At 46.2% G+C, this 46619-nt stretch carries 43 protein-coding genes (1 of these 43 only partly in view); 28 read left to right on the forward strand and 15 right to left on the reverse strand.

Going from position 1 to position 46619, the window contains the following annotated elements:
* From msrP to ABT56_RS12050, 7 genes are all read left to right on the forward strand, one after another.
* Positions 1-390, forward strand: partial view of a protein-methionine-sulfoxide reductase catalytic subunit MsrP gene (gene msrP / locus ABT56_RS12020; protein ID WP_047879117.1) — the end only. 621 nt of this gene lie to the left of the window's left edge; only the last 390 of its 1011 coding nucleotides appear in the window; its start codon lies beyond the left edge, outside the window; its stop codon occupies positions 388-390.
* Positions 390-1076: a protein-methionine-sulfoxide reductase heme-binding subunit MsrQ gene (gene msrQ, locus ABT56_RS12025; RefSeq protein ID WP_084722235.1), complete on the forward strand. Its 687-nt coding sequence runs from the start codon at positions 390-392 to the stop codon at positions 1074-1076. The genes msrP and msrQ overlap by 1 nt, the downstream gene beginning before the upstream one ends.
* A 144-nt stretch (positions 1077-1220) precedes the next feature.
* Positions 1221-1862 carry a hypothetical protein gene (locus tag ABT56_RS12030; RefSeq protein WP_240478300.1) on the forward strand — a complete coding sequence of 214 codons (642 nt, stop codon included), beginning with the start codon at positions 1221-1223 and terminating at the stop codon, positions 1860-1862.
* Positions 1863-1872: 10 nt separating this feature from the next.
* Positions 1873-3285 carry an MATE family efflux transporter gene (locus ABT56_RS12035; protein ID WP_084722237.1) on the forward strand — a complete coding sequence of 471 codons (1413 nt, stop codon included), beginning with the start codon at positions 1873-1875 and terminating at the stop codon, positions 3283-3285.
* 203 nt (positions 3286-3488) lie between these two features.
* Positions 3489-4895: an amidohydrolase gene (locus ABT56_RS12040; RefSeq protein ID WP_047879118.1), complete on the forward strand. Its 1407-nt coding sequence runs from the start codon at positions 3489-3491 to the stop codon at positions 4893-4895.
* A 138-nt stretch (positions 4896-5033) separates the two neighbouring features.
* Entirely contained in the window at positions 5034-5648 is a 615-nt protein-coding gene (locus tag ABT56_RS12045) for a superoxide dismutase (RefSeq protein ID WP_047879119.1), read from the forward strand.
* Positions 5649-5667: 19 nt separating this feature from the next.
* Complete coding sequence (locus ABT56_RS12050) at positions 5668-6111, forward strand: DUF2753 family protein (protein WP_047879120.1); 444 nt, start codon at positions 5668-5670, stop codon at positions 6109-6111.
* A gap of 48 nt (positions 6112-6159) precedes the next feature.
* Here ABT56_RS12050 and ABT56_RS12055 read toward each other — a convergent pair whose 3' ends face one another.
* Together ABT56_RS12055 and ABT56_RS12060 are read right to left on the reverse strand one after the other, a co-directional pair.
* The gene (locus tag ABT56_RS12055) at positions 6160-6393 is read right to left on the reverse strand and encodes an alternative ribosome-rescue factor A (RefSeq protein WP_047879169.1); all 234 of its coding nucleotides are present in this window, start codon (positions 6391-6393) and stop codon (positions 6160-6162) included.
* Between the two features lie 25 nt (positions 6394-6418).
* Positions 6419-7540 carry a serine hydrolase domain-containing protein gene (locus ABT56_RS12060; protein ID WP_240478301.1) on the reverse strand — a complete coding sequence of 374 codons (1122 nt, stop codon included), beginning with the start codon at positions 7538-7540 and terminating at the stop codon, positions 6419-6421.
* Positions 7541-8062: 522 nt separating this feature from the next.
* Here ABT56_RS12060 and ABT56_RS12065 point away from each other — a divergent pair.
* Both ABT56_RS12065 and ABT56_RS12070 read left to right on the forward strand, forming a co-directional pair.
* Positions 8063-8830: a MaoC family dehydratase gene (locus tag ABT56_RS12065; RefSeq protein ID WP_047879121.1), complete on the forward strand. Its 768-nt coding sequence runs from the start codon at positions 8063-8065 to the stop codon at positions 8828-8830.
* A gap of 353 nt (positions 8831-9183) precedes the next feature.
* Entirely contained in the window at positions 9184-9948 is a 765-nt protein-coding gene (locus ABT56_RS12070; protein WP_169753906.1) for a DNA ligase, read from the forward strand.
* Between the two features lie 88 nt (positions 9949-10036).
* Here ABT56_RS12070 and ABT56_RS12075 read toward each other — a convergent pair whose 3' ends face one another.
* Both ABT56_RS12075 and ABT56_RS12080 read right to left on the reverse strand, forming a co-directional pair.
* Positions 10037-10306, reverse strand: coding sequence for a hypothetical protein (locus tag ABT56_RS12075; RefSeq protein ID WP_047879122.1), 270 nt, complete (start codon positions 10304-10306; stop codon positions 10037-10039).
* A 327-nt stretch (positions 10307-10633) separates the two neighbouring features.
* A complete protein-coding gene (locus tag ABT56_RS12080; protein ID WP_047879123.1) occupies positions 10634-12520 on the reverse strand; it encodes a methyl-accepting chemotaxis protein in 1887 nt (628 codons plus the stop codon).
* Positions 12521-12675: 155 nt separating this feature from the next.
* Here ABT56_RS12080 and ABT56_RS12085 point away from each other — a divergent pair, with 155 nt between their 5' ends.
* The 3 genes from ABT56_RS12085 to ABT56_RS12095 are packed head-to-tail and all read left to right on the forward strand — an operon-like array spanning position 12676 to position 15003.
* On the forward strand, positions 12676-13020 hold the full coding sequence (locus ABT56_RS12085; RefSeq protein WP_047879124.1) for a PepSY domain-containing protein: 345 nt from the start codon (positions 12676-12678) through the stop codon (positions 13018-13020).
* Positions 13017-13676, forward strand: a complete 660-nt coding sequence (locus ABT56_RS12090; protein ID WP_047879125.1) for a response regulator transcription factor — start codon at positions 13017-13019, stop codon at positions 13674-13676. Before ABT56_RS12085 ends, ABT56_RS12090 begins: the two co-directional genes overlap by 4 nt.
* Positions 13666-15003 (forward strand): ATP-binding protein, encoded by a 1338-nt coding sequence (locus ABT56_RS12095; RefSeq protein WP_047879126.1) that lies wholly within the window; start codon positions 13666-13668, stop codon positions 15001-15003. Before ABT56_RS12090 ends, ABT56_RS12095 begins: the two co-directional genes overlap by 11 nt.
* Before the next feature lie 139 nt (positions 15004-15142).
* Here the strand turns inward: ABT56_RS12095 and ABT56_RS12100 are convergent, their stop codons facing one another.
* Complete coding sequence (locus tag ABT56_RS12100; protein WP_053062467.1) at positions 15143-15382, reverse strand: hypothetical protein; 240 nt, start codon at positions 15380-15382, stop codon at positions 15143-15145.
* A 184-nt stretch (positions 15383-15566) separates the two neighbouring features.
* On the opposite strand from ABT56_RS12100, the gene ABT56_RS12105 reads away from it, so the two are divergent.
* Complete coding sequence (locus ABT56_RS12105) at positions 15567-17216, forward strand: ABC-ATPase domain-containing protein (protein WP_047879127.1); 1650 nt, start codon at positions 15567-15569, stop codon at positions 17214-17216.
* Between the two features lie 147 nt (positions 17217-17363).
* On the opposite strand, the gene ABT56_RS12110 is transcribed toward ABT56_RS12105, so the two are convergent.
* Together ABT56_RS12110 and ABT56_RS12115 are read right to left on the reverse strand one after the other, a co-directional pair.
* Entirely contained in the window at positions 17364-18938 is a 1575-nt protein-coding gene (locus tag ABT56_RS12110; RefSeq protein ID WP_157037838.1) for a methyl-accepting chemotaxis protein, read from the reverse strand.
* A gap of 210 nt (positions 18939-19148) precedes the next feature.
* Positions 19149-21797, reverse strand: coding sequence for a hybrid sensor histidine kinase/response regulator (locus ABT56_RS12115; RefSeq protein ID WP_053062468.1), 2649 nt, complete (start codon positions 21795-21797; stop codon positions 19149-19151).
* 98 nt (positions 21798-21895) lie between these two features.
* On the opposite strand from ABT56_RS12115, the gene ABT56_RS12120 reads away from it, so the two are divergent.
* Complete coding sequence (locus tag ABT56_RS12120; RefSeq protein ID WP_047879129.1) at positions 21896-22384, forward strand: hypothetical protein; 489 nt, start codon at positions 21896-21898, stop codon at positions 22382-22384.
* A gap of 4 nt (positions 22385-22388) precedes the next feature.
* Positions 22389-23441, forward strand: coding sequence for a porin family protein (locus ABT56_RS12125; RefSeq protein ID WP_047879130.1), 1053 nt, complete (start codon positions 22389-22391; stop codon positions 23439-23441).
* A gap of 79 nt (positions 23442-23520) precedes the next feature.
* On the opposite strand, the gene ABT56_RS12130 is transcribed toward ABT56_RS12125, so the two are convergent.
* Together ABT56_RS12130 and ABT56_RS12135 are read right to left on the reverse strand one after the other, a co-directional pair.
* Positions 23521-24714, reverse strand: a complete 1194-nt coding sequence (locus ABT56_RS12130) for a NupC/NupG family nucleoside CNT transporter (protein ID WP_047879131.1) — start codon at positions 24712-24714, stop codon at positions 23521-23523.
* A gap of 424 nt (positions 24715-25138) precedes the next feature.
* A complete protein-coding gene (locus tag ABT56_RS12135; protein WP_205626078.1) occupies positions 25139-26065 on the reverse strand; it encodes an ROK family protein in 927 nt (308 codons plus the stop codon).
* 140 nt (positions 26066-26205) lie between these two features.
* Here ABT56_RS12135 and ABT56_RS12140 point away from each other — a divergent pair, with 140 nt between their 5' ends.
* Positions 26206-26418 carry a hypothetical protein gene (locus ABT56_RS12140; RefSeq protein WP_047879133.1) on the forward strand — a complete coding sequence of 71 codons (213 nt, stop codon included), beginning with the start codon at positions 26206-26208 and terminating at the stop codon, positions 26416-26418.
* A 73-nt stretch (positions 26419-26491) separates the two neighbouring features.
* Here the strand turns inward: ABT56_RS12140 and ABT56_RS12145 are convergent, their stop codons facing one another.
* The 5 genes from ABT56_RS12145 to phhA all read right to left on the reverse strand — a co-directional run bounded on the left by ABT56_RS12145 (position 26492) and on the right by phhA (position 31563).
* Entirely contained in the window at positions 26492-27088 is a 597-nt protein-coding gene (locus ABT56_RS12145) for a PqiC family protein (protein WP_047879134.1), read from the reverse strand.
* A complete protein-coding gene (gene pqiB / locus ABT56_RS12150; RefSeq protein WP_047879135.1) occupies positions 27088-28734 on the reverse strand; it encodes an intermembrane transport protein PqiB in 1647 nt (548 codons plus the stop codon). The genes ABT56_RS12145 and pqiB overlap by 1 nt, the downstream gene beginning before the upstream one ends.
* Positions 28727-30052 (reverse strand): paraquat-inducible protein A, encoded by a 1326-nt coding sequence (locus tag ABT56_RS12155; protein ID WP_047879136.1) that lies wholly within the window; start codon positions 30050-30052, stop codon positions 28727-28729. The genes pqiB and ABT56_RS12155 overlap by 8 nt, the downstream gene beginning before the upstream one ends.
* 316 nt (positions 30053-30368) lie before the next feature.
* Positions 30369-30710, reverse strand: a complete 342-nt coding sequence (locus tag ABT56_RS12160; protein WP_047879137.1) for a 4a-hydroxytetrahydrobiopterin dehydratase — start codon at positions 30708-30710, stop codon at positions 30369-30371.
* Positions 30703-31563, reverse strand: coding sequence for a phenylalanine 4-monooxygenase (gene phhA, locus ABT56_RS12165; RefSeq protein WP_047879138.1), 861 nt, complete (start codon positions 31561-31563; stop codon positions 30703-30705). Before phhA ends, ABT56_RS12160 begins: the two co-directional genes overlap by 8 nt.
* Positions 31564-31938: 375 nt before the next feature.
* On the opposite strand from phhA, the gene ABT56_RS12175 reads away from it, so the two are divergent.
* From ABT56_RS12175 to ABT56_RS12210, 8 genes are all read left to right on the forward strand, one after another.
* On the forward strand, positions 31939-33060 hold the full coding sequence (locus ABT56_RS12175) for a homogentisate 1,2-dioxygenase (RefSeq protein WP_047879140.1): 1122 nt from the start codon (positions 31939-31941) through the stop codon (positions 33058-33060).
* Positions 33061-33153: 93 nt separating this feature from the next.
* Positions 33154-34182, forward strand: a complete 1029-nt coding sequence (locus tag ABT56_RS12180) for a fumarylacetoacetate hydrolase family protein (protein ID WP_047879141.1) — start codon at positions 33154-33156, stop codon at positions 34180-34182.
* 61 nt (positions 34183-34243) lie between these two features.
* Positions 34244-34936: a maleylacetoacetate isomerase gene (gene maiA / locus ABT56_RS12185; RefSeq protein WP_047879174.1), complete on the forward strand. Its 693-nt coding sequence runs from the start codon at positions 34244-34246 to the stop codon at positions 34934-34936.
* 37 nt (positions 34937-34973) lie between these two features.
* On the forward strand, positions 34974-37028 hold the full coding sequence (locus ABT56_RS12190) for an acetoacetate--CoA ligase (protein WP_084722241.1): 2055 nt from the start codon (positions 34974-34976) through the stop codon (positions 37026-37028).
* A 60-nt stretch (positions 37029-37088) separates the two neighbouring features.
* Entirely contained in the window at positions 37089-38084 is a 996-nt protein-coding gene (locus ABT56_RS12195) for a CobW family GTP-binding protein (protein WP_047879142.1), read from the forward strand.
* 144 nt (positions 38085-38228) lie between these two features.
* The gene (locus tag ABT56_RS12200) at positions 38229-39614 is read left to right on the forward strand and encodes a TldD/PmbA family protein (protein ID WP_047879143.1); all 1386 of its coding nucleotides are present in this window, start codon (positions 38229-38231) and stop codon (positions 39612-39614) included.
* Positions 39614-40957, forward strand: coding sequence for a TldD/PmbA family protein (locus ABT56_RS12205; protein WP_047879144.1), 1344 nt, complete (start codon positions 39614-39616; stop codon positions 40955-40957). Before ABT56_RS12200 ends, ABT56_RS12205 begins: the two co-directional genes overlap by 1 nt.
* Positions 40958-41244: 287 nt before the next feature.
* Positions 41245-41508, forward strand: a complete 264-nt coding sequence (locus ABT56_RS12210) for an Lpp/OprI family alanine-zipper lipoprotein (RefSeq protein WP_047879145.1) — start codon at positions 41245-41247, stop codon at positions 41506-41508.
* A gap of 615 nt (positions 41509-42123) precedes the next feature.
* Here the strand turns inward: ABT56_RS12210 and ABT56_RS12220 are convergent.
* Positions 42124-42615, reverse strand: coding sequence for a DUF6985 domain-containing protein (locus ABT56_RS12220; protein ID WP_047879147.1), 492 nt, complete (start codon positions 42613-42615; stop codon positions 42124-42126).
* A gap of 224 nt (positions 42616-42839) precedes the next feature.
* Here ABT56_RS12220 and ABT56_RS12225 point away from each other — a divergent pair, with 224 nt between their 5' ends.
* From ABT56_RS12225 to ABT56_RS12240, 4 genes are all read left to right on the forward strand, one after another.
* Positions 42840-43388: a cytochrome b gene (locus ABT56_RS12225; RefSeq protein ID WP_047879148.1), complete on the forward strand. Its 549-nt coding sequence runs from the start codon at positions 42840-42842 to the stop codon at positions 43386-43388.
* Positions 43385-43948, forward strand: coding sequence for a YceI family protein (locus ABT56_RS12230; RefSeq protein ID WP_047879149.1), 564 nt, complete (start codon positions 43385-43387; stop codon positions 43946-43948). Before ABT56_RS12225 ends, ABT56_RS12230 begins: the two co-directional genes overlap by 4 nt.
* A 179-nt stretch (positions 43949-44127) precedes the next feature.
* Positions 44128-44886 (forward strand): DUF2076 domain-containing protein, encoded by a 759-nt coding sequence (locus ABT56_RS12235; protein ID WP_047879150.1) that lies wholly within the window; start codon positions 44128-44130, stop codon positions 44884-44886.
* A gap of 454 nt (positions 44887-45340) precedes the next feature.
* Positions 45341-46606: a hypothetical protein gene (locus tag ABT56_RS12240; protein WP_047879151.1), complete on the forward strand. Its 1266-nt coding sequence runs from the start codon at positions 45341-45343 to the stop codon at positions 46604-46606.
* The last annotated feature ends 13 nt before the right edge of the window (positions 46607-46619 follow it).

The following is a 46619-nucleotide window of genomic DNA, read 5'->3' on the forward strand; positions in this document are numbered from 1 at the left end:
GAAGGACTTCGCCTTGATGAGGCGATGCACCCACTTACGTTGCTGTCAGTTGGTCTTTACGGCAAGACGCTTGCTCCTCAAAACGGCGCCCCCATTCGCCTTGTTGTTCCTTGGAAATATGGTTTCAAGAGCATCAAATCAATTGTAAAAATCACCCTAACGGACAAAATGCCGCCAACCACATGGAACATTCTGGCCCCACAAGAATATGGATTCTATGCCAACGTCAACCCGAAGGTTGACCATCCTCGCTGGAGCCAAGCCAGCGAACGATTTATCGGTGAGGGAAATCTTTTCAGCAGCCGTCGCCAACCAACCAAAATGTTCAACGGCTATGAAGCACAAGTCGCCGGTCTTTATCGCGGTATGGATCTGACAAGGAATTACTGATGCACGATATCAATACAAACAAGACGGGCCATGTTTCTCGGCCTCATCCCAAACGTCGCATATTGACACTCAAGCCTATTCATATTCGGGCTATAAAGGCATTAATCCACCTTGTCTCATTATGGTTCGCCGCCTTACTCATCTGGAATACGCTGGAAGGCAACTTCGGCGCCGATCCAATACAAGGCTTAAGCCACTTTACCGGTTTAGCAGCCCTTAACACATTGTTTATCACACTGGCGGTATCACCATTTGCTCGTTGGTTAAAACAAGGACAGCTTGTCAAAGTACGAAGAGTATTGGGCCTTTACAGCTTTGCTTGGGCCGTCTTGCATCTGGCCGTCTACATTGCCCTAGACCTCAATTTTCAATGGACACTCATTGCCGATGAAATCGTCTCTCGCCCCTACTTATCCTTAGGGGCTGTTTGCTGGCTGGTTCTATTTGCTTTGGCCATAACATCCAGCCATAAAATCCAACGAACAATGGGAAGGTACTGGCAGCAGCTCCACAACTGGGTCTATTTGGCCCTCATTCTGGCTCCCATTCATTACCTATGGTCAGTCAAGTCAGGGCTTATTGAACCTGTCATTTACTTAGTTGTTTCCATTGCTCTTTTAGCGATGCGATATCACACATTTCGTCGCTGGTTTGCACAGTTTGCGACCGCACATCCGCGCTCATAAAACACAGCTTGTATTTTAGATGGCCTAAGCCCCCTAACCAGCTGAAATATCGTAGAAGTTAAGACTTTTTCTGGTACGATATAACTTTCGGCGGCGGTATATACAGGCTCCAACGAGAGACGTTGAAGCCTGCAGTGATCTTTAATGGGGCAACTTTTGGTTGGCGATTATATTTTCAGCAGCATTGAGCGATTTCAATTAGATTGCCTGCAGCTATGCGAACAGCATTATCCAACGGTTCACAACCGAGGTATGCGTGAAAATCATTTGGGAAAAGCCCTTAGCCGACGCATTATTGCCACCCTCAATGACAAAGGGATCCCTGCGTTACTCGAACAATGCCAGTCAGATGAGCAATTGCCCCAGCCTATTTTCAGAATCCATAACAATGAACTAACCATTTGGATTATTGCCCAGCGCCTGCTCAGTGCCAACCTTGCGCGTCGCAAAGCATTTGTTCAAACCATTATCGATACCTGTCAAAAAATGGATGCCCAGCAACCCAATTATCTGGTTGTGGTCGCTGACCATTGGTTTGACCGAAGCAAAGCCAGTAAAGAAATTCTTGGCTGGTGGTTAGGTTGCCTGCCGGACAATATCGAGCCATACAACAAAGATGGTGTCCGTCTACTGATGCCAGAACACGGTATCCAGCAACAATTCGAGGCATTAGGCTATCCTCTGAACGGTAGCTATAAAACATATCATCCACTCAAGAAAGACGGCTGTAGAACGATTCACAAATACATTTTACTCTCGGCCTTCTTTGAGTTTCCTCAGCAGTGATAACGATATCATGAGTTCTCCGCAGCCTTATCCCGATCCAGTATTGGAATCCACCGAACATGAATTTATCGGTCACACAGGGGCTGCCGATACCCCCAACGAGCAACATGCTGCGCATTTGTCATTGAAAAATGACTCCCTCATCCGCCTGTTCATTCGCTACACCTTACCAACCATTGCCGCCATGCTCATCACCGGTATCTATGTTGCCATCGATGGCATGTTCATAGGCCACTATATTGGCGAAGACGGCCTTGCCGGGATCATGCTTGGCTATCCCGTAGGTTCAGTACTGTACGCCCTAGGGGCGCTCATTGGCATGGGGGCGTCTGCACTTGTCTCAATCAAACTGGGAGAAAATAAAACCCAGCAGGCAAAACGCATTGTCGGCAATGCCTTTTCGCTCTGCCTAATCATCTCATTGATAACCAGTATACTAGGAATGGCATTTAGCGAATCGATCCTGATATGGCTCGGTGCCAAGGGGAAAATACTCGAAATGGGTAGAGACTACCTCTTTTGGTATTTTGCATTAGGCACCTTTGCCATTATCTCACTGGCCTTTTCTTCACTCCTCAGAAACGACGGCCAACCTAACCGCGTCACAGCCATTATGATTTTCGGCGGGATACTCAATATTGTCCTCGACTGGCTTTTTATCGTGGTATTACCTTGGGCACTCACCGGGGCGGCCATTGCAACCATGCTCTCGCAACTCGTCACCGCCCTACTGTGCCTACAACATTTTTTCTCGGCAAAAACCGAATTGCGCATAACTCGGCAAAGTATGGCATTGCATTGGGATACTGTTTGTCAAATATGCAAACTCGGCTTTTCCAGCCTGCTGATGTATCTCTACCTTTCTGTTGTTCTGACGTTGCACAACAAGGCGTTCCTGTGGGTCGGCAACGCCATCCACGTTGCAGCCTACAGCATAGTGAGCTACACCGAGGCTTTCTTCTACCTGATCTTTGAAGGTATCGCTTTGGGTATTCAGCCCATTACCAGTTACAACACCGGAGCTGGTGAATATCACCGAGTGCGACAAACCCGAAATTTAGCCTTTGCGGTAACCTTGCTCATCGCTCTTTTGGGGGTCAGCATGATTTACAGTTTCCCAGAGTGGATGGTCTATCTTTTTGCCGGGCACAACCCGTCACTAGAGCCGGTCACGGTACAAGGAGCCCAGTTATATTTCTGGGGACTGCCAATGGAAGGGTTACTGCTTGTCGGGGCGACCTATTTCCAATCAGTCAATCGAGGCAAAGAGGCTGCGATGCTCTCTGGCGGCAAACTCGTGCTTATCACCCTGTTTATCTTCTCCTTGGCACATTTTTTTGGTATCCAAGGGGTTTGGCTGGCGCTACCTATATGCAGCAGTGCCCTAACCTTATGGATGTTTCATCGCCTGCGCAAAAAGTGACGGGGATAACGTAATGATCAAAAAATGCGGCCATTACAAACATTACGTCATGATTCTGGATAGCAAAATTATAATGTAACGCCCTAAAAGCAAACCTTTGCGTGATTTTTATCACATAACTAAACCCAAGTTTACAATACTAATTTTCAATACAAACGCATCAGGTATTATCCGCTCAGTTTCTACAAAGAGCGGTGATATTCATGTTCAAAAAAACCTTGCTTGCTGTGTCTATGACGGCAGCTTGCCTAGCAAGTGCTTCCTCCCTGGCGGCTGAAAAAGTTGACCTTCTGATCAAAAATGCCACGGTTCTTACAATGGACCAAGACAAGACCGTATACGACAATGGTCTAGTGGCAGTTAGGGACAATAAAATCTTCGCAGTCACCGATGGTTCTGATCTGGCCGAATACAAGGCTAAACAAACCATCGATGCTGATGGCGATATCGTCATGCCAGGTTTGATCAACACCCATACCCATGTCTCTATGACTGTATTCCGCTCAATGGCTGATGATGTGCCCGATCGCCTGCATCGCTACATCTTCCCGCTAGAAAAGAAACTGGTATCTCGTGATATGGTGCGTATCGGCGCACAACTTGGTAACGTTGAGATGGTCAAAGGCGGGGTAACGACCTACGCCGATATGTACTACTTCGAAGATGAAGTCGCTAAAACGGTTGATCAAATTGGGATGCGTGCCGTACTGGGTGAAACCGTCATCAAATTCCCGGTTGCCGATGCTGCCAATGCCGAAGAAGGTATTATGTATGCCGTCAACTTCATTGAAGAATACAAAAACCATCCTCGTATCACCCCGGCATTTGCCCCGCACGCCCCCTACACCAACACCACTGAAACACTGCAGACCATCACCAAGCTATCACTGCAATACGATGTGCCGGTAATGATTCACCTAGCAGAATCCAAGCGTGAAAACCAAGTGATCGCAGAGCGCAGTGGTGGCAAGAGCCCTGTCGAATATATGGCGCAGATCGGCGCTCTGACACCGAACCTTGTCGGTGCACACGTTATCAACGTCAGTGACAGCGATATCGAGCTGTTGAAAAAACATGATGTCGGTATCGCACACAATATGAGTGCCAATATCAAATCAGCCAAAGGGGTATCACCAGCACTAAAGATGTTTGATGATGGCTTACGTATCGGCTTGGGTACCGACGGGCCGATGTCAGGCAACACCATTTCAACCATTGATGAATTCAATCAGGTTGCAAAGGTTCACAAACTGGTCAACAAAGACCGAGCGGCAATGCCACCGATTAAAGTCATCGAAATGGCAACCATGGGTGCGGCACGTGCGCTACATATGGAAGACAAAATCGGCTCACTAGAAACCGGTAAACTGGCTGATATCATCGTCGTAGATACCAAAGCGCCTAACATGGTTCCGGTCTACAACCCATATTCGGCACTTGTGTATTCAGCCTATGCGGCCAACGTGAAACATACGATTGTTGACGGCAAAGTGCTGATGCAAGACCGTAACATGCTAACTGTAGACGAAACGGCCATTCGCAACGAGGCTCTTAAATTTGCCGATACTGTACGAAAAACAGTCGTAGAAAGCGGTGAAATTGTTCAATAACTACTGCTAAACCATGCTCAAAAACAGCAGCCTATTTGGCTGCTGTTTTTTATTGGCATACAAAAGACATGGTTGATAACGATATTGATTCTCATTATTATCCTGATGATTGGAATATACAAAATCAGGAGAATATCTATGTCATTTTCATTTCCAGCCCTCCCCTATGCCTACGACGCCCTCGAGCCCTACATTGATGCGAAAACAATGGAAATCCATTACGACCGTCATCATCGAACCTATTTTAATAAATTCTCTGAAGCCATCGAAAACAGTGACTACGCAAATGAAAGCTTAGAAGCACTGTTTGCCAACGTATCAAAATTACCTACTGCAATTCGCAACCACGGCGGTGGCTTCTACAATCACAACCTTTACTGGGCATGCATGTCACCCAATGGCAGTCCATTCCCGGGAGGGCTTCTGGCAGAATCCATCCACTGCCACTTCGGCAGCTTTGAGGACTTCAAACACCAGTTCAGCGAAGCCGCTGCCAACCATTTTGGATCAGGGTTCATCTGGCTAATCGTTACTGAAGGCCGGCTTGAAATAACGACCACCAGTAACCAAGACAACCCGCTCATGGACGTTGCCGACAAACAAGGTATCCCCATTCTAGCTCTCGATGTCTGGGAACATGCCTATTACATCAACTACCAAAACAAACGCCCAGACTACATTGCGGCATGGTGGAATGTGGTGGATTGGCAGCAAGTCGAACAACACTATATCGACAGCCTTCATACCCAATGATTACGGAGAAGAAAACGCGATGAACACATCACGGTGGGAGCAACATACTTTGCTGGCTGATAATGCCGTTAAAAGTAACGACTTTCTAATGGCGGTTGTGCATTACCAACTGGCTCTAGCTGAATCTCAGCAGCTTGAACCACTAAGTTTCCAAACAGAAGAGCTGGAAGATTTACTCACTATAAAAGTCATGTCATGCCACAATCTAGCGAATTTTTGGCAACAACAAGGCGATGTCGAATACGAACTCAAATACCTACAATTGGCATCTGAGCAAATTATGACACTGATCCCCCAATGCCCTAGAGCACATTGCGAGAGTTTCATGTCATCACTGGGCTGTTGCAAGTCAGCATTGATCGCTTTTTTAAAACGGCACCCAAACCCGATAGTGGCCAAACAGGTTGAAAATATGAGTCTCACTAATCAATGCGAGCTCATTGCCAAATTTAAATTGCATTGAACGTGGTACGCAGATGTAGAGGAAAAAAGTCCTATACAATGAATGCTCTTAAGCCGCCATTGAATAGGACTCTCGTCCTTTATGTTTGTCTTTTCTTACAAAACTCCCCTTACCTTTTTTAGATTTTACAACTCGCGTTCTAAAGAGCGAACTGGTTACAACTGCTTTCAAAGCATTGTCTCTCACTGTACCGCGGCCCGTTTCTGTCTCTATCACCGGAGTTGATGACAACACCTTTCCGTCATCATCTATTTGCGCATATTGCTTACGTTTCTTAGCCATATAATCCAACCTTTTTGATTTATATTTAACCATCTCGCCCATAATGCTGACGATAAAGGTCTAGAAAGTAAAGAACAAATTCACGAGCAAATTTTGTTTCACAATTAGCTAGCAATACGATACCGGTCTTTGTATAACGATTAAATACCATTTCGGTACGAAACCCTCGCACCCAACCACCGTGATGAACAAACCCTGGCTGATTGGCATATTCAAAAGTTCGCCAGCCTAATGCATAGTACACATTGCTCAACTTAGCGCGATAACGATACTGATTAGCCCTTATATGAGGCTTATGCATAATCTCAAGCAAATCGGGCCGCAGTACACTCGGGTAATAACCAAACTGGGCGAGCATCCACTTTGCTAGATCTTGCGCACTCGCATTGACACCCGCGGCGGCGGGGACACGGTAATAATAAGGAGCCGGTTTCACTGCAGCACAACCATCTTTAACCCTGACATGTGGCGAGGCCCGATTCTCCGCCTCCTTATACCCCTCGATGCCAAAAGAGGCCTGATCCATTTTCAACGGAACAAAAATATGCTCTTTGACGAACGTGGGATAATCTTTACCCGATGCCAGAGCCAACATATCAGCAGAAAAATTGTAAACAATGTTCTGGTAACCATAACACTGGCCCGGCGAACAGACGAAATTGACCCTATCAAGCATTGCCAGTATCCGGCTGTAGCTGACATTGTCCTCCAGCAAATCAGAATATGCCTGAGGAACTAAACCTGTTGTATGCGACAAGACATGCCGAAGAGTAACATCCTTCCCTAACTCTGGCTCGCTAAACACAATATCATCCAGATAAGGGACAACATGGGTATCCCATTCAATCAACTTGTCGTTGACCAAAATCGACACCGCCCCAGAAGCAAATGTCTTCGATATCGAAGCCAATGGAAAAACCGTCGCCGAGTTGACCCTCTCCTTCCCCCCCCGCTTCCGGACACCATAACCACGTAGCAACCGAATCTCGCCATTAATGACAACAGCCAAGGATGCACCGGGTAACCCGAGCTTTACGGCTTGTTTTACATATTGATCTAGCTCTATAGCAATGTCATCGTTAGGCGCGGCTACAGCTGCTGACACACAGAGCAATATAGCCATACAACCGACAAGCCAGCCCCTCATGTTGACTACCACCTCACTAAGTGCAACAGGATAAGCCTAGCTCTTTCCGCTTGGAGCTTTGGCTCTTTAGTGAGACGATCCCCCTAACAACCTCGCTGTAGACTCAATATCTTAGCGTTATGAATTACATCTATTTCATCACGATATTATGCTGGCATTTATACTGAGAATTTTTTGCATCCTTCAATAAAATACTATTTTTTAGCTTTTGAACATTGAGCTAATTAATAGTACATATGTACGCTGAATTGCTATTGAGAAATATTCCAGAGCACAACTGTAAGCTAAAACTATTAATCATCGACAATTTCTACTCCTAAAAAGAACCCTTCAACAATCAGAGCTAGATTTTTTGCACTAATCCAGCAACAACACTAACCAACTGATATAAAAAGACAATCACTCATCTGACCACTATCACAACGAGATCTGGAACACATTTTGTCTTTTCAATTTAAAATTAAACGTTACAATATATCGCCTTGATATCGCTTACAGCGTTTTTTTAAGAAGGTCACCAGCATGAAAGTTGTCGATTTTATTAAGCAAAGACGTGAAGAATTTTCCCGGCATTCCTTTGACTTAAAGGAGCTACTATCTCCTTCTTTACGTGAACACTGGCTTGATTTTGTTACAAAAACAAACAAATCAAAAATCGTACAGCTTGCTGGCAGTCACGCTACTGCATCCAATGATGACGCTGTTGTGCAGACCTCCGAAACAACCAGCCATTTAGCGGCTATAAATAAAGAAAAACAAGTGAATACTGCAGAAATTCAAAATACACCAGTACAGACTCCGGCTGCAGTCGCTGCCATGAAGCCAGAAGCTGAAGTACTCTACCAAGAACTCACCGACACGCTGGGCCAAATCATTCACACCGGCGATTGGCTGCTTGTCGATCAAGGGCGCATCAATCAGTTTGCTGATGTCACAGAAGACCACCAATGGATCCATACTGATCCAAATAGAGCCGCTGAAGAGTCCCCGTTTAAAACGACAGTAGCACACGGTTTTTTGACCCTATCACTGCTATCTGTACTTACTGACAGTGTTGACCCATCAAAGCAAAAATTCCCGACAGCTAAAATGACCGTGAATATGGGGTTTAACAAAATTCGTTTCCCATACCCTGTTAAATCAGGAAATCGTATTCGCGCGACTACCAGTATTCTAGCGGTAACCCCTGTTAAACGTGGTCTAGAAATTGTTCAAGAACTTAGGGTTGAAATCGAAGGCGTACGCCGCCCAGGCTGTGTAGCAGAATCGGTTATTCAATTACACTTCTAATCCGCCGTGATATCATTGGCCGCTCTCTAAAGAGTGGCCAATCACTACCATGACGCTGTAGTTCACATTTCCCATCATACTGCCCCACCAAATTACATATTTACTGAAACTGCCTCGTATTTTACAGGCGAAAAAAATAATACTATTTTGCACCTTCGAAGATAAGTCCTAGTTTTTAGGCCATGTACTCTTTGTCGGTTCTCTATACAATGCCATCCCAACGAATACGCTCTTTTACTATTAGTCAAATAGCTGCACTTGTAACTCTAGCTCTTAGCCCATTTAGCGCCGCCCACAGCCAGACAATTTCTGGTATTAACTTGATGCATGCTACAGGCATGGATCAACACAAAATGGCACGATTTTTAGAGCATTCACCAAGCATCAAAGAATTCTATGTCAGCGAAAAACTTGACGGTATTCGAGCTATTTGGACAGGCACCTCTCTCGTCACCCGCCAAGGCAATACAATCTCGGCACCAGACTGGTTTATTGCCGCACTCCCAAAAGATATTATGCTAGAAGGTGAATTATGGGCAGGACGAGGACAGTTTCAACAAGTCACACGAACCGTATTAGACAAATATCCAAATTCAAACCAATGGCTCAACATCAAATTCATGTTATTTGATATGCCAAATGTTCAAGGGCCTTTTTCCCATCGTCTTTCTTTATTAAAAGAACATGCGAAGACATTAAACCAACCTTTCATTGAAGTAGCCACCCAACGTGAGCTTGGCAGTATAACCGAATTAGAGAGATGGCATAAAAATGTGATCGCTCTAGGTGGGGAAGGACTAATGCTGCATAACAAAAACAATTTCTATACAGCAGGTAAAAGCCCTGCATTGATGAAGTTTAAACACCATAACGATAACGAAGCCATTGTTATTGGCTATGAGCCTGGCAATGGAAAATACAAAGGTATGATGGGGGCAATTTGGGTAATCACTAGCGACAATATCAAATTTAAGATTGGCACTGGATTTTCAGACGACGATCGGCAAAACCCGCCTCCGCTCGGTAGTTTTATCCAATACCGTCATAACGGGTTCACTAACAGCGGCATACCTAGATTTGCCCGATATGTACGATTGCGGCCTAGCCCTGATAGCTAAATACAACTCACGCCTAAACATTATTTATCACCACTCACAGCCAAAAGGATATAAAACACACCCATCAATACTCACTGTAACGCTATTATTACTTGCTTGAGGTATTCTTTCCTGCCTGTCTAAGCAGTTTTTTTCTGGTTAGCGTTTGTTGCTTCTCTGTCAACGCATCATATTCCTTTTGATCAATAATGATGCCTTGTTCTTCCAATGCAAATAGCCTCTCCCATTCCAACTCCACGAGTGCCATTTCTTTTTCTATTTTTTCATACTCGATATCGACACTCTTCTCATTATCAATGGCATCACTTTGGCCAGACACTGACAATAACAACCCTAACAATAATAGTTTATATTTCATGCATTCCTCAAAACGTATCCTGTCAATATACTCTCACTCAAAGGCAAAGCTCTGTTTTCATCGAACATTCTACAAACAAAGTATCCTACGCCTTAATGGAACAGGTATTTAAAATACAAGACTGATGGTTTCCATTCAGTTATTAACAATATATTTTTGCCATTTTTCGAGATGTTTCATAAAAAATCAAATAGCAATGAAACATAACAACAGCTTTCGCCTTAAAACATTACTGGCATTGAAATAAACAATAAAATTTTCTTTACCTATAAAAAAAGCCGCCTAATTAATTAGGCGGCTACATTTGAATTCAGCAGAGTTAAACCATTACAACTTGTATCGATGTACCTCGACTTCTAATTGATTGGCCAACACTTTTAACGTTTCTGCCTGCTGTGCCGCAGCAATGGCTTCATCTGCCATTTGATTCGCGACCTCTTGTACCCCTTCAGTATTGCGACTAATTTCAGCCGTTACACTGGACTGCTCTTCGGCAGCAGACGCGATTTGCGTTGCCATATCACTGATCACATTAATCTGCTCGGCAATAGACGTAATACTACTTCCTGCCGCATCAACATCCGTCACGCTGGTTTGTGCCAACCTGTGGCTCTCACCCATTGCTGATACAGCTTGCTGAGTTGTGGATTGCAGCGTTTCAATCATCGCTTGAATCTCTTCCGTTGAGACATGCGTTCGCTGTGACAACACACGTACCTCATCAGCAACGACTGCAAAACCCCGGCCTTGCTCACCGGCTCGCGCAGCTTCAATGGCAGCATTCAACGCTAATAAGTTTGTTTGCTCGGCGATATCCCGGATCGTTGATAGAATCGTACTAATTTTAAGAGCATGCTCTTTGAGTTCACCAATGATCCCCGATGCACTATTGACTTCGTTAGCAAGATTACCAATCGAATTTTGGCTCTGACTAGCTTGACGATGCCCCTCTCCTGCCATCGATACGGCTTCTTCTGCTGTCTTTGCCGTATTTTCCGCATTACCGGCAATTTCCTGCGTAGCACTTGCCATCTCGGTCACGGCTGTGGCAACCATCGTAATTTCATCTTGTTGTTGGCGAATATTGTGAGTCCGTTGAACCGTTGCCTCCGCTGCAACTTCTGCACTTTTATTCAACTCAACAGCAATGTCCCGCAACTTGCTCGCCATCGCATGTTGGCGCTCAACAAACTGATTAAAATTCGCAGCCAACTTACCGACTTCATCTTGTGTTTTCGTTTCAATGCGTACGGTCAAATCACCCTCACCATTGGCAATATCCGCCAATGCATCAGATACATGGTTAAGCTCGCGAAGCTGCCGGTTAACCAACCAACCAACAAATACGCAGGCAACAGCAAGGATCATCAACCCAATCAAAGTAATATCAAATACCACGTCAGCTAATGGCGCTTCCAGCACAGACTTGTCCATCACCATCAACAGCGCCCAGCCAGAATCGGGAACTGCCTGTATCTCTACAGCACGTTCGCGGCCATCAAACTGAGAGAAGAAAAAGCCTTTTCCGCTAATCGCCTGTTGTAATTGACCCATCGACAAACCCAGATCGCTAATTGGCTTGAGCTCCATTTTTTCGTTTGGGTGCGCAACAATGACCTGATTATCCATATCTACCAACACCGCATAACCATCTCCCTGTACCGGAATGGTCAGCACATCCTTCATCAGATCCCCCAGAGCCAAATCAACACCGACAACCCCGCGCACAGCCCCATTACTCATCACAGGCTCAGCGAGGGTCACTACCAATGTTTGCATGGTATGACTCATATATGGAGCAGTGACAATGTCACGCCTAGCCTGCTGCGCAGACTGATACCAACCCCGGGTACGAGGATCATAACCAGCACGGTTCAATGACGGATCATGACGATACATTTCACCTTGCGCATTACCGTAAAATGCCAAACTGAAATTACCTGATACCAAAGTCTGCTTTAGGTGAGTAACAACATTTTGCGTATTCTTTTCTGTTATCGTATTGACCGTGGCCGTTACAGCATCACGCTTTGCATTAAGCCAATCACCAATCCCCTTCGTCACCGCAACAGAAGTATTTGTCGATTCACTTTCAATCGCTTTCCAAAGCTGATCTTTCATCGATAAATAAGAAAAAGCGCCCAATGCGACTACGGTTATAGAAATCGCAGCAAAACTCGACAACAATAGTTTTAATTTTAATGTGAATTGCATAATCTTCCCTTGCTCAAAAAACGAGTAAAAAGATTATACGTAATTCAAATACAGACAAATAGCTATAATTTACAGTGTTATCAATAATTGATTTTCCGAGTTAAGCCTCCATTTATTCACTCTCGGTTCATCTTCGACTGATTAGACTAGGTAACATGAATAGGAATCAGATTATCATCACAGCCCTGTTGCTATTGTTTTCCTCACTAAGTTTCGCCGCTGTCGAGCTAGAAATAGAGGAAGATCATGACGACGTTATGCATGCCGTGGAGCAAGGTCTAATCCAGCCTTACTCTTCACTGCAGGAAACCGTCGCGCGACAATTGCATGGACGCATCATCAAAGTTGAGCTGGAGGAAGATGACGGCATTTGGGTCTATGAACTCAAATTGCTCGCACCTGATAACCGTATTATCCGTGTTGAGTACGAAGCCAAATCGCTCTCTATGATTGAGATTAAAGGCCGCGGTTTAGAAAACATCATAAAGGTAGAACAATGAAAGTGCTCGTCGTCGAAGACGAAATGACATTAGGCAACCAAATTGTTGCCGGACTAGAACAAAGCGGCTGGGTAGCAGAGCTATCCTGCGATGGTATCGATGCACTGTATCGTGCCACTTCTGAATCATGGGATGCCATCGTGCTTGATCTGGGCCTACCAAAACTAGATGGCCTTACCGTGCTTCGTGGCATACGTGATGAAAAAGTCGCCTGTCCTGTCATTATACTCAGCGCACGTACAGAACTGACCCAACGGGTAGAAGGCCTGAATGCTGGGGCTGATGACTACTTAACAAAACCGTTTCAGATGGTAGAACTCGTAGCTCGACTTCGCGCGCAAGTACGCCGTTCAACAGGCAACGCATCCCCTATCATTCAGGTAGGTGGTCTTAGCCTCGACACCCGCTCGTCAAATGTGAGTTACAACGGCACGCCGGTTGATCTTACCGCGCTCGAATTCAAAGTATTGTCATATATGATGCACAATGCCGAAAAAGTGATTTCGCGTACAGAATTGGTCGAGCATATCTACAAACAAGACTTTGACCGCGATTCAAATACCATTGAGGTCTTCATTGGCCGCATCCGTCGAAAAATTGGTACTAACGTTATCAAAACCGTTCGGGGTCTAGGGTATCGTATCAATGGCGATTAAGTCACCGGCAAAACCACTTCCAAGCCTTCGCAGCCGCTTGCTTATTGCCGCGGCTGTTTGGCTTTTGGCTATTGCTCTCGCAGCAGGGTATCTTGTTCCCCAGTTCATCAAAAGCTATCTTGTCGACCAAGAAAAACAACAGCTTTATATCTATATGGATGAACTAACCGCTCAAACCGAAGTTGATAGCAACGGTAAACTAATTCAGCCCCGCATTCTCTCAAATCCCCGCTTTCAGCAACCCTATAGCGGATTATACTGGACGCTAAAAGTCACCGATCAAGAGCTGAGATCTCGTTCGTTATGGGATACCCGCATTACCGGTAACGAGAAAAAAGGCTTTCATGGCCCGAATAACCAATCTTTGCTAGTGATCTCTCGTCAGTTTTACCTTCCTGAGATCGACGAACCGGTTCAATTAAGCATTGCTGCTAACCAAGATCATTTATTGCATACCATCACCAAACTAACCCACGGCTTGTGGTTAATGCTTGCGACTATGGTTGGAGGTATCCTGTTACTGATTTGGGCTCAAGTCTCTTGGTCGCTTTGGCCGCTCAAGAAACTACAAGCCCGTCTCAAAGATGTCCGTGAGGGCAATGCCACTGAGCTAACTGGCAACTACCCTGCTGAGATTCGCCCGGTCGTAGATGATCTCAACGCCTTATTATTTCATTATCAAGAACTGCTTGATCGTGCCAGAAATCACGCGGGGAACTTGTCGCATGCGCTAAAGACCCCAATCGCGATACTCAACAACGAAGTCGCAAATTTACCCGAGTCGCAACAACAAAAACTCTCTCCGCTATTGCAGCAATTGCAACAGCATATTGATTATCACTTAGGCCGAGCAAGAATGGCTGGGGCAGCCAATATCCTCGCAGCCAAAACAACACCTTCTGCGCGTGTAGATGCCATTTCTATGGCGATGGATAAAGTCTATGCCAGCAGAGAAGTCATTTTAGTTAACGAACTAGACAGCGATTTGGCAGTAGCTGTAGAAAAGCGGGATCTCGATGAGATCATCGGCAACGTGATCGAGAATGGATACAAATGGTCAAATAGCCTAATCCGCGTACATTTGGCCGATGAGACCCCCCGTACCCTCGCTATCATCGTGGAAGATGATGGTCCTGGAATTCCTGTCGATAATTTTGATTCTGTACTAAAACGGGGCGTACGGCTTGATGAAACAACGCCAGGTACTGGCCTAGGGCTAAATATCGCCAGCGAATTGGCACACAGCTACAGAGGTAAATTGACTCTGGGCAAGAGCGCCCTTGGTGGATTAAAAGTCACTTTGACTTTACCTAAGCCTCGTCAATAGTCTTTCGCGCGGATATCAATCGATATCCGCGAGGAAAGCTGCCACAACAGCCTCCATCTGTATTGGATCTTCTCACCGAAACAAATAACGACAAACAAGTTTTATATATACTCTCGTTGCTTAACAAGCTTGGAGGCTCTCAAGAAGGCCATAACATCAAGTTGACTATTCTAACTACCACTCCCAGAACAAAAACACTAACGCCAAGCTGATACCACCTATATTCACCGGCCAACATCCCTACCCGCTGGTAGAACATCTTGGCAATACCAGACCAATCACGGGTACGGTGACCGTAAAGATAGATCCCACGTCCCAACATAGACAAACCTACTGCCACCAACACATACTCCGTCACCATCAAGCCAATCTGCAACACGGCGTGTCCTCCCTATATCTTGAAGCACCGCAAAATATTTAATCTATCATCACGACGCGGCACGGGTATATTAGACTTAGGTAGGTGAAAAAATACGGCTGAATCAAGCAATCTGTGTGCTTATTCAATGTGTTTGGTGTAGAATCCCGCCCCCGGAAAAATCTCACGAAGGTATCGAGGCGACATGCAATTACTCGAAGCAAAACTACAAAAAATTGACCGTCATAACTATCGCAGCTATTCGAGCCTGCGCGGTGAATACCACTTCGTTGACTTCGATTTCTTCATCGACATCACACAGTCCGATCCCTATGCCCCAGCGTCGCGCGTTCGTGCCCGTCGCAAGTGGTCTCTCACTGACCTCGAATGGTTAAAAGACCAGTCTGCCGACTATCAACGTGCAGCCCGAGATTTTATTGCTCGCTACTTCAATGAATTGGCGCAGCAAATCAATGAAATTCAAATTGATCGTCCAGGCCAAACCGTTCTTGACCGTACCGCCGTTGTTTTTGATGACGATGCTATCGAGCTGCGTTTTCGCATCAACTTGCCGTCTGACGGCCGTACGATCATTGCAAAGAAAACAGCCAACCTGTTCGTACATACCATGCCTAAGGTTATTCGTCGTGCAACCATCGCGCGCGAGCTACCTATTGACGAACTGAAGCGTCACTGTGAAGCCATTGAAGACCAAGTATCCCTGCGTAAGCAACTTGCCGATAAAGGGCTTATGGCATTTATCGCAGACGGCAGTATCCTGCCGCGTCTTGCTGGTAATAGCGATCTTCCTCTTCCGGAAGCACTACCGTTTACCAGCCCAGACAATCTCGCTGTAGAGCTTCAAGCACCACATCGCGGTACCATTCGCGGTATGGGTGTACCAACAGGTATCACAATGATTGTTGGTGGTGGCTTCCACGGTAAGTCGACCCTGCTCAACGCGATCGAAAGTTCGGTTTACGACCATATTCCTGGTGATGGCCGTGAATATATCGTTACCGATGAGAATGCCGCTAAGATCCGTGCCGAAGATGGCCGTTGTGTACACAATGTTGACCTTTCCCCGTATATCAGCAATTTGCCGATGGGTAAGGACACCAACATGTTCTCCACTCAAAATGCTTCAGGTTCAACGTCACAGGCGTCATGGCTGCAGGAATCTATCGAAGCAGGCGCTAAAGCCCTGTTAATTGATGAAGACACCTCTGCAACCAACTTTATGATCCGCGACGAGCGCATGCAGGCTCTAATTGCCAAAGATGATGAGCCAATCACACCGCTTGTTGACCGGATCTCACTGCTACGTGATCAGCTTGGTATTTCAATTCTGCTTGTTATGGGCGGTTCTGGTGACTACTTGGACGTTGCCGATACTGTTATCCAAATGCATAACTACGAAGCCATCGATGTAACAGAAAAAGCGAAGCAGGTTGTTGAATCTCACCCTACCCGCCGTCAACTTGAAGGCAGTAGCGCCATTGAGCAGCCACGTACCCGCAAACTCAACTGCGCAGGATTGAAAGCCATGCTTGAAGACGGCAAATTCCGTATTCAGGTAAAAGACAAATCTTCTCTGCGTTTTGGCCGTGAGTTTATCGATCTACAAGCCCTTGAGCAGGTTGCCGATTCTAGCCAACTACACGCAATTGGTTGGCTATGGTTCCAACTTGCACAACAAAAAGGCTGGGAAAAGGCACCAAGCAAAACCTTCTCCCGTATGCTGTGCAACGATGAATGGTTCCGCTCTATGCCAAACTACGGCGATATAGCTAAACCTCGTGTTCTCGAAGTCATGGCGGTTCTTAACCGTATGCGATGCGCTGAGTTCAAATAAACGATACAAAAAAGAGCACGCAATGCGTGCTCTTTTTTATTGGCTCGTAAACAGGAAATGTAAAACCAATCACCGTAAGTAACTAGTCATAAATAATGGTTGAACAAACTAGAATGATTCATTATTTACAACAATTGGTATTCCTGATTATGACTTTCGCTGAAACTGAATCATCAAACGTTTAAGCCCTTCCAAACGTTCCACCAACAAACGGGTACTTTCAACCGACTGGTCACTGGTGTGCGCATTATCGGCCGCCAAGGCATTAATCGCATCGACATTACGGGAAATATCCATACTCACCCCCACTTGCTCTTCTACAGCAGCAGCAATCTGATGGCTATTGTCGGTCACCTGATCCAGAACCCGATTGATCGCCTCAAGCTGCTCGCCCATCATTTCCGCCTGATTGCGGCAATGGTTCGATTGCTCACCACCGCGCTCAACAGCTGCCACGGCCTGCCCTGCAATTTGTTGAAGACGGGCGATCATCGTCTGGATTTCACCGGTTGATGCTTGCGTCTTCTGCGCCAACGAGCGCACCTCGTCTGCAACCACCGCAAACCCACGTCCGGCTTCACCTGCTCGCGCGGCTTCAATCGCAGCATTGAGTGCCAGCAAATTAGTTTGATCGGCAATAGAACCGATCACATCCAGAATACCTTCAATTTGACGGCTACTATCCGACAGTGCATTGATAACTTCCTTGGATGCATCTAGCTCCTGATACAGGCGATTCACCGAGTCAATCGTTTCATCCACTCGACTTTGTCCATCTGCAGCCAGTTGTTGGGCATGACTGGTCATCGCCGAGGTACTGGCGGCACTCTCTGCCACCTCTTTGACTGAGGCGGCCATCTGGCCAATCGCAACGCTGACTTCTTCTGTCGCCAATGTTTGATGATGCAGGTTTGACTTCACATTTTGCGATTGGGCAAATTGATCCTCAGCCGAAAGCAAAATATCACCCGCAGTCTCACTGGCTCGACCGACAATTGCTCGCAATTCTGATTGGCGCATTTTCAAAGCCAGTTCCACAGGCGAATAATCGTCATATTTACCGGTATAGATGGGCTCCATGGTCGGGTTATGGTAAGCATCTTGTGCCAATAAACGGAGCTGACTCATCCGCTGCTGGGCATGAATTTGCAGAGCCAACGCTCCCCCCAATGCCACGACGCCCAAACCTGTTGGCCAATCGAAACCTTGTGTAAGACCACCAGCGACCACGCCAACCAGACCGGCACCAATCAAGCCCAGCAGAACACGTCCTTGAGACCAACGCCAACGAATAGAGGTTTGGCTGTCCATTTGACGATAAGCTTGTTCAGCCCTTTCAACCGTCGCCTTTTCCGGTCGACTACGTACAGACTGATATTCGATGACCTGACCTTTACCATCTGTTATTGGCGTGACAAAGGCAGAAACCCAATAATAACCGCCATCTTTGCAACGGTTTTTAACCAGTCCCATCCAGCTCTTGCCTGACTTGATATATTGCCATAGCTGGCCAAATGCCTTCTTCGGCATATCTGGATGGCGAACAATATTATGTGGATGCCCAATGAGTTCTTCTGCATCATAGCCCGCCACTTCACAAAATGACTCATTTGCATAAGTCACATGGCTATGGGGATCCGTTGTCGATATAAGGTTGTAAGAATCAGGATAATCCCTCTCCTGTCCTTGGCTTGAATTTAGCTGTTTTGAAATTTTGGTCATAATAGCCACTTTATTTTTTTGTATTTTTACACTACTGCAAAGTGCATCAAGTCAACGGTATATACCTAATACAACATTCCGTAGCAGTGTTTTATGCCAATAGCCATTATGACAGGGAAAACAACTTATTTATTGATTTTTAATAGTAAAAAAGGAATCAACATCAACGTTTGATTCCTTTTTGAGCTGATTTAGCCAAATTTATATACATCAAGCCGGTTGTGCATATGCCTCTAACTTATCAAGTAACACCTCTTTTTTGAACGGTTTTGCTACGTAATCATCCATTCCCACCTCATAGCATTTATTGATATCAGCGTCCAAAACACTGGCTGTCAAAGCAATAATAGGCGTTGACGGGCAGTCATTCTCTGCCTCAAATGCCCGAATCTGCTCTGTTGCTGTAAAACCGTCCATGACAGGCATCATGCAATCCATCAATATGGCGCTGTAGTTTTTATTTTGCTTGAACAGGTCAACCGCCTCTTGCCCATTGTTAGCAATATCGAAAGTGAAGCCGGCCTTTTTCAAAAATAGCGAAGCGACTTTCTGATTAACGGCATTATCTTCGACAATCAATACCCGATCTTTGCTACTTGCCTTTACATCAACCGTCGCCGGAATAGGAACCACTTTACTGCTGTCACGTTTGGCAAGAGCCTTAGTCATCGCCTTAACAAAGCGCTTGCCCATTAATGGATAAGTTAAAATACCATCAACATTATTACCAAAGTCATATTGCTCATCCCGATGGCTAACCACGAGCACCACAGGCACGTCAGGGAGTATTTTTTCAATCACTTTGATATGGTCCAATGTTTTCCCTAGCGCCTGCTGGCAATAAACAACCACATCAATATCAGATGGATTTCTTTGTGATAAAGTCTCCATAGAACCTTGACTATACCCAAGCCCCCACTGTTCGCACTCGTCTTTGATCACCGCCCCATAGTGGCCACTTTCATCAAGAAGCAACACTTTACGCTGTGTGAAATTCTCAACAACGGGCTTAACCGGAGTAACTACATCAACATCAATTGTGAAATAAAATCGGCTGCCTATCCCCTTCTCAGATTGAAGCTTGATTTCCCCGCCCATCAACTCCACCAATTGACGGCAAATCGCCAGCCCTAATCCTGTACCGCCAAATTGACGGGTTATCGAGCCATCCTCTTGAGTAAATGGCGCAAACACCTGACTCTGTTTATCCTTGGCAATACCGATCCCGGTATCAACAACGGCTAAAGTCAACCGGGCCTGCCCATTATCAAGAGATTGATAATCAACCTCTATAGATACCGCCCCTCGCTGGGTGAACTTCACCGCATTGGAAATAAGATTCATCAATACCTGCCGTAAGCGATATTCATCCTGCATAACCAAATACGGCACAGAAGGCGATAGGTTCACCTGCAAGTCCAACCCACTGGTCGCCGCTTTGGCCAAAACAATCGTCATGGTGTCATAGGCAATTTCAGCAACATTACACTCATTAGGGGCCAATACCAGATTCCCGGACTCGATCTTTGATAAATCCAAAATATCATTAATCAGCAATAACAAGGTTTGTGATGAAGTCTCTATCGTTTGAAGATATTCCGCTTGTGATGGGGTTAAATCTGTTTCTGCCAAAATCCCCGACATCCCAATAATCCCGTTTAGCGGGGTACGGATTTCATGTGACATGTTGGCTAAAAACGAACTTTTGGCTACGTTGGCTTTTTCTGCCTCATCTTTTGCCGCAATCAGGTTAGCCTGGCTTTGAATGCGCTCATCGATCAAATGATTAAGCTTGCGGCTAAACTGAGTAAATTCATCATTACCGTCAACAAGAACCTTGGCGTCCTCTTCTGCGCTGTCTTTCAAGCGCCCCATCGCCTTCAGCACGCGATCAAGATACGAACCAATACGTTGAATAACATTGGTACCAAGGCACAAGATCACAACTAATGAAGCCACAATCACTGACAGATAGAACCAAATCAATGTTGTCGCAGCCTGTGAGGACTCCGTAATATCACTTGCGAGTTGGCGGCTGATCTCATTGACAACACTCTGTAACAGAACAAACCGCTCATTAAGTGTTGTGATCATATTCGGATCGGCCATTCTATCCATATCACCAGCAAAAATAGCTTCTCTATACTGGTAACTGGCAGTAAATACCGGATTGGAAAACGTCTCGCTGAGCAATTCAATCTGGGCGGGAGTGGCATCAATGGTGAGGTAACGTTCGATGATCAGTTGCTGGTTACCAATGAGAGTATCCAGTTGATCCTGATATTCTTCAACCAGTTCAGGGAAATGACTGATTAGCTGTATATACCAGTTCTCCTGTTGAGCCCATAATTGAAGCCATTGCAACTGGTACAAAATCGAGACTTTCTGCTCGATTTCTGGATCAGAAATAGACTGCCTCGCCCGCTCCAACGCGATCAAATTCTGGCTAATGATGTCATACCCCCAATCGGACCAATCATTGATATCTGCAGGCTCCATCGCACCAACATCACCAATAAGCTCATTCATCTCATCGGTCACGCCCACCAGCGGGTTCTGCGATTGTTGTGAGAATGCGCTATTCAGTGATTCAGAGAAGCGTGTTATTGCGCCAGCCGATACGACTGCTGCGCTGGTTTGCTCTCCGGCCAGTACACTCTCCTTGAGTGTATGTACCGACATCGCAAAATTTGAATTGGCTTTGAGAAGCTCAATCCTGCTATTCAAGGTGCTCAGTGTATTCACCTTGCTATATAGATGTGACAGCTCCATCCCAACAAAAACTGCCGAAAAAGCCAATGGCAGCACCACGAGCAACATCAATCTCATCTTGATGGAGAATCGATTTAAAATCCCCATTATCGCTCCTTGATCAAAGTTTATGATTTGTCCAGTTGTAGTAACATTATTGTCTACTAGTATTTATAGCAGGATTAACAAGCAGCAATGGGTTTTTCATGGTCAATGGATTGAGATATAAATACTTTTTATCATTCCCCATACTCTCTTTATGTCTTGCTCTTATATTACCCGTCACGGCATTTGGCTCTGAGAAAGACAATAACAAAGAGGTTGAATTTGCCGTCTTTTCATTTAACGAAGCTCTCCCGTCGCTAAGCAAAAGCAAAGCGCGAATGCTCTACAAAGGGAAAACTAAAAAGCTTAATGGCAGCGTAAAGATTGTCTTGGTGGATTTACCAGAGCACTCTATTCACCGGGAAGAGTTTTATAATATGTTACTAGGTAAATCCGTCACCCAAATGAACGGTTACTGGGCTAGCCAGTCCTTTTCCGGCAAAGGGAAACCACCCGAAGAACTCAGCAGCGACGACATCAAAGAAATCATTGAATGGCTCAACAAGAACCCTAACGGTATTGCTTATGCACCAATCAGTGCCGTGCCAGAAAATGCCAATATTCTAATTACTGTATTACAAGGAGAGTAGCAGTATGAGAAAACTAACCTTACTTTCATTACCGCTGCTCGTTTACCCCTTGTCTGGATACAGTGCCATCGATCTTACTGATTCATTTTCGATTAGCGGGTTTGGTTCAACCTCTGTAACCAAGTCTGACAACAGCACCGAACTATTTGTCCACCGAGAAATTACCGACCACACCTGCTATGACTGCGATACCCTATTTGGCCTTCAGGCCGACTGGGATATAACAGAAACCCTCAATGCGTCTGTACAGGTTGTAAAACGCCCTCAGGATCACTGGTCCAGCCCAGAGCTGGAATGGGCTTATGTGGGTTATGATGCCGATACCCTTAACTTTAAGGCTGGCCGTGTCAGAATCCCGCTATTTCTTCTATCGGAATACTATTACGTTGGGCAGGCTTATACATTCGCCCGCCCACCACAGGAAGTCTATGACAGCTTGTTGGGATTCAACTATTACGATGGAGCCAGCATCACCTGGCAAACGGACATGGGAGATGAAGCCGTTCTGAGCCTCAATCCATTTTACGGATTTGGCATTAGTAACACGACTTACTACGGTAATGAGCAGATCACTATCGACTCTGACTACATTACTGGTATTTCTGCGGAAATCAGTGGCTTTAACTACCGCATTCATGCAGCTTATATTAATACTCGCTATACCATGAGCAGTAGCACCCCAGATGAAGACCAAGAACTCAACATTTTTAGTCTTGGTAGTGAATATTCCTGGAACAACTGGCAATTTTTCGCTGAAGTACAAACAGACGAAATCCAAACCAACTGGAATACCAGTGCCGCCTACCACTGGAATGACTTTACGCCTTATCTCGTTTATGGCGAAAGTCATCATCGCCGTAAAAGCAGCAGTGTAACCGCCGGCATTCGCTATGACCTCACCTACAAGATCTCGCTGAATGCAGAATGGCAAGGTATCTATATGTCACAAAGCGACTACGATAAATTCCAAACAGGGCAATTTGTGATGCCCCCCAAAGCACTTGGCGAAGACAAAGATGCCCAAGTCTTCACATTGATGCTTAACTTTGTCTTCTAGAGCGTTCGAGTTCTTAATACATGCAAAAACACGGCCCCGAGGTTATCCTCAGGGCCGTGTTGTCTCAATCACATCCAGTTTACTGGATCATAATATTCGCAATCATAGCAGATAGGATGCTAACTAGCGTTGAGCCATACAGCAAACGCAAGCCGAAACGTGCAACCATGTTACCTTTCTCTTCGTTAACACCTTTAACCGCACCGGCAATAATACCGATAGAGCTAAAGTTTGCGAAAGAAACCAAGAAGATAGACAGTGTACCGATAGTCTCTGTCGACAGTGTCGCCATCTTATCCTGCATCGCCATCATTGCTACAAACTCGTTAGATACCAGTTTAGTTGCCATAATGCTGCCGGCTTGAAGAGCTTCGCTGGCTGGTACGCCCATTAGCCATGCCACAGGGTAGAACAGGTAACCAATTGTATCTTGGAAACTAATACCGAATGCAGATACAAACGCTTGGTTAATCATAGCAATCAAAGAGATAAAACCAACTAGCATAGCAGCAACGATAACCGCAACTTTAAAGCCTGTCAGGATGTACTCACCTAGCATTTCAAAAAACGTTAGTTTCTCTTCACCGCCGCTTTTAACGAGATCGTCAAAGTCCATTTCAGCATCATAATCATAAGGGTTAATGATCGACAGGATGATGAAGGTACTAAACATATTCAGGAATAGCGCTGCTACAACGTATTTAGGCTCGATAAGCTGCATATATGAACCAACAATCGACATAGAAACCGTCGACATTGCTGTAGCTGCCAAGGTGTACATGCGGCGCTCTGACATCTTACCCAGAATATCTTTATAGGTAATAAAGTTCTCAGACTGGCCAACCATCAATGCACTAATCGCATTAAAGGACTCCAATTTACCCATACCATTGACTTTAGATAGCACGAAACCAATAAACTGGATAACAACTGGCAGCACTTTGATGTGTTGCAAGATACCGATCAACGCAGAGATGAAGACAATCGGCATCAATACCTGCATAAAGAAGTCAAACTGGCCGACGTTAACTAGGCCACCGAACACAAAGTTAGTCCCTTCCGCAGCAAATGCCATCAAACTTGCAAAAGCATCAGAGAAGTTTTTGACGATACCTGTACCGACTGATGAACCAAGAAGAAAGTAAGCAATACCCATTTCAATCGCAAGCAATTGAATAATATAGCGAATTTTTATGCTCTTTCTGTCTTTGCTGACAATCAAAGCCAATGCAGCCACAACAACTAGGCCGAGAATAAAATGTAGGTAAGACATGTAAACGAACTCATAGGTGATTCAACTCAATTTATTCGTGCATGTTCCAATATTTATTTCATCATTAAAGTGATATGGATCTCATTTGCCCTATTGGTATATTTATTAGCCACCAGAATAAAACCGGAAAATAATATTCATATACCTTAAAAGCAACAAATCAGGACAAGTTACAACCAGCAAGGGTGCGGATTGTGCAAATATGGGATTGCAACCACTAAAATTGCAATCTCACTCTCATAAAACGCAACGTAAGAAATGAAAATGATTTAAGTTAAAAATGACCGTTCTTCAGCATCCAAAATCAAAACTTTGACCTGTATCACACGAACAGTCATCTTAAAATTCCTATCAAATAACGTTGCCTATCTCAGTTATTCGTTTCGAGACGAAAAATGTACCCCAAGGCAATATACAACTGTTGTCATTTCACCAGAAAGGCTGCACCAAACACACCCGCACTGTCCCCTAGTTTTGGCTTCACCAACTGCGTATTCAGCACTGGATTAAACAGATGCGGTAAAATTGCATCTTTACCATGGTTATAAATTCCACCAATATTGCCGACCCCGCCTCCGATAACAATGACATCGGGGTCAATCACATTGATAACCTGCGCAACGGCCTGACCAAAATATGAATACAGGCGCTCTAATGTAACAAGAGCTGCCTTCTCCCCCTGCTCTGCTCGCTGGACAATCTCTTTCAACGTGACATTGTCACCATGATGGTCACCTAGCTCCTCAACCAGTGACCGATAATAGCGCTCAAGCCCCTTACCTGAGAGCACCGTCTCTACACAACCCTGCTTGCCGCAATAGCACTCATCCCCTCCCGGCAACAGCACATTGTGTCCCCACTCACCAGCAATACCATGACAGCCATACAGCGCCTTACCATTCACCACAATCCCGGAACCCACGCCGGTGCCCATAATGATTCCGAACACAATCTCGGCATCTGGCTTTACATCATGAACAGCCCCTAAACGCGTTTCAGCCAATGCAAAGCAATTAGCATCATTGGCAAGAGCAACCTTAACACCCAGTACTGAAGCAAGATCACGGTCAAAAGCCTGCCCATTAAGATACGTCGAGTTACAGTTCTTCATCACGCCTGTGGCAGGGTCAAGCGTGCCCGGCGTTCCAAACCCAATGGCACAGGGATACTCGCCAACTTCTTGAGCACATTCATCAATCAACTGTTTGATTCGCTGCAGTACACTCTGGTATCCCTTTTCCTGCTCGGTTGCAATACGCTTGCGCAACACACAGCTATCATCATGGTATGCCAGCACCGCACACTCAATTTTGGTGCCACCAATATCAACACCCCAATAATACTTACTCATCATTACTCCCTTTCTCTTATCAGCGCCACGATCACGAAAACGGCAAAATCAGCCATACTTAAAACCAAACTGATAGGATAAATGATAAATCTTTTGGCTCTGTCACTGTATTGTTGCCTGTCAATTTCGGAGATAATCCCATGTTTTTGAAAGAATCACGCACCGGCGATTTAGTGGATGTCATAGACATGTCTTCACTGATCAACCCCTTCTCAACTCATGTCACCGTGCAGTACCAATCGGGAGAAGACCTTGCTGACCCCGTTGCCATCGACAAACAACAACTCGCCTTCCCGTCAGGGGAAGAGCTGCCCGAATGTTGGATAAACGGATATTACCGTCACGGCAATTAAAAAAGCCGGCACTTCCTACAGTGCCGGCTTTTATACCCAAAACAAAAATAACAGGCTTAAGCTACACCTTAAGCTATGCCGATAGATCCACCGCTGCAACTGATTGGCTGATCTGCGTTGTCAAACGTGACACCCCTTCAGCCAGTGCCCTTACCTGCGCATCATACCCAGACTCAGCCAACGGTACCCGAATGGAAAATGGCTCACGCCGAACCACATTTCCAGCCGCGTCGGTTAGCGTCCATTGGCCGCTGACATACGCCAAGCCATTATAGTGCCCATTGAATTGACTTACCTTTAGCTCGAGCTGAGGAAGTTGTCCGGCACGCAACAACGGCGATAGTTCGTTGAACCAATATCGCGATTGCTTATGGCGTAACTCGTTCGTCACCAAGCGGGTCAATTGCTGAGAAAGCCCTTCTGCCCACAAGTTCTGCTGGGCTTGAACAACTTCAGTATCGCTAATTTGATAAACCAACCCCGTACCGGCAAGGTGTTCGGCTACAGCAACAGGACGCACAACCACCACCGGCTGAGAGTTATTAACCATTGTCGCTGTCATCGCTGTGTCCGGTAGCGGCAGCAGATAGGTTTTCGGTACTGATTCTGTCGAGCTGCATCCCATAAGCAATGTCGTCAAAACCAGTGCAACTGGCATTATTTTGTTCATTATTTCTGACCTCCCGCTGGGATTGGATCTGCAGCCTTCTCGCTAGTGAAAATCAACGAGTTTGGCTTGGTATTTAACTGACGCAGAACAGGTTGTAACTCAACCATCACCTGCTCAAACTCAGCAAGAGCCTGTTCAAGATTCTGGTAAGGTGCAGCATTTGGCCCATAACCATCCAGTGTGTCTTGGATTTTCTGCAGACTTTCCCGTACCTCACCAGGTATCGCCTGAGTATCCTTTGCTGCTAACAATCCCTTAAGCTCTTTCGCTACAGACTCGGCAGCACGCAACGTTTGCTGCGATGTCTGCAAGGTTGTATTCAACGTTTCTAGCGTATCCTCAACCGGTAAATTATTAATTTTCTTCAAGATAGATGTAATATCACGCTGAATCTGCGCGAAACCGCCGGCTTTGGTTGGGAATACCGCATAACCATCAAACTCCTTCTGCTTCGGCATTTTTTCTTCTGGATAAACATCCAAATCCACCAGCAGAGCACCCGTTAGCAAGTTGCCTGTTTTCAATGTAGCCCGCAAACCATGCTGGAACTCACTGGTCATACTCGCCTTTAGCGCCTCAAGCGTAATGTTATCCGAATGGTCCCAAACCCGACCAAGCTCAATACGAACCAATACAGGAATATGCTTATTGGTAAAGCCATGGCCATAAGAAGGAAGTTTCAGCGGCACTTTCTGTACCGTACCAATACGAATCCCCTTATATTCTACCGGCGCACCAGGCTGTAAGCCTCGCACTGACTCCTCGAACATCATCACGTATTCAAGGTACTCGTCAAAGAAACGCTCACGCACCAGTTTAAGGTTGTTATACAGACGGAACTTAGAATAATCCTTCGTGATCAACTCACCAGGATCACGCCCTTTCGGTACACGGAAGCTCACACCACCGGTGATCAACGATTCAATCGAACCAATTTTAAGGTTGAAGCCTTCAGCAGACATCTGCAAATCCACGCCTGACGTCAACCAGAAACGGGTACGTTTACGGATAAGGCTATCGTAAGGTTCAAAAATAAACAGCTGATAATGAGCCTTCTTGGTTGCCGTATCAAATGTCGTTTTTTCAACGCGGCCAACAGTGAAACCTTCATAGAGAACCGGATCACCGACCCCTAGCTTACCCGCTTCGTTATGCGTCAGAATCAAGCGAAGCCCCTTAGCATCAGGCGGGGCAACTGGCGGTACATCCAGCACCTCAAAATCAAATTTCGCTACATCAGAGCGTCCTGGCTGCAATTGGATATAGGCCCCCGAAAGCAAGGTATCGAGACCGGATACCCCCGACTTACCGATACGCGGTTTCACCACCCAGAAAAGCGTGTCGTCTTTTAACATCCGAGCGGCATCTTTGTTCATTTGTGCCGTGACTTCGATCGAGCTGTAATCTTCGTTCAAGACAACCTTGGTAACGACCCCCACTTTCACATTCAGGGCTTTAATCTCAGTCTTTCCGACCTCAATCCCCTCGGCAGTCTCCATCTTAAGTGTGATCTGTGGCCCTTGCGCTGTCATATACTGGAACAGCATCCATATTCCTATCCCCACAGCAATTAAAGGCACGAGCCAAATTGACGAAACCTGCTTGATCGCTTGGGTTTTCGCACTAGTTGAAGGTTTTTCAGTCATAAACGTTATTCTCTTTATGCTTATTGGGTTCTGCCACAGCTACCAATGCCTCCTTGGGCCAAAAAACGCGAGGGTCAAACGCCATCGCGGACAGCATGGTCAACAACACAACAGCAGCAAACGACAATGCTGCCGGTCCCGGATAAATAGCCATCAAATTGTGCAACTGAACCAGCGCAACCAAAATAGCCACCACAAAAATATCGATCATCGACCAGCGGCCGATAAATTCGGTAATTCGGTATATTTTCAAGCGCTGTATTGCTTTGCGCTCATCCTCAAATGTCTCCTTCTGGGCGTAGAAGTAGAGCCAAGTCAGGGCAAATATCTTAGCTAGCGGGATAACAATGCTCGCAAAGAAAATCACCGCCGCAATCGGATAAGACTTTAATTGCCACAGCAGTACAACACCTTCCAAAATCGTCGAACCTTCTTTACTTCCCAAACTCACGGTATACATCATGGGGTACAAATTGGCTGGCAAGAAAAAGATGGCAGCAGCAAGCAGCAACGCCCACGATCTCTGCAGCATCTGTCTAGGATGATAACTATGGAGCTTGCCATGACAACGGATACAACGCCCTGTATCGTTTTCGGGCGGATTAAGCTGGGCGCAAATATGACAACTGACATGGTTGTGGGTTAAGTGTGAATCACCAGGTTTCACGCCAGTGACTGGCACAAATGGTAAAAACTGTAACCACAGCCAAGTTCGATCAGCCATTGATACACACTTCACCAGCAACAAGGTATAGACACAAAACGCCCAGAAAGACATTCCCAAACCAATATCGGCAAGCGAAGCAATCTTGATCAAGCTGACCAAGACTCCTATCAAAAACACATCGACCATCAACCATGGCTCAATACGAATCATAAGGCGGCATAATCGTTTTTCAAAAGGCCGAATAGGTATGCTGTCACTATGTCGCAAATGCTGCCCGGCACGGTAATACAAATACAAAACCATACTCAGGTAGCCAGCAGGCAAAATAATGACCGTCAATAATAACAGCAACGCCAGCGCCGTATATTCAAACACCTCTAGCATCACCGCAGCATGCATCAAGGTGATCTCTTGAGTGATCCCCTGTACACTGAATGACATAAACGGGAAGCTAACACTGGCAACCAACATCACCAAGCAGGCTAGACCATAAGACATTGGACGCTGATAAGGCTGGGCAATGTGCTGTAACAAGGTATGCCCACAGCGAGGGCACGTTGCTTTTTTCCCCTCATCCAACGCAGGTAGGTCTACAACAAGGCCACACTCCTCGCAGCCAACCAATGCGGTACTTTTTTGCTGTTCTGCCATGAATAACCTTAACACTCTCTATCTTGTCACCACTGAGTACTTAACTGTATCCATCTACTAGTATAGAAATAAATACTTCTCAATGGGTTGAAGCTGACTCAAACCTCGAACACCGTGCAAAATACCGCATTAATTAACGCCTAACCATAAAATTTATTTATCAACATAATAAAAACACAACAAAAACGCCTCATTTTTGAGAGGCGTTTACGTCAAAAACAACTAACTAACATTAGATTATAGGACTAAGTTAGCGTCAAAAATGATAACCGTAGTACAAGATCGCATATAACAAACCTATTATTTAGCTCTAATATCAGTCAGATAGCAATTTCTCGGTTTTAGCTGCACAGATAAAGTCATTTCGATGCAAGCCTCCAATCGCATGGGTCCACCAGCAAACCGTCACCTTGCCCCATTCCAACGTAATAGTGGGATGGTGAAATTCAGCCTCGGCCAATTCTGCAACCTGATCGGCAAACGCCCATGCCTGCTTGAAATTTTTGAATCGGTAACATTTCTCCAGCTGATCGATTCCGTCCCTGCGTTCCATTTTCCAAAAAGGTAAATCAGCAAGCAACACCTCAGCTTCGCTGCTGGTTACAGCAGGTGCGCCAACCTGGCAGGCTTCACATTTAAGTTGATGTAAATCAGACATAGTTCCCCGCTTGTTGTTCATCCTTATTTCTAGGTGGGTGGAGCGGAACATGCAAACCTGCCGCTCGCGCCTTGCTTACCATGCTCATCATATCTTGCTGTGCCAACTCATAGAGTTGGGCGATATCATCAAGAATAAAATAGACCGGCTGCATAACATCAATACGGTAAGGCGTTCGCATCATATCCACTGGATCGAACGGCTTATACCTCGGCGAGCCAGACAACAAAATACTTTCCGCTGTATCACCAGACAATAACGGCCGCCCCCCGAGCGCATACAGCGTCTCCCCCGGTGAGGACAAAATACCACCGCCATAAATCCTCAACCCATCAGGTTGCTTAAGCAAACCAAATTCAACGCTGAACCAGTACAGGCGAGCCAAATACACCCTTTCCGACGCGCTAGCCTGATAGCCCAATTGGCCGTATTTCTGGGTAAAGGCAGCAAAAGCCGGGTTAGTCAGCATCGCGCAATGCCCGAAGACCTCATGGAAGAAATCCGGCTCCTGTAAATAATCAAACTCAGCCCGGGTACGCAAAAACGTCGCCACCGGAAACTGCTTACGGGAAAGCAGTGAGAAAAAACGGTCAAAATTAATCAGGGCCGGCACCGCTACGCACTCCCAGCCTGTCGCCTTTTTCAGCACCTGATTAATCTCATGCAACTGGGGAACCCGCTGCGTAGGCAACGTTAGCATTGCCAAACCATCAATATAAGCCTGACACGCTCGCCCCTGAATACATGCCAACTGCCGAGTCACCAAATCACGCCAGATGCCATCCTCTTCACTCTCCCAAATGATATGCCCCTGCGGATCGGGCTTCTTAGACACATACTTTTGCTTACCCATAATATGACTTCCACTCTGTTCTGCCTCACCCTGGCCCTCTAACTACACTATTGTTTTGATCCTTCGGGCAAAGCCCTGTCATTTAATTATTAGTTATTCGCTTGGGTTGGCATGGCATTATTACGGATAAGAATCGCCAACGATGTAACATTTACTTTACATACATTCAGTGCAACCATGACCCCATATTGAGAATGCTCGCACCCAACAACTTTTCTCATGTAAAGAAATACGCACAATAAGCATTGACTATCCAACCCCAAAAAGTTGCTGGGATCCCTGCCCTCAACCAGAGTTATCAATACACCAGTAACATCCAAGGACATGTTTGCGACAAAAGCATGGCTCACTGAAAAAAGATACGGAGGGATAACCATGCGCCAATGGTTTCAATTTCCGATTCAAGAAGGGATTACGTCTCGGCAAGCTCACTGCGATCTTCCAGAAGGAACCTATGAGAGAGAGTGCGGTAAAGAGGGATTTTTTGGCCCGGCCAGCCACATGTACCACAGCCACCCGCCAACAGGCTGGATATCATGGGAAGGCCCACTTCGGCCAAGAGCCATTGATACAAACAAAATTACTGACACCGGTCATTCCCCGTGGGATGGTCCGCTAATTCTGTACAACAACAATATAAAATTGCGGATCTGGCACTGCACACAACCCATGAGCCACCTTGCCCGCAATGGTGACGGCGACGAAATACTTTTTGTGCACCAAGGAAACGGCGATCTATTTTGTGACTACGGCCATTTGCACTTTACTGACGGCGATTATCTGGTGATTCCCCGAGCCACAAGCTGGCGAATCACTCCCACAAGCCCCATTACTTTGCTGTGTATCGAAGCCACCAACAGTAGTTACCAGATGGCCGAACGCGGCATCGTAGGCCAGCACGCGATATACGATACAGGGGTACTTGAGTATGCGCGAATCAATGACGCTTTCCTCGAGCAACAAAACGATAGCCAGCACTGGCAAGTCAAGCTAAAGGCTCGCCACCATATCAACACCATCACTTACCCTTTCAATCCCCTTGACGCACAGGGCTGGAAGGGGCATCTAACCGCCTTCAAACTCAACTGGCGAGATATCCGCCCCCTGATGAGCCACCGTTGCCATCTTCCACCTTCGGCCCATACGACTTTTGTTGCCGATGGATTTATTATTTGCACCTTTGTCCCCCGGCCCATCGAATCGGATCCCGGCGCACTCAAAGTCCCTTTCTTTCACAACAATGATGACTATGACGAAGTTCTGTTCTACCACCGAGGCAATTTTTTCAGTCGCGATAACATCGAAGCCGGCATGATCACCCATCACCCGTGCGGCTTTTCTCACGGCCCACACCCCAAAGCACTGGCAACCAGCCAAAACAACCCGAAAACAGAAACCGATGAGGTAGCCGTCATGATAGATACCCGCTGGCCATTGGAAGTCGCCTCACTGCCCGACGGGGCAGAAAATACCGACTATGTCTATTCTTGGAAATAACAGTGTACTTGGCAGCAACGCAAACTGAATAAATCAACTGCTCACTACATTAGGTTCTTGCCTTGAATTTACAATGTAAACAAGGAGTCGAATGTGAAACTCGCATCTCTTAACCATGGGCGAGATGGCCAATTGATTGTCGTCTCCCATGATCTAACTCAGGCAGCACACGCCCATGATATCGCGCCGACATTACAGTTCGCGCTAGATAACTGGGTACAGGTAGAAGCAGATCTAGCCCATCTCTACCGCAACCTCAATGACGGCATTGCCGAACACACATTCGCATTCAACCCCGCCCACTGTGCCAGCCCTCTTCCTCGGGCATACCAATGGGCAGATGGTAGTGCCTACGTCAACCATGTCGAACTCGTCCGCAAAGCTCGCGGCGCTGATATGCCAGAAAGCTTCTGGACCGATCCTCTCATTTACCAGGGCATGTCAGATGCATTTTTGTGCCCGACGGATCCCATCTCCATTCCTGACGCCAGCTGGGGGATCGACTTTGAAGGTGAGATTGCGATAATCACAGACGATATTGCAATGGGTACCCGCACCGAAGAAGTCCACGGTCACATCAAACTCATTATGCTGGTCAACGACGTTTCACTGCGTAACCTGATCCCGGCTGAATTAGGCAAAGGCTTTGGCTTTTTCCAGTCAAAACCCGCTTCGTCCTTCTCGCCCGTTGCCGTCACACCCGACGAATTGGGCGAAAACTGGCACGACTTCAAGCTACACCGGCCCTTGACTGTCCACCATAACGATCAACTGTTCGGTGAACCCGATGCAGGGATCGATATGACCTTCAACTTTGCCGAGCTTATTCAGCATATTGCAAAGTCGCGTCCAATCAGTGCGGGAAGCATCATTGGTTCGGGTACGGTATCCAACAAAGACCGAAGCAAAGGATCATGCTGTATTGCTGAGCGGAGGATGATTGAAACCCTAGAGCAAGGCCAACCGCAAACACCGTTTATGCAATTTGGCGATACGGTTCGTATCGAAATGTTCGATCAGGACGGCCACTCTATTTTCGGCGCGATCGAACAGCAAGTGGTGAAATACCAGCACGAATACGCGCAGAATGATCTTAACCGCCATCAGCCCGGCCATCATTGAATCCACACGAAGATGGAAACACTATCGCGCTTTCACTATGAGGGGAGAAATTGATCACATGCTGACTCTGTTTGACTATTACCGCTCATCCGCATCCTACCGGGTACGCATCGCCCTTAACCTCAAAGGGATCGATTACAAGCGGCACGCAATCTCGCTACTGGATAATGCACAGCAACAAACAGACTACATACAGCGCAACCCCAGTGGCTTGGTGCCCGCCCTACTATTAGCCTCTGACAATACATCCTCCTCATCCTGCAATCCGGATGCATTGTTAGGGCAATCTCTGGCTATTATCGAGTACCTCGATGAAATCTATCCACAGCCGAATCTTCTTCCTCTCACTCCATTGGAAAAAGCGCAGTGTCGAGAAATAGCCCTGACTATTGCGTGCGACATCCACCCCCTTAATAACTTACGGGTACTCCAGTACCTAAGCCAACAAGAAAAGAAATCAACGAATACCGCTGACTCACTGGAGCGCGAAAACTTTAAACGAGAGTGGTATCACCATTGGCTTAAAACGGGGTTCGACACCGTTGAGCAACTCGTCTTACGGTATCCGGGACCGTTTTGCGTCGGTGAAACCCCGACTATCGCTGATATTTGCCTCATCCCCCAAATCTACAATGCGAAGCGATTCAATTTTGACATCACACCGTATGAACGGATAACCCGTATTAACACCCAGTGCTCAACCCTCTCCGCCTTTTGCAAGGCTCATCCCGACCACCAGCAACGGTCGTACTGATGCACACTCGCCTTTACCACAGAAGGATCTCACCGCTATGCCCACACACACGAACCCACCTAAGCAGGCAGCCATTTCATCTCCACCAACCATCATGTGGATGCCCGACAGAGCTCGGGTAGAAAACAGCCTGCTTTATCAATTCATGGCCACTATCAGCAAAAAACAAAACACCGTGTTCCATGACTACAATCAACTACATCAGTGGAGTATTGAAAACAGCGAAACCTTCTGGGCAATGCTGTGGGACTTTTGCAAAATACAGGGCGATTACTCTCCCCCAGCCTCATTCTGTCCCCCCCAAAGCCTGACACCGGCCAAAGATACCCAGTGGTTTCCGCATTGCCGCCTCAACTATGCAGAGAATTTACTCGCCCATTGGCGCGAACAAGCGGCTGCTGATGCGATCATCTTTCATAGCGAAGGCGCGCACGATCACCGCCGGCACCTCAGCTGGCAGCAGTTATACCGCCAGACCTCGCAGCTAGTACAATATTTGAAAAATAAAGGGATCAGACAAGGCGACGTCGTTGCTGGCTACCTGCCCAATATTCCCGAAACGGTTATCGCAATGCTTGCCACATCGGCAATCGGGGCAATTTGGACCTCAACATCACCGGATTTCGGTAGTGACAGCGTCATCGAGCGCTTCGGTCAAACCCGGCCAAAACTCCTCTTCTATGCAGATGGCTATATCTATAACAACAAACGGCATCATTACGACGATAAGGTTTCGGCAATTTGCAAACAGCTTCCCAGCTTACAAGATACCGTCCGTATCACCTATATCGGTTCAGGAAACAACGACACACCACCCGATAAGCCAAGACAATCACCTTACCAGCACACAACATGGCAGCAAATACTGGCAGATCACCCACCAAGCACCATCGTGTTCGAACCTGTCCCGTTTAACCATCCCCTGTCTATCCTCTACTCGTCAGGAACAACCGGCAAACCCAAATGCATCGTTCACAGCGTTGGCGGAACCTTGCTCAACCACCTCAAAGAACATAAGTTACACTGTGACGTAAAAGCAGGTGACACTGTTTTCTACTTTACGACCTGTGGCTGGATGATGTGGAACTGGCTGGTATCAGCTCTGGCCTCAGGGGCCACCATCGTACTTTATGATGGTTCACCGTTTTCCCCTTCAGCCAATATACTGTGGGATATTGCCGAGAACGAAAACATCACGCTGTTTGGTACTTCCGCCAAATATCTCGAAACACTGGAAAAGCGGTCATTCAGGCCAATCGATACATACTCGCTCCCGCACCTGCGTACGCTCTGCTCGACGGGTTCGGTGCTCTCTCCCGAGCAATTCGACTACGTCTACCAATCAATCCGCCATGATATCCAACTCGCCTCGATTTCTGGCGGAACTGATATCTGCGGTTGCTTTGCTATAGGCAATCCAATTAGCCCTGTATACCGTGGAGAGTGCCAAGGGCGAGCTCTAGCAATGGATGTGCAAGTTTATGACAGTGACGGCATTCAGCTACAGGAGCAACAAGGTGAATTGGTGTGCACAAACAGCTTTCCCAACCAGCCCGTGGGTTTTCTGGGGGACAATGACGGCAGCCGATATCACAAGGCATATTGGTCTGAATATCCAGGAGTCTGGCACCATGGTGACTATGTCGCCCTCAGCCCTACTGGCGGCATGACATTTTCCGGGCGTTCGGATACGGTTCTTAACCCCGGCGGGATCAGGCTGGGCACGGCTGAGATTTACCGACAGGTTAATCCACTCGAGGCCATTCAGGACAGCCTAGTGATCGGCCAGAAAACAGACAACGACATCCGGGTGGTGTTGTTCGTGCAACTGGCCGATGGTTATACCCTTACCGACCAGCTAAAGCTCCAGATCCAAGAACGCATTCGTACGGGTTGCTCACCCAGACATACCCCTGAGATCATATTGGAAGTCCCTGATATACCCCGTACTAAATCAGGCAAATTGGTGGAATTAGCCGTAAAGAATATAGTTCATAATCAACCCGTTAATAATCTCGGAGCCATCGCCAACCCGCACGCGCTGGAGGCGTTCAAAAATCGACCTGAGCTACTTACCACGCGCACAGAGTAAAAGCAGAAGCCGTCCTAAAATGGTATGATAACGACAAAGATCAGCTAAATAACCGAATTTATGAAACGTATACCAACCAATATCATCACCGGCTTTCTTGGTGCCGGTAAAACGACCTCCATCCTCTCGTTGCTGGCCCGCAAGCCGGAAAACGAAAAATGGGCCATTTTGATCAATGAATTTGGCAATGTCGGGGTTGATGGCGCCATGCTTGACCAACAAGGAGCCATCGTTAAAGAAGTACCGGGCGGATGCATGTGCTGCGTTGCAGGCTTGCCGATGTCAGTGGGAATCAATGCACTTTTGGCACAAAAACCCGATCGCCTGCTGCTTGAGCCGACAGGCCTTGGCCACCCCAAAGAAATCATTGCCAAGATGACCTCCGAGGCGTACAGCCAATATGTTGATCTCAAAGCGACCATTACCTTGGTGGATCCTCGTCATTTCTCCGATACGCTTTATACCGAAAACCAAAACTTCCAAGATCAAATTGAACTTGCCGATGTGGTTGTCGCCAACAAAGTCGATCAATGTGTTGATTACGATATCTTTGCCTTTGAAACCTATGTTGAACAGCTAGAACCCAAAAAAGCCCTTATCGGACAGGTAGAGCAAGGTAAATTGGAACTTGACTGGCTCGATATCGAACGTAGCGGCCGCCATGCCAAACATAGTCACCACCACCATCATCACGGCGAAGAACAAGCAACCCCGCTACCGGGTTTCGAGTTAGCCCCCGGCCAACAATTCGTCCGCAAAGAAAACAGCGGTCAGGGATACCATAGCTGCGGGTGGTTTTTTGACGCCGAGCTCAACTTTGATTTTTCCAAACTGTTTACTCTTTTCTCTAACCTCTCGGCCGAACGCGTCAAAGCGGTGGTAAATACCGAACGCGGCTGTTTCGCCTTCAACGTGGTCAATCGTGTCGTCACAGTTAACGAGCTGACGCTCGAAGGCTTTGAGTCTCGAATTGAAGTTATTGACAAAGATCGCCTGCCATACGACGAGCTTGAATCCATCCTTAGCACTATCGCAGGTGTACAAACCGATAAATAGTTGTAACATAAATGTGAGAATCGCATTCTGCTTTGTCCCTTTGGGCAATCCGAGTGCCTGTAAGACATTGGCACTTGTTACACGATTACAGTGTCCCATTGAGCCGGATAACATCCTCCGGCTTTTGTTACGCAAGGAGCAACTATGCTGAACCCTGCAACCGCTCAGGCAGTTATCGATCACGCCCTATTTCTGGGCGCTGACTTTGCCGAGCTCTTTGTTGAGCACCATCAATCCAGCTCACTAGAACTCATCTCTGGCGATATCGACAAAATTAATTCAGGTATCGATTTTGGTATCGGTATCCGTTTGTTCTTTGGTCATAAAGTCCTTTACGGCTATACCAATAGCACCGACCAAGAAGAACTCAAGCGAGTCACCAGCCTACTGGCCGCCAAAGACAAACGCGATCAAATCATTCAGGCTGGTGCGCTGAACCTAGCTCGCCACAATAACCTTCACCCATGCCAACAAGCACTAAGCCAACACCCTCGGCTCGATGACAAAATCGCCTTCCTACGGGCCTGTGACACAGCGGCAAGGGCTGAGCATGAGAAAATCAACCAATTCATCGGCCGGATCCTCCAGCGCGAACAGCAAATAGAGATATTCAATTCAACCGGCTTGCACATCGGCGATACCCGCCATTACACGCGTATCGCTGCAACAACTATTGCCCAAGACGGTACCGAACAAGCGACAGGCTTCGAAGCACCTGGCGCTCTGTGCGGTTGGGAGTTCAATACCCGGCTTGATCCGAAAGAACTCGGCAGTACCGTTGCCAAGCAGGCGATGACCAAACTATATGCTAGCAACTGCCCGTCAGGAGAAATGCCGGTTGTGATCGGCAACGGATTTGGCGGCGTTATCTTCCACGAAGCCTGCGGACACCTGCTTGAAACTACCTCTGTAGCTAAAAAAGCCTCGGTATTCCATGACAAAATGGGCGAGATGATTGCCCACCCAGCCGTCAGTGCCGTTGACGACGGTACAATGGCCAACGAATGGGGCTCGATCAACATTGACGACGAGGGAATGGAGACACAACGGACCCAGCTGATCAAAGACGGCAAACTCACCAGCTTTATGGTTGACCATATGGGCGGCCTGAAGACAGGGTTTGCGCGTACCGGCTCTGGCCGACGTGAATCATACAAATTTGCTCCTACCTCACGTATGCGCAATACCTTCATTGAGCCCGGCGACAGCAGCCTTGATGAGATGATTGCCAGTGTTGAAAAAGGGATTTTCGCCAAGAAGATGGGTGGCGGCTCTGTTCAGCCAGGTACCGGTGAATTCAACTTTGCTGTACAGGAAGCCTACTTGATTGAAAATGGCAAAGTCACAACCCCGCTTAAAACCGCCACCCTTATCAGCACCGGTCCTAAAGTCCTAAAAGAAATCTCGATGGTCGGTACTGATTTCGCCCTTGCGGCGGGCATGTGTGGCTCCGTCAGCGGCTCGGTGCCGACCACCGTTGGCCAGCCGGCGCTCAAAGTAGACAACATTCTCGTTGGAGGTGGAAACTAATGGCCGATTCACAACATTTAAAAAACGCCATCGCGCAAGTGCTTGAGCGTGTCTCGGCCGCAGGCGCGCAAGCAGATGTCATCGCAAGCCGCAGCCAAAATTTCTCGCTAAAAGCTAACGCCGGTGAGCTTGATGAATACAAAGTAACATCCGGTCAGGTTATCGGTGTACGCGTTGTCAAAGATGAACGGATCGCAACCAGCTATTCTGAGTCTCTGGATCCTAGCAGCTTAGACTTAATGGTTGAGCATGCATTGACCAATGCCAAATTCACTAAGCAAGATTCACATCAAGCTATTCGCTGTGAGAACAGCACGCTGACGACCGAATACCCTGAGATTAATCAGCCTGATACCACGAGCGTTGATGACAAAATTGCACTGGCACTCTCGTTGGAGCAAGGTGTTGTATCAAAACCGCATGCCAAATCTGCCCCTTACAACGGCTTTGCCGAATCTGAGAGCGAGGTTTTTCTTGCCAACAGCTTAGGTAGCTTGTGCTCGCATCAAGAGCGCTCTACCTCATGCTACGCCTTCACCTTATACGAAGATGATGGCAAGCAATCAATGTTTGGTGGTATTTCAGCCGGACGCCATTTCAATGAGCTCGATCCTGACTATTGCATCAACTATGGCTATGAAATGGCAGCAGCACTGCTTGAAGGTCAGCCGATTGCCACGGGACAGTACAGTGTCATTTTTGATCTGAGTAATCTCAGCAGCCTGTTTGGCGCATTCGGGATGTGTTTCTCTGGGCAGTCAGCAATGAAAGGCGTCAACCCGTGGCGAGACAAGCTACAACAGTGTGTTGCCAGCCCACTGCTAACTATCACTGACACCGCTTATGTACAAGGCGGCTCTGCAATCAAAGCGTTTGACAGCGAAGGCTACGCAACGCGCGATACAGTCTTGATTGGTGAAGGTCAGCTCCAGAGCCTACTTCATAACAGTCACACTGCGGCTTACTTTGGCATTGCCAATACCGCCAACGCCTCTCGCTCGGCCAAAAGTGGATTGGGTGTTGGTTCGCGCCATACCGTGATTGCACCGGGCCATAGCTCAAATGCTGAACTCACAGCAGGGGAATACCTAGAGCTCGTCGAGCTGCAAGGTGTCCATTCCGGCGCGGATGCCATTAGCGGTGATTTCTCGTTTGGGGCTAGTGGCTTCTTGTGCCGTGATGGTAAACGCATTCAACCCGTCCGTGGTATTACCGTTGCGGGTAATTTCTATCAACTGGTAAAAGAGATCGATGCGATGGGCACAACACTTCACCACGATCACTCGCGTGATTTCTTTGCCCCAACCATCCGATTCAGCCGACTGAGTATTGCTGGCAAATAAGCAACGTATCGCTAAATAATCGCGACGCACCTAAGCGCAGGTACAATGTTACCTGCGCTTTTTGCATATCAAAACAGGCAACATAAATCACAAAATGCCTACATATATAACTACTCCAACACGGAAAATTAGAGGCAGGACAAGAATAAAGTACCAAAAAGTAAGAAATTTGCAGTAAATTGACTCAATTGAACCCTTCTCCTCTTCCCAATTCGCCTTGTAAGATTTAGACTGACAACCAAAACAGACTGCCATGCATCTGTTTATATACACAAAGGAGAAATTATATGAAACGTTCAGCAATGCTTTTCGCAGGTCTAGTTCTTAGTGCATCTCTAATGGGTTGTTCAAACTCTCAAGAAGCAGAGCAACTAAGCCAACTAACTAACAAAGTTGACGCACTGACTGATCAAGTTGCTGCAATGCAAGTTCAACAAGACAACATCGCTGGTGCTGTTAACGAAACAAGCGCAGCAGCTGATGCAGCATACCAAGAAGCTATGCGTGCAAACCAGCGCATCGACAACGTTGCAACTTCATACCGCAAATAATAACGTTTTCTTAAGCGAGATTATTTGAAAAAAGCGGGTCATTATTGATCCGCTTTTTTGATCACACTAAATACAAAAAAACAGCCAGCCCACTTGTCATACACCCCACCCAAGCTATTCGTTGGCCGCGCTCAAATTGCGGAGACTTAAACACTTGGTAACCCAGGCATAGAACCAAGACAAGCTCCACTAAGACCTGTACCGGAAACAAAACCATACCGAAAATACGTCCCCAGCCCGCTATCATAAGAAAAGCAATAAACACCATATGATTGAGCGTAAGGCTATGGATTGTCTTTGTCATGCATATACCCAACCGCTTATTCCTAGCTAATATCCATCATCATAAGTAAGTCAGTGATCTGTTCTTTACTGCGATTGGTGTAAGTATATACGTTGATTTTTACTGCCTAGGTAATAATTACGACTGATTCTTATATAGCCCAATGACCTCCAGAGAGAGGATGGATAGCGATTTCAGCGTATGCCATGAAAATACTTGAAGAATGGCACCCCATTCAAGGGCTGATGGCTCAGAAGTGATGTGAGAGATATTATCAATATGAACTAAAACAATATACTCAAGCTACCTCAGTAGCTTGAGTATGAGCTCATTTAGGCTGAATGGTAGGCTTCTTGTTCACCGCCTTGCAAGATTACCTCGTCACCCTGAATAACCAAGCCAAAGCCATGCTCTTCATCCCAAGCACATTCAAAACTAACACCCACAACATTCTTTTCTGGGTTATGCAATACGAACTTGGAAATTTGCATCAATTTGAAAATATCCCCTGAGTTCATATCTTCTTCGCTTACTTCACCCACATTGGTCTCCCATGTTGGGCTCTCTTCGTCAAAGACATCCATGAACTCAGATTCCTCAAGGAGCTCTTCATAGTTCTCATTCACATAATTACAAACCAATGAATAGAGACGTTCTTCATTCTCGGCAAACCATGCCACCATGCTATCAACAATGGCAAGATTTTCGCGCGTGCAGAAATCAATATTTCCATACGCCTTAAATTCATGCCAACCATTCAGTTCTGTTTTACCTACGTGAAGATCTGAGTCTTCACTCCATTTAATGATATTGATAGCTTTCATAATAACCCCGTAAAAATGAGAACTATATTAGAACAAAGAGACTGGGTAAAGATTAATGCAACTATCAGTCATCATTTGATGAAATAAAATCTTACAAGCAAGTACTGGTGATTTTTAATCATAACTGTTCAAATTATTCGATGAAGATGTTCTAACAGCCTGCGTTATCTTTTAGGGGGAGTCCCCTACAATACAATTATGCATGACGACATAGCGATGGACACATGTTCACAAAAAACACATCACCCAAAATATATGACCCTCTCTCCATTATCCTGCACTGGCTGACAGCCCTTAGCGTGTTAGGCCTGTTTATCCTTGGCCTATGGATGGTCGATTTAAACTACTACTCACAGTGGTACAAACCCGCACCGTATTGGCACAAATCTGTTGGCCTATGCTTGGCTGGGATCACCTTATTCCGGCTATTTTGGAAAATCATCACCCCTCACCCAGCAATAGAAGGCAAACGCTGGGAAAAGCAAGCCGCCAAAATCGCTCACGGTTTGATCTATATCCTAATGATCTGCATTTTTACTTCAGGATACCTCATATCAACTGCCGACGGCCGTTCCATCGACGTTTTCGGCTGGTTTGCAGTACCCGCCCTCGGTGAACTATTTACTCACCAAGCTGACATCGCCGGTGAAATTCATTTCTACCTAGCCTGGACATTAATCATCTTAGCGGCCGTGCATGCCCTCGCAGCCCTAAAGCACCATTTTATAAACAAGGACAATACATTAAAAAAAATGTTAGGAGTAAAGTCATGAAAAAAAGCCTCATCGCCCTTTCCCTATTGGCTACAGCCTCATTTGCCGCCCACGGCGCAGACTATATAATCGATACAGAAGGTGCACACGCCTCTATCAACTTCAAAGTCGAGCACCTTGGCTACAGTTTTATCAAAGGCCGCTTCAACACCTTTAACGGTAATTTCAGCTACGATCCCAAAAACATTGCAGACTCCAGCGTCAAGGTCAACGTGGAAACCATGAGCCTAGACAGCAACCATGCCGAACGAGACAAGCATTTGCGTAGCGATGATTTCCTAGACACCAAGAAATATGGAACGGCGACATTCACCTCAACCAAAGTAGAACCCAAAGAAAACGGCGAAATGCTAATATACGGTGACCTGACCTTACATGGCAAAACCAAACCACTCATCATTGATGCACAGTTTATTGGTGAAGGGAAAGATCCTTGGGGAGGATACCGGGCAGGATTTACCGGCACAGCCCGTATTGAATTCGCCGACTATGATATAAAAGTCATGGGCTCCTCAAGCTATGCCGATATCGAATTGCACGTTGAAGGCATACGCCAATAGGCAAAATCGCTTACTTTTGAATCCGGCCAAGGCCGGATTTTTCATTTTTGCTCAAAAATAAAGCGAACGGATCAATTCGTTACTCAATGTAATAGATTGAAACATGAACCCTCGGCTAGGATGTTTGTCATAAGAACAATGCAGAAATCATGTGCTGCTATTTCACGAGAAGGTAAATCATGACTCCACAAGAAAAAGAACTGATCCAGAACGTTGCTAACAAACTGAAGCAAAGCCCAAACAAATCAAAAGATGCTGATGCTGAGCAACTGATCAAGAATGAAATCGCAGCGCAAGACGATGCGGTATACAAGCTAACTCAAGCCGTGCTAGTACAAGAACTGGCCCTTAAAGAACTTAAGCAGAAAAACGAATACCTTGAGCAAAGCGTTGATCACTACAAATCAGAATCTGAGCGTGGTGCTTTCAGCCGCATGATGGGTGGCAACCGTCCGGCTCCAATGCCACCACAGCCAACTCAGCAACCAAGTGCATTCGGTAGCTTCATGCAAACTGCTGCCAGTGTAGCAGTAGGTATGGTGGCCGGTAACATGATCAGCAATGCTCTGTTTGGTGATGACCACGCAGCCCCAGAAGCGACCGTGGCCGATGCGGCAACAGACGCACCTGCAGATGCGGCGACAGATACCGCTCAAGCCGATACAGCGCCAGCAACTGATGATGCACTAGCATCTACAGACACCGCTGACAATGCCTCTGGCGGCTTCCTGGATGACTCTTCGAGCTTTGCTTCTGACTACACCAGCGGTACAGGTGGTTTTGGTGATGCTGGCTTTGGCGACTCAGGCTTTGGTAGCGACGGTTTCGATGATAGCTTTGCCAACAATTCGGGCTTCGGCAGCGACGACAGCTTCTTTGGCGGTGGCGATAGCTTCGGTGGTGACGACTTCGGCGGTTTTGGCGACGAAGACGTTTAATCATCTCGACTAACAACATAGAGGGTACCTTATCGGTACCCTTTTTTTATTTCGCACAAAATCAATCCCCTGCCCAGCTCAACTCTTGAAAGCGTCGCGATGACGTACAAACCATTAACTGTATGCATACACAGTTATAATGAAGTCGCTAAAAATGGCCAGCATTGACCTACTAATAAAGAGACCAAAAATGCTCGCTATCCCCATAACAAATAAAGATAAGACATTGATATCAATGTAATTTAATACTTCCTCTTGGTATTAACGAGGTCTCATTAATACCGAATGCTCGCTTTGCGCGAGCGAAAAACAGCCATTAAGCAACGATGACTTTATGCAACCTATTGACTTATAAGGATACTGATAAGAAAATCATGCGCAATTAAGCGTGTATTAGGCTGGGGAAAGCGAGCATGCTGTTTAATACACTGTTATAAATCATAGGAGTATTACGTTGGATTTGGAAAACAATGATTTGAAAGTTGCACTAGATTATAGGCAACAACTGCAGGAAAAATCTCACAAGGACGTTATTGTTAGTGATTCTGTACTTGAAGGGCTAAAAGCTCATCTAGATTTAGTTTTTCCTAATAAAAAGGAAGAAGATCAATTTGCCATTGATGCACTAAGAAAGCTTCTATCTGAAATCCATGGTTCTGAATATGAAATAACGACTGTAGCAATTAAGGAAGCAATTCAAGCTGCCGGCATTGATGAAAATAGCCCTTTAATTGGTTTGTTAACTACTATTGAAACTAGTGATTATGACGACTTTGGAACCGCCTTTTTTTCTCAAACGTATTCTAAATCCATAACCCAAGCGTGTAATGAATTAGGTTATAACCTCCGAAGTGGGTTTACTATTGGTGTTGTTGACCGTTCAGGTTTGCAGGCGGAACAAGCACCAGTGTGGATGACAGAAGCAAGCGTCATAAATATTACGACTGAGCTGCTCATTGTTATTAATCGCCTATCGAAGTTGTTAGCTAAAAGTATGGCATTTGATATGGTAGAGGGAAGTCAGTATCAACTATCGTCTAGCATTGATAAATATAAAAAAAAGTTACTAGAAGATCCTTCTCTTCAACGTGAATGGAGTATGTTCTTTGCGGAGTGTGGTTATAATCCACATAGACCACCGAAGGGAGAGAGAGTCTCTTTGAGCAATGATTATGACCAAAGCTGTTTTGTTGATTTTAGCGATTCAATTCTCTATTTCATCTTAGGTCACGAATGTGGGCATCATATAGCAGAGCACTCATTAGGAGGTATTGCTGGTGCTGATTCCCTAGGAGATACCGAGGAATATAAAGAAGAAAAAGAAGCTGACATGTTGGGCTGTCATATCGCAATGCATATGGGAAACAATCCGAGTGAACCGAACTGGTTTTCAGCTATTAATCTTGGTGCAACGTGTATTTTAAAAGTAACGGAATTAATACAGAGAAGTAATCATATTCTCAAAAAGGGGGAAGAAACTGTCGATTTTCAAGTGAACTCTGCTCATCCTCCACTAGAAGAGAGACTCGAACTAATAAAATGGTTTGTAGGGTTATATTATGATCATGGTCCTGCCGAAGCGGTTATCTTAAAAATGCACCGTATTATGATTGAGTTATTGGAGTTTATTTGGGGTAATGTCAGTGTGTTTATCCAAGATTTACATACCAAAGGTCATAGACCTGAGGCTTCAGACAATCAATGGTTACCTGATTTATAACACATATGAGCCT

Source organism: Photobacterium aquae (assembly GCF_001029445.1).
In the GTDB taxonomy this organism is placed as follows: domain Bacteria; phylum Pseudomonadota; class Gammaproteobacteria; order Enterobacterales; family Vibrionaceae; genus Photobacterium; species Photobacterium aquae.

Bases quoted from the DNA above. Each gene is read 5' to 3' on its own strand.
- ABT56_RS12210 (WP_047879145.1), top strand. From the start codon at position 41,245: ATGAAACGTTCAGCAATGCTTTTCGCAGGTCTAGTTCTTAGTGCATCT.
- msrQ (WP_084722235.1), top strand. From the start codon at position 390: ATGCACGATATCAATACAAACAAGACGGGCCATGTTTCTCGGCCTCAT.
- phhA (WP_047879138.1), bottom strand. From the start codon at position 31,563: ATGGGTAAGCAAAAGTATGTGTCTAAGAAGCCCGATCCGCAGGGGCAT.
- ABT56_RS12060 (WP_240478301.1), bottom strand. From the start codon at position 7,540: ATGAGGGGCTGGCTTGTCGGTTGTATGGCTATATTGCTCTGTGTGTCA.
- ABT56_RS12205 (WP_047879144.1), top strand. From the start codon at position 39,614: ATGGCCGATTCACAACATTTAAAAAACGCCATCGCGCAAGTGCTTGAG.
- ABT56_RS12070 (WP_169753906.1), top strand. From the start codon at position 9,184: ATGGCACGATTTTTAGAGCATTCACCAAGCATCAAAGAATTCTATGTC.
- ABT56_RS12235 (WP_047879150.1), top strand. From the start codon at position 44,128: ATGACTCCACAAGAAAAAGAACTGATCCAGAACGTTGCTAACAAACTG.
- ABT56_RS12030 (WP_240478300.1), top strand. From the start codon at position 1,221: ATGGGGCAACTTTTGGTTGGCGATTATATTTTCAGCAGCATTGAGCGA.
- pqiB (WP_047879135.1), bottom strand. From the start codon at position 28,734: ATGACTGAAAAACCTTCAACTAGTGCGAAAACCCAAGCGATCAAGCAG.
- ABT56_RS12155 (WP_047879136.1), bottom strand. From the start codon at position 30,052: ATGGCAGAACAGCAAAAAAGTACCGCATTGGTTGGCTGCGAGGAGTGT.
- ABT56_RS12075 (WP_047879122.1), bottom strand. From the start codon at position 10,306: ATGAAATATAAACTATTATTGTTAGGGTTGTTATTGTCAGTGTCTGGC.
- ABT56_RS12035 (WP_084722237.1), top strand. From the start codon at position 1,873: ATGAGTTCTCCGCAGCCTTATCCCGATCCAGTATTGGAATCCACCGAA.
- ABT56_RS12115 (WP_053062468.1), bottom strand. From the start codon at position 21,797: ATGGGGATTTTAAATCGATTCTCCATCAAGATGAGATTGATGTTGCTC.
- ABT56_RS12135 (WP_205626078.1), bottom strand. From the start codon at position 26,065: ATGAGTAAGTATTATTGGGGTGTTGATATTGGTGGCACCAAAATTGAG.
- ABT56_RS12130 (WP_047879131.1), bottom strand. From the start codon at position 24,714: ATGTCTTACCTACATTTTATTCTCGGCCTAGTTGTTGTGGCTGCATTG.
- ABT56_RS12230 (WP_047879149.1), top strand. From the start codon at position 43,385: ATGAAAAAAAGCCTCATCGCCCTTTCCCTATTGGCTACAGCCTCATTT.
- ABT56_RS12195 (WP_047879142.1), top strand. From the start codon at position 37,089: ATGAAACGTATACCAACCAATATCATCACCGGCTTTCTTGGTGCCGGT.
- ABT56_RS12140 (WP_047879133.1), top strand. From the start codon at position 26,206: ATGTTTTTGAAAGAATCACGCACCGGCGATTTAGTGGATGTCATAGAC.
- ABT56_RS12090 (WP_047879125.1), top strand. From the start codon at position 13,017: ATGAAAGTGCTCGTCGTCGAAGACGAAATGACATTAGGCAACCAAATT.
- ABT56_RS12190 (WP_084722241.1), top strand. From the start codon at position 34,974: ATGCCCACACACACGAACCCACCTAAGCAGGCAGCCATTTCATCTCCA.
- ABT56_RS12175 (WP_047879140.1), top strand. From the start codon at position 31,939: ATGCGCCAATGGTTTCAATTTCCGATTCAAGAAGGGATTACGTCTCGG.
- ABT56_RS12055 (WP_047879169.1), bottom strand. From the start codon at position 6,393: ATGGCTAAGAAACGTAAGCAATATGCGCAAATAGATGATGACGGAAAG.
- ABT56_RS12200 (WP_047879143.1), top strand. From the start codon at position 38,229: ATGCTGAACCCTGCAACCGCTCAGGCAGTTATCGATCACGCCCTATTT.
- ABT56_RS12105 (WP_047879127.1), top strand. From the start codon at position 15,567: ATGCAATTACTCGAAGCAAAACTACAAAAAATTGACCGTCATAACTAT.
- ABT56_RS12080 (WP_047879123.1), bottom strand. From the start codon at position 12,520: ATGCAATTCACATTAAAATTAAAACTATTGTTGTCGAGTTTTGCTGCG.
- ABT56_RS12120 (WP_047879129.1), top strand. From the start codon at position 21,896: ATGGTCAATGGATTGAGATATAAATACTTTTTATCATTCCCCATACTC.
- ABT56_RS12220 (WP_047879147.1), bottom strand. From the start codon at position 42,615: ATGAAAGCTATCAATATCATTAAATGGAGTGAAGACTCAGATCTTCAC.
- ABT56_RS12125 (WP_047879130.1), top strand. From the start codon at position 22,389: ATGAGAAAACTAACCTTACTTTCATTACCGCTGCTCGTTTACCCCTTG.
- ABT56_RS12065 (WP_047879121.1), top strand. From the start codon at position 8,063: ATGAAAGTTGTCGATTTTATTAAGCAAAGACGTGAAGAATTTTCCCGG.
- ABT56_RS12085 (WP_047879124.1), top strand. From the start codon at position 12,676: ATGAATAGGAATCAGATTATCATCACAGCCCTGTTGCTATTGTTTTCC.
- ABT56_RS12095 (WP_047879126.1), top strand. From the start codon at position 13,666: ATGGCGATTAAGTCACCGGCAAAACCACTTCCAAGCCTTCGCAGCCGC.
- ABT56_RS12225 (WP_047879148.1), top strand. From the start codon at position 42,840: ATGTTCACAAAAAACACATCACCCAAAATATATGACCCTCTCTCCATT.
- ABT56_RS12110 (WP_157037838.1), bottom strand. From the start codon at position 18,938: ATGACCAAAATTTCAAAACAGCTAAATTCAAGCCAAGGACAGGAGAGG.
- ABT56_RS12145 (WP_047879134.1), bottom strand. From the start codon at position 27,088: ATGAACAAAATAATGCCAGTTGCACTGGTTTTGACGACATTGCTTATG.
- ABT56_RS12040 (WP_047879118.1), top strand. From the start codon at position 3,489: ATGTTCAAAAAAACCTTGCTTGCTGTGTCTATGACGGCAGCTTGCCTA.
- ABT56_RS12050 (WP_047879120.1), top strand. From the start codon at position 5,668: ATGAACACATCACGGTGGGAGCAACATACTTTGCTGGCTGATAATGCC.
- ABT56_RS12045 (WP_047879119.1), top strand. From the start codon at position 5,034: ATGTCATTTTCATTTCCAGCCCTCCCCTATGCCTACGACGCCCTCGAG.
- ABT56_RS12160 (WP_047879137.1), bottom strand. From the start codon at position 30,710: ATGTCTGATTTACATCAACTTAAATGTGAAGCCTGCCAGGTTGGCGCA.